This window comes from Microcystis aeruginosa NIES-2549 (assembly GCF_000981785.2).
GTDB lineage: Bacteria > Cyanobacteriota > Cyanobacteriia > Cyanobacteriales > Microcystaceae > Microcystis > Microcystis aeruginosa_C.
Map to the genome: position 1 here is coordinate 752,229 of NZ_CP011304.1, position 57,671 is coordinate 809,899.

35 protein-coding genes, 1 tRNA gene and 2 pseudogenes (2 of these 38 cut by a window edge) are annotated in these 57,671 nt (G+C 42.4%); 20 read left to right on the forward strand and 18 right to left on the reverse strand.

Annotated elements, in window-relative coordinates:
• On the reverse strand, positions 1–315 hold the start of the coding sequence (locus myaer_RS03640; protein WP_046660994.1) for a Uma2 family endonuclease. 399 nt of this gene lie to the left of the window's left edge; 315 of the gene's 714 nt are visible here — the first part of the coding sequence; its start codon is at positions 313–315; its stop codon lies beyond the left edge, outside the window.
• Positions 316–592: 277 nt separating this feature from the next.
• Between myaer_RS03640 and myaer_RS03645 the strand changes: the two genes are divergently transcribed.
• Both myaer_RS03645 and myaer_RS03650 read left to right on the forward strand, forming a co-directional pair.
• Complete coding sequence (locus tag myaer_RS03645; protein WP_103672690.1) at positions 593–1,063, forward strand: DUF29 domain-containing protein; 471 nt, start codon at positions 593–595, stop codon at positions 1,061–1,063.
• A gap of 54 nt (positions 1,064–1,117) precedes the next feature.
• Positions 1,118–1,828 (forward strand): annotated as a pseudogene (locus myaer_RS03650) (ATP-dependent helicase); the annotation flags it as partial.
• 71 nt (positions 1,829–1,899) lie between these two features.
• Here myaer_RS03650 and myaer_RS03655 read toward each other — a convergent pair.
• On the reverse strand, positions 1,900–3,114 hold the full coding sequence (locus myaer_RS03655; protein WP_046660997.1) for an aminotransferase class V-fold PLP-dependent enzyme: 1,215 nt from the start codon (positions 3,112–3,114) through the stop codon (positions 1,900–1,902).
• A gap of 293 nt (positions 3,115–3,407) precedes the next feature.
• On the opposite strand from myaer_RS03655, the gene myaer_RS03660 reads away from it, so the two are divergent.
• On the forward strand, positions 3,408–4,844 hold the full coding sequence (locus myaer_RS03660; protein ID WP_046660998.1) for a TM0106 family RecB-like putative nuclease: 1,437 nt from the start codon (positions 3,408–3,410) through the stop codon (positions 4,842–4,844).
• A 560-nt stretch (positions 4,845–5,404) separates the two neighbouring features.
• Positions 5,405–5,629, forward strand: coding sequence for a hypothetical protein (locus tag myaer_RS03670; RefSeq protein WP_103672738.1), 225 nt, complete (start codon positions 5,405–5,407; stop codon positions 5,627–5,629).
• 17 nt (positions 5,630–5,646) lie between these two features.
• Here the strand turns inward: myaer_RS03670 and myaer_RS03675 are convergent, their stop codons facing one another.
• Positions 5,647–6,027, reverse strand: coding sequence for a hypothetical protein (locus myaer_RS03675; RefSeq protein WP_046660999.1), 381 nt, complete (start codon positions 6,025–6,027; stop codon positions 5,647–5,649).
• A gap of 228 nt (positions 6,028–6,255) precedes the next feature.
• Here myaer_RS03675 and mtnB point away from each other — a divergent pair, with 228 nt between their 5' ends.
• Complete coding sequence (gene mtnB / locus myaer_RS03680) at positions 6,256–6,873, forward strand: methylthioribulose 1-phosphate dehydratase (RefSeq protein WP_046661000.1); 618 nt, start codon at positions 6,256–6,258, stop codon at positions 6,871–6,873.
• A 47-nt stretch (positions 6,874–6,920) separates the two neighbouring features.
• Here mtnB and myaer_RS03685 read toward each other — a convergent pair.
• A tRNA-Cys gene (locus myaer_RS03685) sits at positions 6,921–6,991 on the reverse strand.
• Positions 6,992–7,125: 134 nt separating this feature from the next.
• Between myaer_RS03685 and myaer_RS03690 the strand changes: the two genes are divergently transcribed.
• A complete protein-coding gene (locus myaer_RS03690) occupies positions 7,126–7,461 on the forward strand; it encodes a hypothetical protein (RefSeq protein ID WP_046663594.1) in 336 nt (111 codons plus the stop codon).
• A 192-nt stretch (positions 7,462–7,653) separates the two neighbouring features.
• On the opposite strand, the gene myaer_RS03695 is transcribed toward myaer_RS03690, so the two are convergent.
• The 7 genes and pseudogenes from myaer_RS03695 to myaer_RS03720 form a co-directional block, all read right to left on the reverse strand.
• Positions 7,654–15,414: a calcium-binding protein gene (locus myaer_RS03695; protein ID WP_158524791.1), complete on the reverse strand. Its 7,761-nt coding sequence runs from the start codon at positions 15,412–15,414 to the stop codon at positions 7,654–7,656.
• 496 nt (positions 15,415–15,910) lie between these two features.
• Positions 15,911–16,039, reverse strand: a complete 129-nt coding sequence (locus tag myaer_RS22270) for a hypothetical protein (RefSeq protein WP_268807310.1) — start codon at positions 16,037–16,039, stop codon at positions 15,911–15,913.
• Between the two features lie 115 nt (positions 16,040–16,154).
• Positions 16,155–16,307 (reverse strand): hypothetical protein, encoded by a 153-nt coding sequence (locus tag myaer_RS21510; protein WP_201262008.1) that lies wholly within the window; start codon positions 16,305–16,307, stop codon positions 16,155–16,157.
• 6 nt (positions 16,308–16,313) lie between these two features.
• Positions 16,314–17,540 carry an ISL3 family transposase gene (locus myaer_RS03705; RefSeq protein ID WP_046661002.1) on the reverse strand — a complete coding sequence of 409 codons (1,227 nt, stop codon included), beginning with the start codon at positions 17,538–17,540 and terminating at the stop codon, positions 16,314–16,316.
• A gap of 166 nt (positions 17,541–17,706) precedes the next feature.
• Positions 17,707–17,934 (reverse strand): annotated as a pseudogene (locus myaer_RS03710) (hypothetical protein); the annotation flags it as partial.
• A gap of 26 nt (positions 17,935–17,960) precedes the next feature.
• Positions 17,961–18,971 carry an Rpn family recombination-promoting nuclease/putative transposase gene (locus tag myaer_RS03715; RefSeq protein WP_046661003.1) on the reverse strand — a complete coding sequence of 337 codons (1,011 nt, stop codon included), beginning with the start codon at positions 18,969–18,971 and terminating at the stop codon, positions 17,961–17,963.
• A 50-nt stretch (positions 18,972–19,021) separates the two neighbouring features.
• Complete coding sequence (locus myaer_RS03720; protein ID WP_046661004.1) at positions 19,022–20,050, reverse strand: DUF4351 domain-containing protein; 1,029 nt, start codon at positions 20,048–20,050, stop codon at positions 19,022–19,024.
• A gap of 897 nt (positions 20,051–20,947) precedes the next feature.
• Between myaer_RS03720 and myaer_RS03730 the strand changes: the two genes are divergently transcribed.
• The gene (locus myaer_RS03730) at positions 20,948–23,593 is read left to right on the forward strand and encodes an efflux RND transporter permease subunit (protein WP_046661005.1); all 2,646 of its coding nucleotides are present in this window, start codon (positions 20,948–20,950) and stop codon (positions 23,591–23,593) included.
• A 361-nt stretch (positions 23,594–23,954) separates the two neighbouring features.
• On the opposite strand, the gene myaer_RS03735 is transcribed toward myaer_RS03730, so the two are convergent.
• Both myaer_RS03735 and psb32 read right to left on the reverse strand, forming a co-directional pair.
• Positions 23,955–25,379 carry an FAD-binding domain-containing protein gene (locus myaer_RS03735; protein ID WP_046661007.1) on the reverse strand — a complete coding sequence of 475 codons (1,425 nt, stop codon included), beginning with the start codon at positions 25,377–25,379 and terminating at the stop codon, positions 23,955–23,957.
• Positions 25,380–26,046: 667 nt separating this feature from the next.
• Positions 26,047–26,730, reverse strand: coding sequence for a photosystem II repair protein Psb32 (gene psb32 / locus myaer_RS03740; RefSeq protein WP_046661008.1), 684 nt, complete (start codon positions 26,728–26,730; stop codon positions 26,047–26,049).
• Positions 26,731–26,871: 141 nt separating this feature from the next.
• Between psb32 and myaer_RS03745 the strand changes: the two genes are divergently transcribed.
• From myaer_RS03745 to apcB, 6 genes are all read left to right on the forward strand, one after another.
• Positions 26,872–29,325: a PAS domain-containing protein gene (locus myaer_RS03745; protein WP_046661009.1), complete on the forward strand. Its 2,454-nt coding sequence runs from the start codon at positions 26,872–26,874 to the stop codon at positions 29,323–29,325.
• A gap of 74 nt (positions 29,326–29,399) precedes the next feature.
• Complete coding sequence (locus tag myaer_RS03750) at positions 29,400–29,861, forward strand: hypothetical protein (RefSeq protein WP_046661010.1); 462 nt, start codon at positions 29,400–29,402, stop codon at positions 29,859–29,861.
• Positions 29,858–30,499, forward strand: coding sequence for a hypothetical protein (locus tag myaer_RS03755; RefSeq protein ID WP_046661011.1), 642 nt, complete (start codon positions 29,858–29,860; stop codon positions 30,497–30,499). The genes myaer_RS03750 and myaer_RS03755 overlap by 4 nt, the downstream gene beginning before the upstream one ends.
• 51 nt (positions 30,500–30,550) lie before the next feature.
• Positions 30,551–32,515, forward strand: a complete 1,965-nt coding sequence (gene recJ, locus myaer_RS03760) for a single-stranded-DNA-specific exonuclease RecJ (RefSeq protein WP_046661012.1) — start codon at positions 30,551–30,553, stop codon at positions 32,513–32,515.
• 168 nt (positions 32,516–32,683) lie between these two features.
• Positions 32,684–33,817 carry a glutamate 5-kinase gene (gene proB, locus myaer_RS03765; protein ID WP_046661013.1) on the forward strand — a complete coding sequence of 378 codons (1,134 nt, stop codon included), beginning with the start codon at positions 32,684–32,686 and terminating at the stop codon, positions 33,815–33,817.
• A gap of 207 nt (positions 33,818–34,024) precedes the next feature.
• On the forward strand, positions 34,025–34,618 hold the full coding sequence (gene apcB / locus myaer_RS03770; RefSeq protein WP_004266814.1) for an allophycocyanin subunit beta: 594 nt from the start codon (positions 34,025–34,027) through the stop codon (positions 34,616–34,618).
• Positions 34,619–34,681: 63 nt separating this feature from the next.
• Here apcB and ruvX read toward each other — a convergent pair whose 3' ends face one another.
• Genes ruvX through myaer_RS22275 form a run of 3 tightly spaced genes read right to left on the reverse strand, consistent with a single transcriptional unit; the run spans position 34,682 to position 36,556 of the window.
• Entirely contained in the window at positions 34,682–35,161 is a 480-nt protein-coding gene (ruvX, locus tag myaer_RS03775) for a Holliday junction resolvase RuvX (RefSeq protein ID WP_046661014.1), read from the reverse strand.
• A complete protein-coding gene (locus tag myaer_RS03780; protein WP_002802762.1) occupies positions 35,161–36,402 on the reverse strand; it encodes a GNAT family N-acetyltransferase in 1,242 nt (413 codons plus the stop codon). The genes ruvX and myaer_RS03780 overlap by 1 nt, the downstream gene beginning before the upstream one ends.
• Positions 36,403–36,430: 28 nt before the next feature.
• On the reverse strand, positions 36,431–36,556 hold the full coding sequence (locus myaer_RS22275; RefSeq protein ID WP_268807312.1) for a hypothetical protein: 126 nt from the start codon (positions 36,554–36,556) through the stop codon (positions 36,431–36,433).
• Between the two features lie 58 nt (positions 36,557–36,614).
• Here myaer_RS22275 and myaer_RS03785 point away from each other — a divergent pair, with 58 nt between their 5' ends.
• Both myaer_RS03785 and myaer_RS03790 read left to right on the forward strand, forming a co-directional pair.
• Entirely contained in the window at positions 36,615–37,121 is a 507-nt protein-coding gene (locus tag myaer_RS03785) for a hypothetical protein (protein WP_002802760.1), read from the forward strand.
• Positions 37,122–37,129: 8 nt separating this feature from the next.
• Positions 37,130–37,537 carry an MAPEG family protein gene (locus myaer_RS03790; RefSeq protein ID WP_002802758.1) on the forward strand — a complete coding sequence of 136 codons (408 nt, stop codon included), beginning with the start codon at positions 37,130–37,132 and terminating at the stop codon, positions 37,535–37,537.
• 90 nt (positions 37,538–37,627) lie between these two features.
• Here myaer_RS03790 and myaer_RS03795 read toward each other — a convergent pair whose 3' ends face one another.
• Positions 37,628–38,668 (reverse strand): adenosine deaminase, encoded by a 1,041-nt coding sequence (locus myaer_RS03795; protein ID WP_046661015.1) that lies wholly within the window; start codon positions 38,666–38,668, stop codon positions 37,628–37,630.
• A 276-nt stretch (positions 38,669–38,944) separates the two neighbouring features.
• Here myaer_RS03795 and myaer_RS03800 point away from each other — a divergent pair, with 276 nt between their 5' ends.
• Positions 38,945–39,775 carry a hypothetical protein gene (locus tag myaer_RS03800; RefSeq protein ID WP_046661016.1) on the forward strand — a complete coding sequence of 277 codons (831 nt, stop codon included), beginning with the start codon at positions 38,945–38,947 and terminating at the stop codon, positions 39,773–39,775.
• Between the two features lie 6 nt (positions 39,776–39,781).
• Here myaer_RS03800 and myaer_RS03805 read toward each other — a convergent pair whose 3' ends face one another.
• Positions 39,782–40,672 (reverse strand): alpha/beta fold hydrolase, encoded by an 891-nt coding sequence (locus tag myaer_RS03805; protein WP_046661017.1) that lies wholly within the window; start codon positions 40,670–40,672, stop codon positions 39,782–39,784.
• A 365-nt stretch (positions 40,673–41,037) separates the two neighbouring features.
• Between myaer_RS03805 and myaer_RS03815 the strand changes: the two genes are divergently transcribed.
• From myaer_RS03815 to myaer_RS21860, 4 genes are all read left to right on the forward strand, one after another.
• Positions 41,038–42,006 carry a DUF4351 domain-containing protein gene (locus myaer_RS03815; RefSeq protein ID WP_046661018.1) on the forward strand — a complete coding sequence of 323 codons (969 nt, stop codon included), beginning with the start codon at positions 41,038–41,040 and terminating at the stop codon, positions 42,004–42,006.
• 357 nt (positions 42,007–42,363) lie between these two features.
• A complete protein-coding gene (locus myaer_RS03820; RefSeq protein ID WP_052734158.1) occupies positions 42,364–43,668 on the forward strand; it encodes a calcium-binding protein in 1,305 nt (434 codons plus the stop codon).
• The gene (locus tag myaer_RS03825; protein ID WP_046660511.1) at positions 43,665–44,654 is read left to right on the forward strand and encodes a transposase family protein; all 990 of its coding nucleotides are present in this window, start codon (positions 43,665–43,667) and stop codon (positions 44,652–44,654) included. Before myaer_RS03820 ends, myaer_RS03825 begins: the two co-directional genes overlap by 4 nt.
• Positions 44,655–44,727: 73 nt before the next feature.
• Positions 44,728–57,671 carry the 5' portion of a Calx-beta domain-containing protein gene (locus myaer_RS21860; RefSeq protein ID WP_046661019.1) on the forward strand. The gene runs 4,951 nt beyond the window's last position, so 12,944 of the gene's 17,895 nt are visible here — the first part of the coding sequence; the start codon lies at positions 44,728–44,730; its stop codon lies off the right edge, out of view.

Sequence of the window (57,671 nt, forward strand, 5' to 3'; positions counted from 1 at the left end):
GGGGGAGAGAATTTCAAAAACCACTTGAGGAGCAATATTATCTTCTTGCCATTGTTTATAGGAACCCCTTCTTCCTTTCGGACGACCAAATACTACCATAACATCGGGAGCAACCGGTCCAGTAATTTTCTTATCTTGGACAGGATACCAGAGCAGATCCCCCGCAATAAAAACGTTAGGAGAATTAGCAAAGAGAATCTCAAGATTTTCTTTGATTTTAACGATCCATTCATATTGTTCGGTATTATCGGCCATGGGTTTACCGTCACTATCGGGGTATTCAATATCTGGATCAATAGCTGGTGTAAAGGTCATAATTTCTGCTCTGAGGTTATTTGTCTGAAAATTAAATTCTAGCAGTGAGGTTATCTTTCCCCTGTAGTCCCACAATAACATCGCCAATAAGGTTGCTCAAAATGTTTGTGTACTTTTGTTAAAAAGGAAAAGTTTTTTTGACAAACAGAACAACTTGTGCTATGGAATAAATCTCTAACTTGGCAACAATGACCCAGACGAGAAGCCGATCGAACGATAGCGATCGAGGGTTATAATCGAGCCATTACCCTGCGCTCCCGGTCGGGAAGATAAATCTATTATGACCGCTCTCTACGAGGAAGATTTTGTTCTCTGGACAGAAAAAACCGCCGAACTGTTAAAGAGAAAAGAGTTTGACCTGGTGGACTGGGAAAACCTGATCGAAGAGGTGGAGTGCATGGGAAAAAGCGAGAGACAGGCAATAACGAGTTTATTAACTGTTTTAATCGAACACTTGCTAAAACTATCCTATTGGGAATCGGAAAAAGAACGGAATGCCCGTCACTGGATAGTGGAGATCGCGGCTTTCCGAGCGCAATTAGAACAAAAAATAGATAGTGCCACCCTCGCCAACCACGCCCGCGATTCTTGGGAGAAAGCCTATTTAACCGCCAGAAAATCTCTGATTAACGCACGGGTAGTCGATAAAAACGCGATTCCCCTAGAGTCTATATTCACTCTCGAACAGGTATTAGACGGGGATTGGTTCCCCATCGATATCGAACCTTTTTTGGAAACCCGTCCATAAATTGCCATTATGTCCCCACCAAAAGATTAGGAGTATCAGCGAATATAACCGAATATGAAAGATATCGAGCAAATCCGCCGCCAACTCATCGAACGCTACCAACAATTATCGGCACTCGATCAGGTGATCGTCCGTCTTTTTTCCCTAATCTATGAACCGATCGCCCGCAGCACTTTTCTAGACTGTTTAAATGAAACCCCTTACCGCGACGAGAAAAACCGGCGATTTAACGCCCAAACCCTGAAATCCCATTTAGATATCCTCCTAGAAGCGGAGGTAATCATCCAGGACAAAGGCTACGGGCTGCGCTGTCATCCCCTCCTCGTCGAGATTGCCAGCCGTGATAGCGTTAGCAAGGGAGAATTCAAGCGTTTTGCCGAGATAATCAAGAATAAACTGCCGCAAACCCGAACTCGTTGGCATGAAAACCTAGTTTTTCAGGGAAAAGAGCAATTAATTCGAGAAATCCGTCTGGCCATCTATCGTCAGGATTTCGACTACGATAACCCCTTCGATCTGGATTGGTTACGGACGCAACCGACCAAATTTCAATCCCTAGCACTAAATAGCATTCTTGTCAAGGCTTTTGAAAAAATAACTCGCGCCGATGGAGCTTTTTCCCTCCTAGAAGAACTCTGTCAAGACCAGACCAGTGTTTCCGAAGCCCATTTGTGGCTCGAACAGGCAATCATCCGACGACAAGGCGAGCAAGTGCATCGGTATCTCGATCGCCCCTTCCCGGAAAGCCAACCAGCAGAAATAGGACTGCCCTGGAGAGCCTGAGCATTTGTACTAAAATATCTCCGATGCGGTTTAAATGCGGCAAATCCTGCCAATTAAACTAACTTTTTGATAGCTGCTACTAACTGCTCGATTTCTGAGGGCAAAGTGAAATAATGAACACAGGCACGCACCGAGAGGGGGTCGAGGAGAGTTCGCAGTAAAAAACCTTGTTTTTCTAGCTGTTGCACTAAATTTTGTGGGCTGATGGTCGAGTCAATTTGAAAGGACACTAAACCGGATTCTGGCGGAGAATTTTTTAAACATTTCACCCCTTTAATTGTGTTTAATTCTCCCCAGAGATAAGCCGCTAATTGACAGATTTTTTCGTATCTTTGTCCCCCATCACCCCAGGCGTTATGTACCGCAATAGTTGCCCTTAAACCCTCAAATTGAGGATAGGCAGAAGTGGCCACTTCAAAGCGTCTAGCATCCGGTTTCCAACCGATAGGCTGTCCTCGGTTATCTGTTTCAATACCGCGCCAACCGATAAAAGTGGGCTGTAAACTAGGGAAAATTTCGGGACGAATATACAATCCTCCCACACCGGCCGGTCCACACCACCATTTATGACCCGTAAAAGCATAACAATCGGCGCCGGTAGCACTTAAATCCAAGGGCAAACAACCCACGGATTGGGCAGCATCCACCACCACTAAAACGGGTTTTTCGGTGACAGAATTATGATGACAAAGTTGCGAGATTTCCTTGAGGGGTAAAACCTGTCCGGTATTCCAGAGAACGTGACTAACCACCAAAACCCTAGTTTTTGGACGTAAATGGGCGGAAATGACTTCTATTGGGTTGCCACCGTTTAAAGTTTCCCGAATAGGACAAGTGGAGATTTCCAGATGATAACGACGGGCAATTTCCCGAACTGTGGCCATAATTCCGGGGTGTTCACAATCGGTTAGTAAAATATGTTCCCCCGCTTGCCAATCAACCCCCCAGAGGGCGATATTACAGCCTACAGTGACATCCTCGGTGATAGAGAGAGTGCTGGGGCTAATTCCCAATTCCTGAGCCATTTCTTGTCTGAGAAGTTCTGTTTTTCTGGTAATCCAATCGTTTACCCGTCCTGAAAAAGGCCCCTGTTGTTGGAGAAAATTATGGGCATCGATAATCGCTTCTAATCCGGCCTTGGGCAAGGTTCCCTGACCACCGAAATTAAAATAAACTTTATTACTAAGTCCCCGAAATTCCTGTCTTTGTTCGGCTAAATCCGGTTTACTAACGGCGAAATCGAGGCTATTTTCGTCTAAATTCTGCATAAGCGAGGAGATGGAGGGTCAGTTATCAGTTATCAGTTATCAGTTATCAGTTATCAGTTATCAGTTATCAGTTAGAAGGTGTTGGGTTTTGGGGTTTTCGGGTTTTAGTTGAATTCCCCACTTCCTGACGACCGACGACCGAAGGCTGAATTCTATCGACGGATTAAGTCACAATTGTCACAATAGTATTAAAGTAGAGGAAACACACTTGGGAATGTTTTCTTTTTTTAAGTTTATTATTTTTTACTTTACCTCACAGGTCCAGGAAAGCTTAACTTTTCTCCTTGTATAGAATGCTACTGACCGATGATCTACTTCTAGACTACCAACGTTGTCAACGCCGTGCGTTTTTAAATCTCTACGGCAATAGCCAAGAAAAAGACCCTGAGCGAGATTTTTTGCTTAAATTGCGCCAGGAGAGTCAAAGTCACGTTAAAAAAGTCCTGCAAGACTCCTATCCCGATTATTGTTCCCTGACTACCCCCACCAGCGATATTTTAGCCGCCGCTAGAGAAACGGAAGCTTTGATGCGTCAGGGGGTATCCTGTATTTATCACGGAGTCCTTTTACAATCTGCCTATCCCGTCTCTTTAACCGGGTCCCCCCATTTATTAATTAAACAGGCAGGAAAGTCGAAATTTGGCGATTGGATTTATTATCCCCTCAATATTCAACTCGGTCGCCGTCCTAAGCCTGAATATAAGCTGCTGGCTACTTTTTACGCCTATTTATTAGCCAGTATGCAGGGAGTTTTTCCAGGTTATGCCGAAATTGTCCTACGTCGTCATAATCGCTATCGGGTGGAATTGAATCTCTGGTTAACTAAATTACAGGAAATAATCAAAAAATTCGGCGAAATGGTGATTAATAGCCAAGAACCAGAAGTTTTTATCTCGCGTCAGCGTTGCAGTTTATGTCATTGGTATAGTCACTGTTATGGTATCGCTCAAGCGAGTCAACATCTTTCTTTAGTCCCGGGGGTGACTCCCAGTCGTTACCAATTTTTACAGTCTTTGGGGATTTCCACCATGGAATCCCTGGCGCTTACCTGTCCTACCCGTATGGGGGAGGGGATGGGGGTAGAGGTGGCTAATCAGTTACAATTACAGGCCCAAGCAATTATTGAAAATCGGGCCTTTCGCAAAAGCAACGGGAAAACTGCTTATTTGTCTCCCCTACCGAGGGCCGAGATTGAATTTTATTTTGACATCGAAGCGGAACCAGAACAGAATTTAGATTATCTTTTGGGGATTTTACGCGTTGATTATCGAGTTAATACCCAGCAATTTTATCCCTTTTTGGCAGAAAAGCCAGAAGATGAAGGCAGGATTTGGCAGGAATTTTTAACCTTAGTCATGCAGGATTATCAAGCACCCATTTTTCACTTTTCTGAGTACGAAGTGGAAACAATTAAGCGATTGGGTTATCTTTATAAAACTCCTTCTTCTTTGATTAATCAGTTAGTTTCTCGCTGTTTTGATCTGCACTATTATGTAGTTAATTCCGTAACTTTTCCCGTGGAAAGTTATTCTTTAAAATCCCTCGCTAACTGGATTGGCTTCCAATGGCGCGATCGAGGAGTAAGCGGGGATCAATGCGTTTGGTGGTATGACCAGTGGTTAAAAACAGGAGATCGGACTTTATTGGCGGCTATTTTACGTTACAATGAGGATGATTGTCGCGCCACCTTTATACTAAAAGATTGGCTTTTGACATACCCCACGCCGTAAACGGACGTGGATTCTTCTCGCATCACTGCTGAGAATTTCTGGCTCAACGAGTCCACTTGAATTAGATTCCTGGCGAAATCCCACCCAGAGGTGGTTCTCTCCTCAGACTTTCGCGACCTTACAGAAGCCTGTTGTCGTATGCCCTACGATACAGTTCAAAACCTCTAAAATAATTGGTTTCTCTGGTACTTGACGCTTAGAGCTTTTACCTATAGGAGCATTCCCCTATAGAACCCCATAACTCTAGTTTTCAAGGCTTCGGCCGTGAGCTCAGGCTTCGACGGTGAGCTCAGCCGAACCGCCGAACGGTGCGTTCATCCTGCGATGACTGGGTTTTTTAAGCGGTTGCTTACCCGGCCCGCTATTCTTAATATCATAGATCATATAAAGTCGCCCTAAAAGGGCGAGGCTTTAAACCCAATTTTTCGGTCAACTTTTTAATTTGATTCTAAAGATTTATGACAAATAGGGGGGTATGTAGCCGCTGCTACGCGTAACTGCAAAGGGAAAATGATAGGCTATGGATGTGAAGACAGTCCCCTCACCCAATGGTGATCCCCATGTTCTCCCCACTTTTTCCGCTTCTACTCCTACTGCTTTCCTTCCTTAGTCTTCTCTGGTATCAAAAAACCGATAATGATATTTTTAAAGCTCTTGCCGTTAGTAGTTTAATTTTTGCAATTATTTGGGGCTTAATTCTCGTTCATTGGTCAATTCACCTGTTGGGACTGCTGTTATTGTTAAAATTCAGATCCCCCCGCTTTCAGTTTGGTGCGCGTGCCTAGATGGTAATGGTTTCACCCTAATCTTCCAGCTGTCGGGTAGGTACTTCGATCGCTTGTACATCGATCGTACCGGGAGGGGTGAGAATAATAAACTTACCCCCTGCCACTTTTAACGGTTCACCACAGTTAGGACATTGGCATTCCGTGCGATTAAAACCCGTAAATTCGTAGCGACAGACGGGACAGCTATCTTCAACTAAATTGCGTCGTAACCACCAGCGAAAAATTCCCCAAGCAATGACGGGGGAAATGATTAGGAATGCCACGAGAATTAAAAACCCATTGACTAACCAACCCAGTCCGATCGAGCCTAACAACAATCCGACTAAAATCAAAGATAAGAAACAACCCAAACCAGAATCATTGACAGAATAGCTGCGGAAAAAGTTGTTATTCACGGCTCAACCCTCGATTCATCAAAGCTGCAATTATCTTTAACCTAACACATTCCTAACACATTGCCACGGTTAAATCTTCCTTTTTGCTCACCGGTTACTAGCTCTATTCTACCTTGGGTTTAGTTTTGAGCGAGATTATCTTGACTGACATTCTCCCCAAATCTGCTGGCGAGTGGATCGTCCGATTGTTATAATAGTCAGTCCCTATCTACCATATCTCTAAAAACCATGAGCGATCCTCGTCTATCTCTAGTTGCCGCTGCCCGAAGATTTTATCAACTGGGTTGGATGCTTGGCACGGCAGGTAATTTGTCCGCTAAAGTTGATGATCATAGTTTTTGGATTACTGCCAGTGGTAAAAGTAAAGGTAAACTCACAGAACAGGATTTTGTGCGCGTGGATCTGACGGGAAAAGTCAGAGAATTAGCTCATCAGGATAATCGTCCTTCCGCAGAAACTAGCATTCATCAGGTGATTTATTGTCTCTTTCCCCAAGCGCAAGCTTGTTATCATGTCCACTCGGTGGAAGCGAATTTAGTTTCCCGTTTTGCTCGTGAGGATAAGTTATCGTTACCTCCCTTAGAAATGTTGAAAGGTTTAGGTATTTGGATAGAAAATCCTCAAGTATTTATGCCAGTTTTTGCTAACTATCTCGATGTGCCGAAAATTGCCGCAGAAATAGAGAGTAGATTATCAACTTTCCCCCCAGAAATTCCCGCTTTACTGATTTCTTACCATGGCGTGACGGTGTGGGGTGAGTCTCTAGAAACTACCGAGAATTATTTAGAGATAGTTGAGTATATTTTTCGTTATCTAGTGGCAGCCTATCAGGTAAAACCTTGGTAAACCTTCATTTAGACAAGGTAATAAAAGAAAGATGCCGACATTTACCAAGGCGCCACCCAGATTCGAACTGGGGGTAAAGGTTTTGCAGACCTCTGCCTTACCACTTGGCGATGGCGCCGATCGATAGATGTTTATCCTAACATAACAGTTGACAGTTTGCCAAGAGTGGAACCCAAGAGTCAAGCGATCGATCTATAATTTATGGAGCGGTTCTCTAATCTAGTGGGGGATTTTAGGCTTAAAAAAGCGATTATGATCATAAATACAAGATATTTACTAACTTTTATCGGTTTATTGGCTTTATGCTTGCCAGTACAGGCTAATAATACTGTTTACCTTAGCCAAAGTTCTAATACTGCCACGACTTTCGACAGTTATCGTCAAGAATGTTTACAAAGAGCGCGTGGGGAGGGGTTAGCTGCTGATGTGGCAAAAGACCTATGCGACTGCACGATTAAAAAATTCCAGGCTCGTTACAATCTACAGCAATTCCGCACCCTCGTGCAGAAGTCGAAAACCGATAAAGCTGCCGCTAGGACTTTAGCGAGTGTGGGAGAAGCTTGTTTTGATGAGATTTTGTATGAATAGCAGTTATCAGTTATCAGTTATCAGTATGTAAATTCTCAAAAAGTGCTGATTGGCTCAGAGTAAGGGTTTCAGACGAGCAATTTTAGCCTAATGCTTAAGAGTGCTGAGAAGAATAAAACCTTAAAATCCTTGCCATGTAACGCTTACAGCCCTTTTTAACCGCAAACACGCACCCTACAAGCTGTATTAAGATTAAACTAATACAAGTATATCAGAGGCGGTAAGAGTGGGTTTAGAACTAAGAGTTGCAATTTGAATGGCTGCTAGTGTACCTGTCCCGTCCCCATCAAAGAATAGTCCTCCAGTGATTGTATTATAAATTAAGCGATTGCTGGCATTTAATGCAGTTGTTCCTAATACAAATTGAGCGGCTGTAATGGAAACTCCTGCGGCTAAACCACCGCCAAAACCCGCAGCAGAGACAGCAATTTTATCCCCCTGACTGGAGAGAAAATCAGTAATTGTGTCAATCCCTTCATTGCGGTTGTTGAAGGTGAATTGATCGCCACCCGCACCCCCTGTTAGGGTATCATTACCAGTACCACCAATCAAGGTATCATTCCCATCACTACCATTAAGGATATTGTTACCACTATTACCGGTGATAACATTATTTAAGGTGTTACCGGTTCCGTTAATATTTGCGGTTCCCGTTAACGTGAGGTTTTCTAAGTTATTTCCCAGGGTATAAGTTACAGAAGATTGAACAGTATCTGTCCCTTGGTTAGCGTTTTCCGTAATCGTATCGGTAGTAGTATCAACTTGATAAGTATCATTCCCTAAACCACCGATGAGGGTATCAATTCCTGTTGCACCATTAAGGATATTGTTACCACTATTACCGGTGATAATGTTATTTAAGGTGTTACCAGTTCCGTTAATATTTGTAGTACCAGTGAGGGTGAGGTTTTCCACATTAGCAGGTAGGGTAGTTGTGACATTAGCGGTTAAGGTATCGCTGATGGTGACAATTCCCTTGTTATTGGTAAGAGTTGCATTGACGGGATTACTGAGGTTAATGGCAAAAGTTTCGTTTGCTTCATTAAGGTTATCATTGAGGATGGGGATGCTAATAGTAGCAGTAGAAGTATTAGCAGCAATGGTGAGAGTTCCAGTTTTGCTAGTGTAATCTACATTAGCGGTAGCGTTAACGGGTGCAGTAGTATAATTGACGCTAATTGGTTGTGGATTGGGGTTGTTGACAGTGACGGTAAGAATTGCATTACTATCTTGACCTTCCACAACGGTGATATTATTGATGGATAGTTGGGAAAAGTCGTCATTGGTAATTGTCCCCGTCACTGCGGTGGTCGTACCTACGGTATAACCTGTCCCAGAAGCAAGAGTTAAAATAACAGTCTCATCACTTTCAACTGTAGTATCAGCAGTGGGGTCAACTGTTACAGTAGCAGTGGATGAACCAGCGGCAAAGGTGACAGTATTGGTAGTCCCTGTACGAGTGTAGTCGGTATTTAAAGTAGCTGTTCCCCCGAGGGTGTAATTGACTGTTAAAGCATTTGTTGTGGAACCGCTACGAGTGAAGGTATAGACTAAGTTGGTTGTCCCGTCTTCATTAACACTACTGGGAGAAACTGCAAGAGTAATACTAGGAAGGGTGACATCATCATTCTTAATTGTCCCCGTCACTGCGGTGGTCGTACCTACGGTATAACCTGTCCCAGAAGCTAGGGTTAAGGTGACGGTTTCATCGGGTTCAACTGTGGTATCAGCAGTGGGGTCAACAGTTATAGTAGCAGTGGATGAATTAGCGGCAAAGGTGACTGTATTGTTAGTCCCTGTACGAGTGTAATCGGTATTGAGAGTAGCTGTTCCCCCAACTGTATAGTTAGCGGTTAAGGCGCTGGTAGTAGAACCGGTACGAGTGAAGGTATAGACTAAGTTGGTTGTCCCATCTTCAGTTACGCTACTGGGAGAAACTGCAAGAGTAATACTAGGAAGGGTGACATCATCATTCTTAATTGTCCCCGTCACTGCGGTGGTCGTACCTACGGTATAACCTGTCCCAGAAGCTAGGGTTAAGGTGACGGTTTCATCGGGTTCAACTGTGGTATCAGCAGTGGGGTCAACAGTTATAGTAGCAGTGGATGAATTAGCAGCAAAGGTGACTGTATTGTTAGTCCCTGTACGAGTGTAATCGGTATTAAGAGTAGCTGTTCCCCCAACTGTATAGTTAGCGGTTAAGGCGCTGGTAGTAGAACCGGTACGAGTGAAGGTATAGACTAAGTTGGTTGTCCCATCTTCAGTTACGCTACTGGGAGAGACAGCAAGAGTAATACTGGGAAGGGTGACATCATCATTCTTAATGGTTCCCGTCACTGGGGTGGTTGTACCTATTGTATAACCTGTCCCAGAAGCAAGAGTTAAAATAACAGTCTCATCACTTTCAACTGTAGTATCAGCAGTGGGGTCAACTGTTACAGTAGCAGTGGATGAACCAGCGGCAAAGGTGACAGTATTGGTAGTCCCTGTACGAGTGTAGTCGGTATTTAAAGTAGCTGTTCCCCCGAGGGTGTAATTGACTGTTAAAGCATTTGTTGTGGAACCGCTACGAGTGAAGGTATAGACTAAGTTGGTTGTCCCGTCTTCATTAACACTACTGGGAGAAACTGCAAGAGTAATACTAGGAAGGGTGACATCATCATTCTTAATTGTCCCCGTCACTGCGGTGGTCGTACCTACGGTATAACCTGTCCCAGAAGCTAGGGTTAAGGTGACGGTTTCATCGGGTTCAACTGTGGTATCAGCAGTGGGGTCAACAGTTATAGTAGCAGTGGATGAATTAGCGGCAAAGGTGACTGTATTGTTAGTCCCTGTACGAGTGTAATCGGTATTGAGAGTAGCTGTTCCCCCAACTGTATAGTTAGCGGTTAAGGCGCTGGTAGTAGAACCGGTACGAGTGAAGGTATAGACTAAGTTGGTTGTCCCATCTTCAGTTACGCTACTGGGAGAGACAGCAAGAGTAATACTGGGAAGAGTCGGACTAGAAACATAGCTAAAATAACTAGCAGTTAGACTTAATGCTGTTTGATTATTGATAACCGCAATGAGTTCATCTGGTTCGCTGCCGGGTTTGTTGATATATAGATTAGTATTAGAACCAGAAACCGTCAATAGATAGTCACTACTTGAACGGCGAATCTGAATAATATCATCAGTGGGGTTAAAATCGGCAATTATCGCGTAGTCGCTAGTACCTGCATTAGTTGTATTACCATCATCATAGAATATGCTTGTAGCATCGCCAAGGATGAAGGTATCACGTCCTTCGCCACCGGTTAGAGTATCGACTTCATTTTTCCCAGGTTCAGTAGAGCCTGTTTTAACACCAATAATAACATCACTTCCTCCTCCGGCTGCTATAGCATCGTTTCCGTCACCGCCACTAATTACATCATTGCCCAATCCACCTTCGATAGTATCGTTTCCACCGCCACCATTGATAGTGTCATTCCCATCTCTGGTAACAATATGGTCGCTTCCATTAGTTCCAGTGATCTGAAATTGTTCAATATCACTGAATCGGATTTGATCAAAATTTTCATTGCTGTAAGAGCAGGTATAACGTTCGTAATATCCCCCAAACTCATAAAATATGCCTCCTTGATAATTTGTAGATCCAGCAAATAGATTGCTAGAATAATCAATAATTAATAGGTCATTTCCATCGCCGCCATTGATGATATCAATTCCCAAACCGGCATTAATTGTGTCATTACCTTGGCCTGAGTTGATTTCTTGATTGTTGAAACGACTGCTGAATTCAATTTTATCATTTCCACTACCCAGGATGACACTTCCGAAGCGCTCAATATTCTTTATATTAGTGCCAAGAAGCGTAGCTGCGCCTCCCAGTTCGTTGAGAATAATTGCGCTATTGGAGGAGGCATAATTTAAGTCACTAATCGTGTCAAGACCAGTGCCACCGTCAATGATGTCATCTCCGCTCACATTTGCAACTGTATCGTCACCAGTGCCGGCATTAATAACATCACTTCCTCCTCCAGCTGCTATAGCATCGTTTCCGTCACCGCCATTAATTATATCATTGCCCAATCCACCTTCGATAGTATCGTTTCCACCGCCACCATTGATAGTGTCGTTCCCATCTCTGGTACCAATATAATCGCTTCCATTAGTTCCAGTGATCTGAAATTGTTCAATACTATAGAAAAGGACCTTATCATAGCTATAGTCTTTGTCATCGTAATAGCAAGTATATGATTGGGAAAACCCGTCGTAATAAGAAATGCCTGCCGGATGAACATTTGATCCAGCATATTGATTACTAGAATAATCAATGATTAATAGGTCATTTCCATCGCCGCCATTGATGATATCAATTCCTAAGCCTCCATTAATAGTGTCATTGCCTTGGCCGGAGTTGATTTCTTGATTGTTGAAACGACTGCTGAATTCAATTTTATCATTTCCACTACCCAGGATGACACTTCCGAAGCGCTCAATATTTTTTATATTAGTGCCAAGAAGCGTAGCTGCGCCTCCCAGTTCGTTGAGAATAATTGCGCTATTGGAGGAGTCATAATTTAAGTCACTAATCGTGTCAAGACCAGTGCCACCGTCAATGATGTCATCTCCGCTCACATTTGCAACTGTATCGTCACCAGTGCCGGCATTAATAACATCACTTCCTCCTCCAGCTGCTATAGCATCGTTTCCGTCACCGCCATTAATTATATCATTGCCCAATCCACCTTCGATAGTATCGTTTCCACCGCCACCATTGATAGTGTCGTTCCCATCTCTGGTACCAATATAATCGCTTCCATTAGTTCCAGTGATCTGAAATTGTTCAATACTATAGAAAAGGACCTTATCATAGCTATAGTCTTTGTCATCGTAATAGCAAGTATATGATTGGGAAAACCCGTCGTAATAAGAAATGCCTGCCGGATGAACATTTGATCCAGCATATTGATTACTAGAATAATCAATGATTAATAGGTCATTTCCATCGCCGCCATTGATGATATCAATTCCTAAGCCTCCATTAATAGTGTCATTGCCTTGGCCGGAGTTGATTTCTTGATTGTTGAAACGACTGCTGAATTCAATTTTATCATTTCCACTACCCAGGATGACACTTCCGAAGCGCTCAATATTTTTTATATTAGTGCCAAGAAGCGTAGCTGCGCCTCCCAGTTCGTTGAGAATAATTGCGCTATTGGAGGAGTCATAATTTAAGTCACTAATCGTGTCAAGACCAGTGCCACCGTCAATGATGTCATCTCCGCTCACATTTGCAACTGTATCGTCACCAGTGCCGGCATTAATAACATCACTTCCTCCTCCAGCTGCTATAGCATCGTTTCCGTCACCGCCATTAATTATATCATTGCCCAATCCACCTTCGATAGTATCGTTTCCACCGCCACCATTGATAGTGTCGTTCCCATCTCTGGTACCAATATAATCGCTTCCATTAGTTCCAGTGATCTGAAATTGTTCAATACTATAGAAAAGGACCTTATCATAGCTATAGTCTTTGTCATCGTAATAGCAAGTATATGATTGGGAAAACCCGTCGTAATAAGAAATGCCTGCCGGATGAACATTTGATCCAGCATATTGATTACTAGAATAATCAATGATTAATAGGTCATTTCCATCGCCGCCATTGATGATATCAATTCCTAAGCCTCCATTAATAGTGTCATTGCCTTGGCCGGAGTTGATTTCTTGATTGTTGAAACGACTGCTGAATTCAATTTTATCATTTCCACTACCCAGGATGACACTTCCGAAGCGCTCAATATTTTTTATATTAGTGCCAAGAAGCGTAGCTGCGCCTCCCAGTTCGTTGAGAATAATTGCGCTATTGGAGGAGTCATAATTTAAGTCACTAATCGTGTCAAGACCAGTGCCACCGTCAATGATGTCATCTCCGCTCACATTTGCAACTGTATCGTCACCAGTGCCGGCATTAATAACATCACTTCCTCCTCCAGCTGCTATAGCATCGTTTCCGTCACCGCCATTAATTATATCATTGCCCAATCCACCTTCGATAGTATCGTTTCCACCGCCACCATTGATAGTGTCGTTCCCATCTCTGGTACCAATATAATCGCTTCCATTAGTTCCAGTGATCTGAAATTGTTCAATACTATAGAAAAGGACCTTATCATAGCTATAGTCTTTGTCATCGTAATAGCAAGTATATGATTGGGAAAACCCGTCGTAATAAGAAATGCCTGCCGGATGAACATTTGATCCAGCATATTGATTACTAGAATAATCAATGATTAATAGGTCATTTCCATCGCCGCCATTGATGATATCAATTCCTCGATCACTGTAAATCAGATCATTGCCTACTCCAGCATTAATGTCATCACTTCCATCGGAGCCAACAATAAACTCACTTCCATCATCCCCAGGCAAAGCATCAAGTGTTAGCTCTTTTGCTCTTGTTTGTACCCTGCGCCAATCATCGAGTAAATATTTTCGTGCATCCGCATTATCAACATTTAAAATAGCCTGACCGTAGAGTATGGGATCAACTTTATGAACACTATACTCCTTTGCAACACCCAGATCAGTAAACAAACCTTTGAGATCAGAATTATAAGAAGGAAGAGCAATTAAACGCTTCATATAAGGATCGCCCGCTTGAATATTCAGCGTTTTTAACTGTCTGATAATGCCATTATCTAAAGCCGCTTGAATACTTGAAAAAGAATTTCTACCACTACCACCAACATTAAAAACAAATTCTTTTTCATAATGACCATATTCGGTGGCAGTAATACTTAAAGGAGTACCTCCAATCATGCCAGCAATCAACTGAAGCGTATCTGATGCAGATTGAGCCATCTGTTGAGCCACTTCTGTTTTTCCACCGTCTGCTGAAAAGCTAAATTGACTAACAAACTTACCCGCTGCAACATTGTAATATACAGAATAATAAGCACGAGGATCTTTGTCAAAAATAAGATCCCACGCCCATCCACCAATAACTGAACCCAAAAAGTTCCCAATTCCGGGAGCAATAAAACCACCGATTACTCCACCAATCGAAGCACCAAAATTATTTAAGTCAGCCCCCGTCCATACCTTATCGACATAATTAAAAAGTTGAGTACTTGCGAAAGATTGCAATGCGCCAAACCCTGTATTAACAACCTCTCCAATAATTGATGCTTTTGTAAGGCTGAGGTTGATATAAGGATCTACTCCTAAATAATTAACAGCAAACGATTTGCCAAAAGCAGCCTCAGTTAACCCAGAAAAAATATGATTAGTTAGTGAAGCAGTAACTTGATCAATCGCAATTTGAGCAAGGGGATCTTCTATATCAAATTTCTCTGAAAAAGCTTGACTAATTGCAGAACTACCAAAACCCAACAATGTATTAGTAAAGTTCCCATAAAGTCTTGTATATAAAGCTCGTGCTGGTATTGAGCTTCCCACACTTGCCAGTTGATAAGCTAAATTATCTCCTAACCACCCGCCAAGGGTTTTTGTTGCAGTTGCGGCAATTAATTGACTCCCGAAGTCTTCATTTCCATAGTGCATTGCTAACTTAGTAGCGAGAGTTGAACTAACATTTCCTAGCCTAGTAACAGTTTGCCTTAGTTCCATTTCTCTAGTTGGCAACTGGCGCGTACCCATAACATTGAAGATTTCTTCTTCTGATGGAATATATCCACTAACTAAGGTTTCTGCAAACATAACCAACGCAGAAGCGGCTTTGTCTGCTATTCCCCAAAGAGAAGTGTTTAGATTGGTAACGCCTGCATCTTGAAGATAGTCTGTTAAATCATGTTCTATTGTTCCTAATAGCAGTGCGGGATTGTTTTCTGCATAAGTAATGAGGAGACTTGAAGTACCAGTAAAACCCAAACCATTAAGCTTTGTAGAAACTTGGCCTTTGGGATTGCCAGTAAGCATATAAAATGCGTCCACCGCCATCAGATGACCAGGTTTTGTGGCATAATCTGAGTATTTCGTGGGAACGGTAGAATCATCAGCCGAAAATTTATCTAATGTACTTCTGGAAATTTGAATAAGTTGCTGGTTTGTTACTTTTGGATTAGCTAAAAATTGATCAACGACTAACTTCGTAGCAGAATATCCATTAATAATATTGCCGCGATCGCTTGAAAATCGAGAAGTAATTGCATTGATAGCATTACTTATATCAGATGAGTTTCCTCTGAAACTCCACTGCGCTGGATTTAAATCAATATTTGGGTTGCTCATAGCTCTCAGTAATATGTTTTTCAATTGTAGAAAATGATCTAAAATCAAATTATTGGCAAAGCTTTTAGCTTTAACCATAATTTAGTAATGTAGAGTGGACATAGCCCACAAATTGCTTTGCTATTATTTATTCAGCCGAGTCAGCCGGTTTTTAAACAACTGCCTAACTAGCTGGTGTGGGTTAGGGTTGAAGACTGTCAAATCATCAATTAGCGGTTAAACCTTGATTTCTCACACCAGCCACCTGATTAGCTTGAACCAAGCCATCAGATTGAGCTAAATCGAACAAAACATCGTAAACAGCAGGAAAAATCGGCAACAGGGTAGAAGTCATGACATTAACTGCAAAGGTTTACTGCTAACAGTTTTAGGCCAACAATCCCCAATTTTTCAAGACCCCTGTAACAAAAATTAATATTTATACAGAAAACGGGTTTCTCAAAGAAGTTCTAGGATTGGATTTTTGCCAAAGACTGATTAAATTCTGCGAGAGAATGAGCGGTAGCTGCTAATTTAACAATCTCTTGTAATGTAGATAGTACGGAAACTTTATTCAGGTATTGTTCCACATCTAAAGGAACTGGTTCTTCCGAACTTACCATGTAAAATCAACTAGCAAAATGCCAATTTAATAAACATCTAAGACTAAAGTTTTTAAAGTTTCTAAATCCATAGCCTCTCCTTTTAATCACCTTCAGTTTATTATTAATTCCTTCAACTGTTCCCTGGGTTGTTCGGTTATCAAAATAGGCAGTTATTTCGTCAATCCACCGCCGAATTGTCTGGCAGCTTTTAGGAAAGTAAGCCATCGCCTTTTTGAGCCAATCACTCAAGGCAAATAATCCCTCATTCCCCTCCGTATTTTTCTCAAATACTTCTCTAAATTCCTCTTTTAATTTGTGCATTTCCCCAAGTTTTGGAGACACTTTATATATTTCTTCCAATTTTTTCCTTTCTTTCTCTACTAAGTCTCCTTCATTCTTTAATAAGGCATATTTGCTCTTGGCTATTCCTGCTAAGATATTTTCTTTATTTTTCTTGTTTTTTATCTTAGCTGCCTCTCTTTTTACCTCCTTTCTTGCTTCATCTAGCTCGTTATTTACTTGTTTCATTACATGGAATCTATCCCCTACTATTTGAGCTTGAGGCATTAGTTTTTCTGCCACATTTTTATACCCTATCCACAGGTCTATACTTACTTCCTCTATTTGGCTCAAAACCTCTTCTCCCCAGTGTTTCAGGTATTCTGTTAATGCTTCTTCTGTTCTTTTTTCCCCTAAGCCTATAATTTTTCCTGTGTCTATATTTACTAACACAGCATAGTAATTTCCTTTTCCCTTTATCATGGCTATTTCATCTATTCCTAGTTTTTTTAGCCCTTGAGGTTTTGCGGTTATTAACTCTTCTCCTAAGTCTTTGAGCATCGTCTCTATTTCTTGTTCGCTTACTCCATTTCTTTCTGCCGTATTTTTGAGATCACTATTCAGGACTTCGGCCACTATTTTTTTTCTAAATCTGTCTGTGTAGGTTCTTTTCTTCGGCAAATAATTTAGTTCTTCTGTGAATTTTTTCCCACATTTCTCGCATCTCATCTGACGACGATTGATTCTCAGATATAATGCCTGTTCTCCAAAGGGTAAATCTCGGATTGTTAATTCATTGTTTTGATGAACTTTTTCCGTTTTACTTCCACAATGAATGCACTGGCTTTCTCTTGACATATTTTCTAAATGTAAAACAATTCCTATATCGGTAATAATTTGATAATTGGTAACGACAACTCCTTCTAGGTGAAGTAGCTCGGTCATTAACTTTAATTGTGGATTTGATGGCATAAGTATAGCTTGTGTCTAAAATTGCTGGTCTTGGCTGTCTATATTTTAAACAATAAATTGCTGTATTGCAAGCATAGTCAGCTTTTAAAGATAAATTATTGTTTTATTGGTCAGCAATAATTGTCTGTTTTTTCTTTAATTTTACATGACAAGTTCGGAAGAGCCAAGGAACTTCACCTAAGCGAGCTTGCAAAACTGTTTTGACAAAATCACGAGCATTCTCTAACGCTCCAATTTCCTTACCAATTTCCTTACCCTGTTCTATTCCTCGTAACTCCATATTACTCATTAAAGGCATGGTTCTTTCCTCCTCAAATTGTTTGATTTTACTCTCTAAACTTGACTGCAATTCAGGGGATAAAGTCATCATATTGTCGATAATTTCAAACAGTTTACTAAGTAAGGTAGGTATTACCCACACTACTTATTTATGATGATACTAAAAGACTTCCTACACTCCTCAAAAGAATTTACTATAAGTGCGGCTTTTAACATCTCTTCTAAAACCGAAATAACTGAAGCATCATTGAGACATTGTCCAATATCTCCAGGGATATCGCCTAGTCGGTTTTCCAAAACTTTTTTCACAAAATCACGAGCATTTTCTAACGCTCCAATTTCCTTACCAATTTCCTTACCGCGTTCTATTCCTCGTAACTCCCCAATTTCCTCACCAATTTTCCTTCCTCGTAACTCCATATTACTTATTAAAGGCATGGTTCTTTCCTCCTCAAATTGTTTGATTTTACTTTCTAAACTTGACTGTAATTCAGGGGATAAAGTCATCATATTGTCGATGATTTCAAACAGTTTAATTATCTGTTCCCTCTCGAACTCCTTTTCATATAATCCCCTGATTAACCTCCACTTCCACTGTTCCCGTTCTGGCAGCTTCCCAGTAGTCGCTTTTGTTTTCAGGTGTGCCATGACTATTATAGCAAAGGGATTGCTACTTGTTTCTAGTTCTGACCAGTTTTCCTCATAGTCCAGTAATTTAACCGTTGGGAATTTCAGACTCACTTCACAGCCAGCGATAGTATAATTATAGGAATCTGGTCGCCAATTTACTCGTTCATCTCCTAAAATTGCCAGACTGATAACTGGTTTCTGATACAAATCAAAGGCACGATAGTTATAAATATACATCCTCTGAGGGAAATTTTCTTCGTATTGACTTTGAATTTCAATATGAATCAAAATCCAGATTTCTTCACCCCTGAGTAACCAGACTTTATAAAGTTTGTCAGCGAAACGTTTTTTTGTCTTTGCTGAAGCGGTAATCCGTTTGAGTTCTTTTTCTAGAGATTCGGGAATTTTTGTCCAATCAATTAATTGGTGAACTTCGGGAAAGAAGAAATGTAAAAATGCTTCAAAATACTCGGTTAATGCTTCTTTCCAGGGTTCATCATAATTAGCGGTTGTTTGTTTCATTATGACAATTTTAGTGGGTTGTTGTCAGAAGGCGAACGCTAACGTCAAAACTAGGCAGTTAAAGTATTTAACCAATTGATTAAATCTTCAACCGTAGAGAAATCGAATAAAGCTTCTCCTAATACTTCGACATCATCAATACTTAACTGCATAATTTTAGTTTCCAATGAAGGATTAATCTCCCCTAACTTGCGTTTAATTTGACGAAGAATCAATGTCTTTTCGCGTTCGATACCTTGTTCGATACCGCGTTCAATACCTTGTTCAATACCTTGTTCAATACCTTGTTCAATACCTTGTTCGATACCGCGTTCGATACCTTGTTCAATACCTTGTTCGATACCTAGTTCAATACCTTGACGCATCCAACTGGTAGTAATTTGCATAACTCCCTCCTGTACGGGTTGACTAAATGTGCTAATCTCTTGTTGAAATTGTATCTCTTCGGCAGGATTTAGATTGATATATGTATCAATAAATCCGGAAATTAATTGCATTTTTGCAGGATTTAACTTTAAAGTAATTAACAAGCGCAGACATTCCGCTTTTACCTTGGCTCGCTCTTTCTCGGCAATGTTCATCTTAGCCATCAAAGCTGAAGCAACTGGATTCGGTTGATTAAGAAAATCTCGCCAATTTAATCGATTTAACTGCACTACCTGATAGTTAAATTCTAAGACTTTTAAATCAGGAAAATCGACTACATATTGACTAATCGCTGCTCTTTTTGGCTTTGAATAAGAAAAAATTACAATCGGATAAATCGGTAAGACAAATTTCTCATGAAAGCGAGCAAAATAAGTAAACATTCGCCGGTTAAACCACTTTCGGGAACTTTCCTGCGCCTCTACATGAATCAGAAAAAAAGATTCTTTTCCTCGAAACTTAACTTGTGCGACTAAATCGCTTTCATACCTTTCTCCTTCCGTGACATCAGTAAATACTTCTTTGTCTAAAAAAGTAATCGAGTCCCTATCTAAATAATCCATCAATTGAGGAAAAAATAACTCAATAAATTCGACAAAAAAGGTCGAAATTAACTCCTTAAATAAGCGGTCATGGTCAATATTATTAGTCATGTAATATCATCTTAACTAATCTGAGCGATGAATGACTACTCTTATGTATTGTATTCTGAAAAGTCGGTTTTGGCAACGGATTGTTATGACCTCACCCCCTTAACCGACAGCGATTGCCAAATTCGCACAAAATCCATCAGATTGAGCTAAATCGAACAAAACATCGTAAACAGCAGGAAAAATCGGCAACAGGGTAGAAGTCATGACATTAACTGCAAAGGTTTACTGCTAACAGTTTTAGGCCAACAATCCCCAATTTTTCAAGGTTGCTATCACAAAAATTAACATTTATTACAAGAAAACGGGTTTCTCGAAGAAACCCGTTTTCTAAATATTTTCTCGAAGAAACCCGTTTTCTAAATAAAGGCAATCACTCTCCCCAATTCATAATTCCAGGATACCTTCTCCTTTATCATACTTTGTGCTTTTTGTCAAAAAAACTTTTTTTTTGCAATAAAACTACACAAAAAAAAGATCATCGTTGTGGGTGAAAATGACTGATTTACCCGTCTTAATTAGGATCACCTTCTAGGTGTGGCAAGGGTTTCAACCATTGCTGCCCAAAAAAGCACAAAATAACCCATTATGAAATTCTATCAAATCGCTGTAACCATTATAACGTCGTTGTTAAATAAAAATCTTTCTCAATTAATTCTTAAGAATTTATAAATATTGCGGAATGTTAATTTAAATATTCTCAAGTTTTTGCAGTCAATAAATAATTTTTGCTTATCTTTGTCAGAAAATAGAACTTCTGCAAAAATCCAACATCTACCATGGGGTTAGGAGTCAGTTATCAGTTATCAGTTATCAGTTATCAGTTATCAGTTCACTGAGAAAACTCCCCACACCCCACACCCTACACCCCACACCCCATACCCCACTTATTCAACAAACATGAAAGAATCGTGGCGAGAACGTCTGAATATCTCTCGAATAGCGATTAATGCCCCGAGGTTAACCATTGCTTTCTGGTTAGCGGTGGCAGTGGCGGGAATTTTGGCTTTTAGTTCCTTAAAATACGCTCTTTTCCCCGATATCAGCTTTCCAGTCGTAATAATTAACGCTCAAGCGGATTTAGCTACTGCTATCACCACGGAACAGCAATTAACTAAACCCCTAGAAAATCCCCTTTTCTCTCTCCCCGGTTGTCGGGATGTGTCCTCGACTACTTCCCCCGGACAGTCAGTAATCAGCATTTTCTTTAAAATTGGCACAAATTTAGACAAAGCCACTGCAGCAGTTAAACAGACTATCTCGCAAGTCCCTTTACCCCCTCAAGCTACCACAGAAGTTATCCCCGTTGATTTAAATGAGTCGGCAACAGTCACATATGCGCTGGTGAGTGAGCAGAAAACTCTAGAAGAATTAAGCCAAATCGCCCAAGATAATTTAATTCCGCCCTTAAAAGCTCTTCCTGGTACGGCTAAAGTTAATTTACTCGGTCAAGGTACAGTTAGGGAAGATAATCCCCATAAAAGCTTAACCCGACCATTGCCCACGCTGGTGCGCTTTAACGGCCAAGAGGCGATCGCAGTGCAGGTAATCAAAAAAGGTGCCGCCAATAGTCTCGATCTCGTTGCTCAAGCAGAAAAACGGGTTAAAGACATAGCACAAAAACTGCCCGATGTCAAGATAATTTTAGCTGAAACCCAAGCGGAATATATTCGCGCTGCCCTACAAGGCACGATCGATGATTTACTTTTGGCAGTTTTGCTGTCAGTGCTGGTGATCTTGATATTTTTAGGCAGTTTCGCCGCTACAATCATTTCTGCTCTGGTTATCCCCCTATCTCTTTTGGGGACTTTCATTATCATGGCCATCTATGGGTTTAATCTGGAAACCCTGACGCTGCTGGCTCTCGCTTTGGTGATCGGCATTGTCGTGGATGATGCGATCGTGGATGTGGAGAATATTTCCCGTTTAATCGATGCGGGGGAAACCCCGAAAAATGCGGCACTTAAGGGGACAAGGGAGATCGGATTAGCTGTCACTGCTTCCACTTTAACCATTGTTGCCGTGTTTATACCCGTGGCTTTTATGGGGGGTGCGGTGGGGCAGTTTTTCCAACCCTTCGGTTTAACTGTCTCGGCTGCGGTGATTTTTTCCCTGTTGGTTGCCCGAACTTTATCGCCAGTTTTGGCAGTATATTGGCTGAAACCGCAGGCACGGGCAAAAATGACGAAACAAAAGCGACCAATTGAGAACGCCTATCGACGGCTCTTAAACTGGTCATTGCGTCATCGTTTGCTGGTCATTGCTATTGCCCTAATTACCTTTTTTGCGGGTATTGCCTTGATTCCTTTTATTTCTAGGGGATTTATTCCCCGACTCGATCGCGGCGAGTTTAATCTGGTTTATACTTCTCCTTTGCCGAAAATAACGCAAATTAGCCCTAATAAACCAAAAAATAAGAGTTCTACTGATAGTTTCGCTTGGATTTCCCAGTTAGCGAGTTCTCCCGAAAGTTTTCTCCTGCGTCGCACTGTCCGGGATGGCAGCAAATTAGAAGCGCCGATTTTACGCGATGGGGAAGTGGAATCGACTTTTATGATCGCCGGTTTACGCGGTGAGCCGAATCGTGGCAAAATTCACGTTAAACTGAAGGGCGATCGTAAATCTCACACCAGTGGGGTGCAGCAACGGATTCGGCAAATTTTACCGACAATTAGAGGGGTGAATGTCAGTGTCGAGGACATTCCTTTTGTGCAGACGGAAGCGGAAAAGCCGATCCAAATTGCGATTAAAAGCGATAATTTGCCACTATTGCGCGATAGTGCCGAGAAATTGCGGGTTGAGGCCGCTAAAATCGCTGGTTTAAAGGATATTTCCCTATCATCTAGATTAAATGAGCGGGGGGATTTTTTGGCGATCGAGCGTTTAAATGGTCAACAGGCGATTTTTCTTAGTGCTAATCTCAGTCCGGATTTAGGCTTAGAAGATGCGGCGATTAAAATTGAAGGGATTCCTTTACCGGAAGGGATAACTTTACAGCGTTGGGGTACTTCTTCTCAAAGTAGCGATGTTTTGGGCAGTTTTGGTCGCACTTTAATCCTAGCGACAATTTTAATGTTAGGAGTTTTATGGTTATTATTCAGAAGACTGCTAGAAACTATCGTCATCGCTTTATGTTTACCTTTAGCGATTGTGGGGGCAATGTTAGGGTTATTGGTAACGGGTAGTGAGTTTAGTATGATTTCTTTGATCGGGTTTATCTTCCTCTTGGGATTACTGGATAAAAACGCTGTGTTATTGCTGGATTATACTAACCAATTGCGTCAACAGGGTTGGAGTCGGGAGCAAGCGGTTTTAGAAACGGGAATGATTAGGTTAAGACCGATTTTAATGACCACTTGTTCGACAATTTTAGGCATGATTCCGCTCGCTTTGGGATTGGGTACTGGTGCGGAATTGCGGCAACCCATGGCGATGGTAATTGTGGGAGGTTTAGTGACTTCTTCCCTGTTGAGTTTAATTGTTGTGCCTGTGTTATATCTAAGTTTAGAGGATGTTTGGAACCGGATTAAAGCCAGTCAAAAGTAGCTAGTTTTACCGTCGCTTTAGTTAGGGTTGGGTGCATCCCACATTTGCAGAAATACCGAGAATCAGCAATTATCAGTGACTCTTAAATTAGTATAAAAATATGAACAATCGCGTGTAAGCATCCCACCGAAAAGCTAATGCGCGGGGGGTTTGGGGGCGGCGCCACGCCCCCAACGGGGGGTTTGGGGGGTAGAACCCCCCAAAAGCTTGGATTGAGTAATAAAACCGAAAGTAACCCCCAATTTTAGGAGAAAGTTTCCCCTGAAAAATCCCAAATTAGTAGATTTACAAAAATGAGATGCACCCTTATGGTTACCCTGTCACCCTGTCCTCACTAAAAACTTTTTGCCACAAACCCTAGTTATTGTTTTGGCTTCTGATTACTATAGAGTCGTTTGAATTCTTTTTGTTGTTGATTATGATCGACAATTGGCTCAGGATAACCACAACGATGTCTTTCTAAACGGGGGATTTTTCCGGTTACTAAATATTCCGTATCTACGGAAGCTAATTCCGGCAACCACTGACGAATATATTCCCCTTCCGGATCGAATTTTTGTGTCTGACTAGCGGGATTAAAAATTCTTAAAGGTTTCGGATCCATGCCACTAGAGGCACTCCACTGCCAACCACCATTATTAGCGGCTAAATCGCCATCAAAAAGTTTCTGCATGAAGTATTTTTCGCCTTTTTGCCAGTTAATAATTAAATCTTTGGTTAAAAAACTCGCCACGATCATGCGACAACGATTGTGCATCCATCCCGTTTCATTTAATTGTCGCATAGCCGCGTCAACGATCGGATAGCCGGTTTGTCCCTGGCACCAAGCTTGAAAATGTTCTTCGTTATCCTGCCAAGGAAAATGACGAAATTCTTTTCTATAAGCACCGACCGCCAATTCTGGGAAAAAATAGAGACAATGCTGGTAAAATTCCCGCCAAGCTAACTCTTGCTGCCAAGTGATAATACTATTTTTTGCTTCCTCGGCCCGGCAATTTTCTAATAATTCTAGGGTTGCCGTCCAAATTGTGCGGATGCCAATCGCCCCAAATTTTAAAGCGGCACTCAAGCGCGAGGTCCCATCGAAAGCGGGGAAGTTACGATCTTCTTGATAATTGTTAATAACCCCTTGACAAAATTCTTCTAATCTGCTATGGGCGGCTTTTTCTCCGGGGGTGAGGGGTAAGGGATTTTGCCAAGTAAAACCTAAATTTTCTAGGGTTGGTAAGTTAATAGTTTCTGTGAGTTTGTCCCCTTCATTTTCGTCTAATCCTTGCAGGTTTTCTAGGGTTTTGGGGCTGGCTTTGGCTAATTGGCTCCAATTTTTCCAAAAAGGAGTATATACGGTGTAGGGACTTTTTGAGAGGGTGAGGACTTGTCCTGGAGCGTGGAGAAGTTGATCCCAGAAGGTTTCTACCTCAATTCCTTTTGTTTGTAAAGCGGCGATTACCTGTTGATCCCGTTGACGAGCGTAGGGTTCGATATCGAGGTTAAAAAAAACTGCTTTTGCCGATAAATTGCTGGCTAAGTTGACGAGTGTTTGACTGGGGTTGCCGCGAATAATCAGTAATTGACTACCTTTTTGGCGATAATTTTTTTCTAATTCCTCTAGACAACCGAGGAGATAGGCAACCCTAGCCGGGGCGATATCATCCCCTTCTAAAATAGCAGGATCGAGGCAGAAAACCCCGATAATTTTCGGACTGCGCTCCCTAGCTTTGCTCAGTCCAATATTATCCGAGAGACGTAAATCGCGACGATGCCAGAAAAGGATTAGATTTGACATAAAGTGAGGTGATGAGTGGTCACTGAGCTTGTCGAAGTGTGGTCACTGAGCTTGTCGAAGTGAAGATTATCAGGGGCGAGATTATTGGGGTAAAACGGGGATACAGTTAGGCTGCATCTCACCTTTGCAGGAATACCGACAATCAGCAATTATCAATGACTCTTAGATGATTACAAATGTATCAGCAGCTGTCTGTAAGCATCCCACGGAAAAGCTAATGCGCTCCGGGGTTTGGGGCCCCGCCACTTCCCCAACGGGGGGTTTATAGTCATTTCAATTAAGATTGAGAATATTAATCCCAGAGTTCCTAAGGATTTTGTCGGTCTAGACTGTATCAGACTTATCTGAAATGACTATAGTTTCCCTTTAAAAATCCCAACTCAGTAGATTTACAAAAATGAGATGCACCCCGTTAAAACTATTTGGCTGAGACTGCGAAAGTAACATGATATCAGCCAGACTTGGAAACTATCTGATCCAATTAGTTCCCCCATAGAACCCCCTTGAGCCATTTTGCACACTTTTCTCTTTTTGTCAAATTTTATGTTAAGAAAGATGTGACTAATGGATAGCTTAATCAAGGGGGTATTCTGACAATTTTCAGGCTGAGGATTGAACTATCTCTGAGAATATTTTAGCTGTATCAGTCCCAGATCATTGATTTAGTTTAGCGACCGAAACCAGCGTACCAAAAATAGGTGACCATGGGGATTACTGTAGCTAAAACCAGTAAAACTATCACCCAAATTGTGGCACTTTTATCGTCAGTTTCCTCTGCGGTAGTAAAGGTACTTTCGATATTAATTGTCGCTACTTCCGGCGGTCCGGGATCTGCTTCTCCAGAAAGTACCGCCGTTAGACGACGACTAGCATCGAGTAAAGCTTGATTATATTTTCCCCCATCTTTGAGGGGAACTGCCATAGTTTCCGAGAGGATACTATCGGCAATAGCTTCGGTTAATAGGGGTTTTGCTTCCTCCCCAACCCGCATAGCAGTTTTATTGGTTAAAGTATCAAGGACGATGATAGTTTGATTAGTCCGATCTTCAGGATTAGGATACCATTCTCTCAGGATATCATCGGCTAAATTGTCAATTTTTTGACCGTAATCCAAGCGCCGGACTACCACCATTCTCACTTCTTGGCCGGTTTTTTCGGCGAGATTTTTCAGGTCTTTATTTAATTTTCCCTCGTTAGCGGCACTAATGGCCGAAACGGGATCGACCACATAAGTGGGCGCTCCGGGGCTTAAAATAGGGAGGTCATAGACTCCCATAGCAGCAGCCGGTGACAGGGAAACAGCCAAGGCTACACAGCAGGAGAGAAGGAGAGAAGCTAATAATTTGAGCATATCGATTCGGTAAAATTCCTATAGAACATAATAGGGGAAAAGTTTCCTGTTTTTTGAGTCGAGAGAACGGAGACAGCAGATGGGAGGCTTTTTTAGTGAACAGTGAACAGTAAACAGTCAACTGACATCTGATAACTGATTATGAGTGATTTTGAGGAACTAGAGCCTAAAAAACGGGAATTAGAGGCTGTTATCCAGTCTTGGCAGCAGGAAAGGGAGACTTTTAAGCAAATTCAGCAGGAATGGCAGGAACATAAGGAACGTTGGCAATTAATCCTGCAAGGGGGTAACGACGGCATTTGGGATTGGAATGTCAGAACGCAAACTCTCTTTGTCTCGCCGCGCTGGAAGGAGATGTTAGGCTATAGTGACGGGGAAATTGCCAATCATTTCGATACATGGAAAAATTTACTACATCCTGAGGATCTCGATCGCGTGCTTAACTGTTTGCAAGCATATATTCACCGGGAAATTCCCGAATATCGAGCCGAATTTCGTCTCCTCTGCAAGGATGGCAGTTATAAATGGATTTTAGCCCGGGGAGAGGCTCTCTGGGATGAGTCGGGGCAGCCCCTACGCATGGCAGGTTCCCACACGGATATTAATGAGCGCAAAAAACGGGAAAAAGCCCTAGAAATACAGTCCTATCGCGATAATTTGCTTTCGCGGGTGACAAGATTACTAATTGCTCAAGATATCCACTCGGCGATCGATCATACCCTAGAACTGCTCTGTCAATTTACCCAGAGCGCTCACTGTTACATTATTCAATATTCCACCTGTCGTCAGCAGTGGAGTATGGTTTATGAATACTGTCACCCCGACTATCCGCAAGTTATCCCGATTCGGGAACAATCACAAAATCTCTCGACGGAAACCTTTCCTTGGTTTTCCGAACAATTATTAAACGGTATTCCAGTTAAACTGAACTCTTTAGACGATTTACCTCCTACTGCTATCCCTGAAAGAACTATTCTCGCTCATAGTTCTACTCCCTGTCTCTTAATCGTTCCTATGTGGGATAGTTCCGGGGTAACGGTGGGTTATCTGGGATTGGATGCTAGTGCAGAAAAGCAGTGGACGAAAGAAGATGTCACCTTTGTGCGGTTGGTGGGAGAATTAATTGCGATCGCACAAAGTAGATATGAAGCGGAAAAAGAATTAAAAGAGGCTAAGGAAACGGCAATTAAAGCAAATAAAGCTAAAAGTGAGTTTCTAGCTAACATGAGCCACGAATTACGCACTCCTCTTAATGCTATCTTGGGTTTTACTCGCTTAATATCCCGGGATAGCAGCATCAGCAGTGAATATCGCCAATATTTGGAAATTGTCAATCGTAGCGGGGAACATTTACTAGAGTTAATCAACGATATTCTAGAAATGTCGAAGATAGAAGCGGGAAGAACGGTTTTTAATCCTAGTAATTTCGATTTATACGCTCTTTTAGATAATATTGCCGAAATGCTCCGTCCCCAAGCGCAAGCAAAAGCTTTAAGCTTAATTTTTGATCGCAGCTCCGATCTGCCTCAATATATATGTACTGATGAAAGCAAATTGCGACAGGTGTTAATCAATCTCTTGGGTAACGGATTGAAGTTTACCGAGTCGGGAGGGGTGACTCTCCGGGGAAAAGTAGGGGAGAAAAGAGGAGATTATCAGCGATTGCTCTGGGAAATTGAAGATACAGGCGCAGGAATCGCCCCAGAGGAGATTTATAAGCTATTTCAACCCTTTAACCAAACGGAAACGGGACGAAAATCCCAACAGGGGACAGGATTGGGTTTACCTATCAGTAAAAAATTTGTTGAGTTGATGGGGGGTGCGATCGGAGTTAGTAGTATTCTGGGTCAAGGAAGTGTTTTTAGTTTTGATATTCAGGTGGGTTTGGTGGGGGAAAATGAGATTAAAACCGAAACCAATAGGGCAAAAGTTATCGCTTTAGCCGAAAATCAGCCTAAATATCGCATATTAGTCGTCGATGATCGACCGGAAAGCCGTTTACTGTTACTGAAACTCCTGACTAGCCTAGGATTATCCGTGCAAGAGGCTGCTAATGGTCAAGAAGCGATCGCAATTTGGCAAGCATGGCAACCTCATCTTATCTGGATGGACATGAGAATGCCAGTGAAAGACGGTTACGAAGCAACCAGGGAAATTCGGCAGTTAGAGGCTGATAATCGCGGAAAAACGGTGATAATTGCCCTAACTGCCAGCGCTTTTGAAGAGGATCGCGCCTTGGTTATTGCCGCCGGTTGTGATGATTTCGTGCGTAAACCTTTCCGAGAGGAATTTATCTGGCAAAAAATGAGCGAATATCTGGGATTAAAATATATTTATGCCGATAATGAGCCAAATCAATCCAATTATTCGCCAGTTTTCCTCGATTCCCTGCAATCCCTATTAAAATTAATCAGTCCCGACTGGATTAGACAATTGCAACAAGCGGCGCGAGAATGTGATGATGAAAAAATTATCGCCCTAACCGCCGAAATTCCCCCCGATTATGCTACCCTTGCCCAAGGTTTACAACAGTTAGCCAGAGAATTTTCCTTTGATGCGATCGAAACCATAATTAGAGATTTAAACATATCTTAAGAGAGTATTTTATCTAGATCTCAAAAACGTGATATTCTAAAGGCATAAATCCCTAAATATCACAATTTTAAAGGATGAAACTGTTAAAAATGCTCATCGGTACTTGGTTAATACTACCGATTTTTTCTGTTCATGCTCAAGTTCCCTCGCTGCCCCCAATTAAGCAAAATTCCCCCAATCTTGGTGATCTACCGAATAATCCCACCCAGCAGAAAAATTGGCTTTGTAACCAAGGAGATCAACGCATTGCCGTGGCTGCCAAAGAAGTGCAAGGTTGGAAAGAATTAATTGAAAAACAAGGTTGGCAATGTCGTGAAGGAAATGCCGATATACCCGCTCAAACTCTCGGCTTTTCCTGCGAACCAGAACAAACCCTCGGCATCTTGACAGTTTACTGGTTAAATGGTAGTAATGGTCAACAACAATTAAGCCAATGGCGAGATAAATTAGCAGCACAACAGGGGATGGTTTGTACCATTAATAACGTGCGGTTATTCGATACTCAAGAAAATATACCCAACCCATTACAACCATGATTAAATTAGCAATTTTGCCTCAATCTATTCTCCTGGGTATCAGTTTACTATTAAATAATTCTCTGCCCTTACTTGCCCAATCTACACCCCTGAGCGTCGATAATTTAAGAAATACCGTCTATAACATTCCCAATCGAGGTTCCGTAATTGTCAGCGATGGTATTTTTCAATCTAACGAAGGACCAATTTTAGGAGTGCAAGTTAGTCGAGAAGCTTTGATGGGGGACTATAATAATGATCAAAGGACTGATGGTATTGTCGTATTAAGAGTGATTACTAGAAATCAACAGCAATTACATTATTTAGCCCTAGTGATTGATAATAATGGTACTGCCACTAACACCGATACTGTCCTGTTAGCCGATCGAGTAATTGTCGATAATCTGAGTGCTAAAGATGGTATGATCACCGTCAATATGAGAAGATTTCTCCCCCGGGATCCTTCCTGTTGTCCGTCGGGAGTCATTACCCAACAATTTGCAATCAATCCTAGTATTAATCAATTGACTTTACTGAGTACCAACGAAAGTCAACCCACCACCCCAAATGTGCAGGTAATACCTGGTTCTCCCCTGAGAATTAATAATAATAATCTCCCCTTTCAACCTCCCGCTGGAGCCATCCAAATCCGCTTTTAACCTTGTTTTTGGTGCGTTACTAACGCACCCTACCTTTTTCCTTAACAAAAAATGACCTACAAATATCCCATCCAACGCTGGTATATTGCCGCGACTAATCCCGAAAAAATTGAGGGTTTAGCGCGGGAAATGGGACTATCATCGTTATTAGCAACTATCTTAATTAATCGCGGTATTGATACCCCCGAATTAGCTAAAACTTATATAGATCCTGAAGCGGATACCTTACCCTCTCCCCTGGGAGAATTTCCCGACTTAGAAAAAAGTGTCAATTTATTAGTAAAAGCGATCGCCAGAGGCGATAAAATTGCTATCTGTGGGGACTACGATGCCGACGGCATGACCAGTACATCTTTACTGTTAAGAGCCTTGAGACATCTCGGTGCTAGGGTAAATCATGCCATACCCAGTCGCATGAAAGAGGGATACGGAATTAATCAGCGCATTGTCGAAGAATTTGCCGAGTCGGGAGTCGGATTGATTCTCACCGTTGATAATGGTATTTCCGCTCACGAACCGATCGCCCTAGCGATAGAATTAGGATTAAAAGTTATTATCACCGATCATCACGATCTGCCGCCAATTTTACCAAATGCCTCCGCTATTCTCAACCCGAAATTATTAACCCCGAACTCTCCCTATCAGGGATTAGCGGGGGTGGGAGTCGCCTATATTTTAGCGGTGACAACTGCCCAAAAAATGGGTAAATTACAGGGATTAACCGAGTCATTATTAGCATTATTTACCCTAGGCACTATAGCAGATTTAGCCCCATTAATCGGGGTAAATCGTCGCTGGTTAAAACGGGGTTTAAGAAAATTACCCAAATCTCAATTAGTCGGCATTCAATCCCTGATGCAAATAGCGGGAATTAGCGAGGAACAAAAGCAATTACAACCGGATGATATTGGCTTTAAATTAGGACCGAGAATTAATGCCATTGGCAGAATTGGTGATCCCCAGATAGTTATTGAATTATTAACCACCGATGATGCCGGAATTGCCTTAGAAAGAGCGATGCAGTGCGAACAAATTAATCGTACCCGTCAAGAATTGTGCGAAAAAATTGAAGAAGAAGCGATTAAATTGGTCGAAGAAACTCCGATTCTTTGGCAAAAAGATCGAGGTTTAGTTTTAGTCGAAAAAGATTGGCATCATGGGGTAATTGGTATTGTGGCCTCCCGTTTGGTGGAACGCTACGGAGTGCCGGTTTTTATTGGTACTTACGAGGAAGAAGATACGGGTAAAATTCGCGGTTCTGCCAGAGGAATTGAAGAATTTCACGTTTTTGAAGCCCTGCAATTTTGCCAAGATTTACTAGGAAAATTTGGCGGTCATAAAATGGCGGGTGGTTTTAGTTTACCCACAGCTAATTTACTAGCATTTAAACAAAGATTAAGTCAATTTTCTCACAAAATTTTACAAATAGAACAATTAAAACCTTTAATCAAAATTGATACTATCCTAGACTTTAAACAAATAAACCTGCAACTTTTTCAACAAATTGATAGTTTGCAACCCTGGGGAATTGGGAATGAATTACCCGTTTTTTGGACTCCTAACGTGCGAATAGTAGAACAGAAAACTATCGGAAAAAATCATTTAAAATTATTGCTGGCTCAAAGGGATGATACCAGAATTCAAGCCCTAGCTTGGCGTTGGGGCGAATATTGTCCTTTACCAACTCGTTTAGATATTGCCTATAAACTCAAAGAAAATACCTGGAATGGTAATACAACCATAGAAATTGAATTAGTGGGAGTGCGATTACCCCAAGAAAATGATAATATTAAAAAAGCAATTTTTATGCACGCAGATAAAATGTATCAATGTAGTTTTTGGGCTGATTTAAACGAGATTCGCATCAAAAATGAACAGGGCGATATTTTAGTCGTCCAGAAAGGCCAGCGCATTGGTTTATTAGGCAAAAATCGACAACAAGCGAGAGAAGTCAACGTGACTGAACCCCGTTTTTATACTTTAATTAAAGTTGCCATCAAAGCTTTGGCTATCTAAGTAGCTGGTTATAATTAAATTAAAAATCGATTTTAGGTTCGATCCCCCCTGCCCCCCTTAATAAGGTAGGGTTGATTCATGAATCAACCCTACCCTTGATAACGGGGGTGTCTGATAATTTTTAACGCCTACCTACTTAGCAAAACCTCCAAAAAAAGCGCCTTGACGATGAACCAAACCATAGTGATCAAAATCGGTACTTCCAGTTTGACCGATAATCAAACCGGCCAATTATCCCTCTCCACGATCGCCGCTTTAGTGGAAGTCCTCACCCGGTTGCGCGCTGCCGGTCATCGGGTGGTATTAGTATCTTCCGGGGCCGTGGGGGTGGGCTGCCGTCGTCTGGGAATACAGGAAAGACCGAAAAAAATCGCCCTCAAACAAGCGATCGCAGCCGTCGGACAAGGTCGTCTGATGCGGATCTATGATGACCTCTTTACCAGTCTTGGTCAACCGATCGCCCAAATTTTGCTGACCCGTCCCGAATTGATGGAACGCACCTGTTATGTCAACGCCTATAATACCTTTCAGGCTTTGTTTGAATTAGGGGTAATTGCCATTGTCAACGAAAATGATACGGTGGCGATCGATGAGTTAAAATTCGGCGATAATGACACTTTATCAGCCCTTGTCGCCAGTTTAATCGAGGCTGACTGGTTATTTATCCTCACCGATGTGGATCGCCTCTACAGTGCCGATCCGCGGCTATTTCCCGAAGCTGCGGCCATTGCCCGAGTTAGTCCCGCAGAATTAGCGCAACTATCGATCGATGCCGGTAGTAGTGGCAGTCAGTGGGGGACCGGGGGTATGGCGACTAAATTGGCCGCGGCCCGGATTGCCACCAGCGCCGGGGTAGAAATGGCGATTACTAGGGGAGGGCAGCCCAGCAATATCTTAAAAATTATGGCAGGAGAGGCGATTGGAACCCGTTTTGAGGCCCAAAAACGCAGTGATAACGCCCGCAAACGCTGGATCGCCTACGGACTAATGCCCATGGGTAAAATCTATCTCGATGCCGGGGCGATTCAAGCCATTTGTCAGGGGGGAAAATCTCTCCTCGCGGCCGGAATCACCAAAGTGGAGGGGGAATTTAGCGCCTCGGAATCGGTGCAATTGTGCGATCAAGAAGGCCGGGAAGTGGCCCGGGGAATTGTTAATTATAGTAGTGAGGAGATCGATCGAGTTAAAGGTCAACATTCCGAGCGTATTGCCAGTTTATTGGGTTATATGGCTGCAGAAACCATTATTCATCGGGATAATCTCGTCATTTTGAGTGCCTCGTCCACCAACTCGACTAAGTAGTCGTGCAAAATAAATTTCCTAGTGAAGATAGGCAAGAGGCAATAGGCAAGAGGCAAAAGCTTTATCGAAATGTGTAATTAATTTTGCCTAGGTACTTAATAAGGGATAATTCCGCCACCCTGAGCAAGTCCAGCCAATGCCTTAAATGTAAAGAAATGTCTCAAAAAAACAACAAATTGTTAGACAAGCAAGAGAGTTAGACTAGGGATGTCCCCCGAAGTTCAACCCTGTGAGATTATAAATAAAGCGAAACTCAAAAATGTCTTTATTGCTGTTGGGAGAAACTTAATAATGCGAGACGCGGTAACTAGCCTGATTAGAAAATACGATGTCACCGGACGTTATCTCGATCGAGATGCGATCGATAATCTTAAACAATATTTTGCCTCGGGAACTGCCCGTCTAGCTGCCGCCGCCCTCATTAACGCTAATTCGGCGGCGCTCGTGCGTGGGGCGGCGATTCGTCTATTTGAAGAAGTTCCCGAATTGATCCGCGCTGGGGGTAATGCCTACACCACCCGTCGTTATTCTGCCTGTCTGCGGGATATGGATTACTATCTCCGCTATGCCAGTTATGCCCTAGTAGCTGCTGATACTAATGTTCTAGATGAGCGGGTGCTGCAAGGACTGCGGGAAACCTATAATTCCCTCGGTGTTCCCATCGGTCCGACGGTGCGCGGTATCCAAATCATGAGCGAAATGATTCAAACCATGGCTACTGAGGCGGGTATTGCCGACACCTCTTTGATCGCTGAACCCTTTGATCATCTCACTCGCGAATTAAGCGAAGTCTCTATCTAAATTCAGTTATCAGTTATCGGTTAGGAAAGGCAAGAGGCAACAGGCAAGAGGCAAGAGTATTTATTAATTTGTCTCCCGTCTCCTGTCTCCTGTCTCCTGTCTCCCGTCTCCTGAATTATTAACTCGCCGTCGGCGATCGAGCCATTGTTGTAAAATAATCGCCGCCGCTTCCCGATCGATCGCTCCCTTATCCCAAGAGGAAAACTGTTTTTTGGCTTTTAAGAATTCTTCCGCCTCTAGGGACGTGCAACGCTCATCAATGTATTCCAGGGGTAAATCCAAGGCGATGGCTAGTTTCTGGGCGTATTTTTGCACCTGTTGGGCCTGAAATCCTAACTCTCCCGCCATGGTATAGGGCAGTCCCGCCACCAAAATCTTAATATTTCTTTCCTTGACAATCGCCTTAAATTGTGCTATGTCGGCAACAAAGGAAGAACGGATAATCGTGGTTAAACCGGTGGCGATTAAACCTGTACCGTCACATCCTGCCACTCCTACCCGTTTTTTGCCGATATCCAAGCCCAGGGCGGCGACTCTTTCCATTACACTGGATGCCCCTGATCGGGGGGTTCCGAGGGCGGTTTAACTGGGGGAAGTTCCCCCGGACTGTCGAGGGAGTCCAGGGGGGGATTATTGGGCCATTTTAACCAAGACATCCGACTAGGGATAGGAGTTCGCGGCACCGATTGTAAACCCTGCAGCATTTCTGCTAGGGCGGAATTTTCCGGCTTAGTTTCGCGAATTTTGTGCCATACCGAGCGCGACATCATCAGGGTGTGGGAACTGCGGATCGCTCCCAATTGTTCCAGATATTCCCGTCTTTCGTGCTGATAATCAGCAGATATCAACTCTAGCGAGCGAGGGGGATACTTGCGAGTGATCTGGGCCATCTGGATTAATAACTTAGGATAGAGCCAAGTGTAGGCGGGATGGACAATTAATTTCGCTTGATGGGGTCGCTCATCTTGGTTAGATAGGATTAATTCAAAATAACCGATCGCCGCTTTTCGTTGTGGTTCAAAAACGTAACCGCGACTAATTTGCGGACCGCCGCACCAACTCTGACAGCGACCGAACAAACTATCAACTAAACTGATTTTAAAATCCTGGATATGGCGATCAAATACCTGACGCAGTAGCGGCGGCATAGACACACAATCTAACTGATAAAGTAATTGAGCGTCAGCATTGCTCACGGGCAGTAAATTCGGTAAATCTGCCTCTTGTTTGCTCAATTCCTGTAATAATTGCGGCGGTAAAGACCAATAGGTTAATTCCGCTAAAGGCTGAAAACCGTGTTGCCGGAAAAGCGCCAAACTGTCCTTTTGATTGATATTAACCTCTAACACCCAGGTGCGGGCTTCCCAAACCGTTTCTAGACAATAACGCAGTAATTGCGCCCCGATACCCTTGGGTTCGCTTAAAGACTCCCCCGGATGCACCCGCACCTGTTCCACCCGCCAAGTGCTGCGACTACTATTAAAAGGGGTGACTTGGATGGCCCCGCGAATTTTCCTTTCTTCTCCCCGATCCGCCGTAGACTCAGCCACATAGACATGAAAACGGTGTTGGAGAGGATTGGGAAAAAGACTGAGAATTTTAAACAACCCAAACCAAGGACGCACCCGTTGCACCTGCGTGCGGAAATTTTGGGCGCGACGATCGATATCCTCATCGAAGTCATCTAGGGTTAAAGCTTCAATGTCTTCCAAATCCCGATATTGTACGGGACGGATTGGGCGATCGCTAAAATCGTCCCCTTGGGGAACAGGAGAAGTGGTCATGGCTCTGGGGTAAATATTGTCTATGCACCTATCTTACAGCAGAATCTAGAGGCACTTCCCCACCAATAACAATTTCTGAGGGATCATAGGGGACCACCACAGAAAGAACACCTCGATCGGTAGCTGGGGTTTTTTGGGCCAAATTTCCGATCATGACAATTCGATGCTACAATAACGGACGGTTAATCAGTCCGAATTTGCAGTAAAAGTCTTTGAGTCAATCTGTAGATACCACTAACACCCTAGACACTCTAGCTCAAGAACTAGCCGCCATTCAGCAGACCGGTTCTAAGCGCGTCGCCTTATTGGGTTCCCGTCACGTTCCCATCACACACCAGCAATTGATCGAAATGATGGCCTATGCCCTCGTGCTGGGGGGCAATCGGATTATGACCTCTGGGGCGACGGGAACCAATTCCGCCGTCATTAAGGGGGCAATGCGGGCAGATCCTAATCTGTTAACCGTGATCTTACCCCAAAGTCTCGATCGCCAGCCCCTGGAATCCCAAGAACAACTCCAGCAGGTTATCCATCTGGTGGAATGTCCCGAAAATGACCATCTATCCCTAGGGGAAGCCAGCAGCCTCTGTAATCGCGAGATTATCAATCGTTGTCAACAGTTAATCTGTTTTGCTTTCCACGACAGTCAAACCCTTTTGCAAACCTGCGCGGAAGCGGAAGATCAACGCAAGCTAGTTACCCTATTTTATTTTGACTAAATTCAGCGATGAATCTCTCCGTCAGTGCCATTCTTCTCTATTCGATAGTGGCCGCCGCTATCTCTGTCTATCTACCTTTTCTGCTGGTCGCTTACGCTAGAGCTAAGGTGGGTTACAATACCTCCGCTCCCCGGGCCATGTTCGACCAACTCCCAGACTACGCTAAACGAGCAACTTGGGCCCATCAAAATGGTTTTGAAACCTTTATGATCTATAGTGCCGCCGCTCTCATGGCCTACGTTACAGGAGTCTCCTCATCCTTGGCTGCTAACTGTGCGATCGCTTTTGTGATCCTCCGGCTTCTATTTTCCCTTTTTTATATCACTAATGTCCCGATCGCTCGTTCCCTGATGTTCGGCCTTGGTTCTCTCTGTACTTATACTCTCTTTGGGTTGAGTTTAATCAAGATTCAGTAGAATTCCCCAAACCAGATGCAGGAGAGTCGAAAAACGCTATAGTTCGGGAGCGGTAAAGAAGTTGCTTAACCCGAACTATAGTTAATTCTGTTACTGATAAACCGGTAATTTGGGATTATCTACTGATAACAAACCGGTTAAAAGTGAGGCGGGTTTTTGACTATAGGGCCAGGCAAAAGCATGACGAAAAGCCGCATCTTGACAAGCTTGTAATTGTCGAAAATCGATCACGTCCAGGGTGAGTAAATTCTCGTACTCGAAGGGCAGCCGGACATTGTGTAAACCAGCATTATCGGTACAGATAGCAATATCAACCCCCGCTTCAAAACAGCGATCGAAGACTATCTTTAATTGCGATAAACTCTCAAGGGTGCCAGTTTTTAAATAGGTGGTGGGACAGACTTCTAAACATTGATGACGACGGGCAACTTCCGGCAGCAATTCCGGATATTGTAGGGGAATTTGAATACCGTGACCAATTCTTTGCAGATAGGGCAGTAATTGGGGATAACAACCGTCCTTTGTTTCGTAAAGATGGCCGGTGGTATTTAAACCCTCTTCCCTGGCATAACTGTATAAACCGGCAAATTCCTCTAGTCGAGTTTGGTAGTGGGAATCACCCCCAGCAATATCGATCGCACAGACGTATTCTCTCATCCCTAGGGCCAGATCAACGATCGCTTTGTTGACTTCGTAGGGAAGTCGCGAGTGCATACAGAGAATTTGACTGGTAATAATCGGATATTCGCTCATTTTCGAGGCTTGACCGACGATATCGACAATCGATCGCATTTGCTCGATTCGCTCTGTTTGGTTCAAATGTTCGTCGGTGCGATAGTAGGGAGTATAGCGCAATTCTAAATAGGCAAGATTCTCGAAGATGTAAGCGCCGCGAATCAGACGATAGATAAAATAGGGCAAAGTTTGGGCGGTTTGAACACTTTCGACTAGGGTATGTAATTCCAAATACTCATCTAAACTATTGCGTTCGCGGGTGTAAAATTCCTCAAAAGCGGGATATTCTGGGAATTTAGCCGCTAAATCCCGCTCATGTCTGTGAAAGTAGCGCCAGAGAATTCTCGGTACTACCGATCCCCCTAAATGCCGATGCAAATCCGCGTATAAAGCCACAACTCCGCTGCTCCTTAGTCTCTCAAATGTTCCTTAAATATAACGAAGTTTTACAATTGTTTGACAATTGCTCGCAAATAGTATCAGTACCTAGTCGGTGAACAGTGTGGGGTGTGGGGTGTGGGGTGTAGGGTGTGGGGTGTAGGGTGTGGGGTGTAGGGTGTGGGGTGTAGGGTGTGGGGAGTTTTCTCAGTGAACTGATAACTGATCACTGATCACTGATCACTGCTTAATGATTTGATAGCATGGAGGAAAACCTATCGAGGGTGAAGCGGTATGAGTGACTATAAAGATTCTTCTTCCATGCGCTATTTCTTGGCAGGATTAAAACCCTTTGCCCAACCTTTATTTTGGCTGCCGCTAGGAATATTTTCCTTAGCTCTAATTGGTTTCTCGGTATATCAACAGAATCCTGAATGGTTGGGTTCGGTATTAGATACCCCAGGAATGTCCTTGGAGGAACGCGAAATCCAGACTAAGCAGATTACCGATGCTCCTCTCCCCAGTCCTGCAACAATGCCGGCCATTCCTGCCAATAATAATACCGCTCCCCCGAACGAACCGGCCTCGCCGCAGCCTTTTAATCCTTTAAATACTAATCCCAATAACAACCAGAAACCCTCTTTATTCGCCCCGTTAATGCCGCAGACTAAGCAAAATCAGGCACCGAAGGCTAGTAAAACTCTGCAACCGATTCAAGTGCAACCGATTAGTGGCAACAATAGCAATTATCCTTTACAAAGGGAAATCGAAAATCGCTCACGGACTACTAACTTGAATAATTCTCCTAATCTCAACCCCGGGGGCAACCCGAATCAAGTCAACCCCCAAGGAAATTATTCCCCTTATCAACAAAATACTCAGCCTCTACCCTCCTGGAATAATGCCAACCCTAACCCGGTCCCCGGCCCTAGCAACCAATCCAACTATTATCAACCCCCCGTATATCAGGCCCCCGTTTACGGCAGTCAACCCAACGTCACCAGTTATCCCAATCAGGGAATGGCACCCAACAATAATGGCATCCCCAATCAAGTTCCCCCTCAAACTACTAACCGAGGTTTCTCCATCCAACAACCGATTGATACTAGGTCTTCTGGTTACTAGAGGGACTTAGATAGGAGCTTGCAGGAAGTCTAATAAAATCGGATTAACTATTTCTGGGGCTTCATCCTGGGGACAGTGGCCCAAACCAGCTAAGGGGATAAACTGTTTTACTGTCGGGAATCTTGCTAATTCTTGGCCCAAGGACAAGGGTTCCCAGGGATCCTCGCTACCCCAAAGCAGAATGGCCGGACAGGGGAGAATCGGCAGCAGGTCTTCTGGGAGTGGGCCGCCAGAATAACCGGTAAAAGCGAGGAAAACCTCGATCGCTCCCTGATCTCGGGCGGGTTTTAGGATTATTTCTACTAATTCCTCCGTTACCGCTTCCGAGCGCCGATAAGCTTGCAGGAGAATTTTACGCACTGTCTGGGGTTTAGCGATCTGTTGGAAGAAAAAAGCCCCAATTGCTTTATTTTTGAGAATTATTTGGGCAAAATCTGCGCCTAAACGACGATACCAGGGTAATTCCCCCCGTTTTCTTTCGTGCAGTAGTCTGAGGGAACAATTAATCGCCGCTACCCCAAGGACAAAATCAGGATGATCGACGGCAGCCTGCATAATGGCCACGCAACCGATGGAATTACCCGCCAAAAAAGCGGGACCCCCCACCACTTCCCGACAAAAATCGGCAATCTGCGCCCCCCAAGTCTCGAAAGTGTAATCGATCTCCTTTTGCGGTTCGGGTTTGTCGGAACCGCCAAAACCAATTAAATCTAGGGCAAAACAGCGACATTTTTCGCCTAAAACGGGGATATTTTTGCGCCAATGTCCCCAAGATGCCCCAAATCCATGCACAAGCACGATCGCAGGTCCTGTCTCCCCCGCACTCTGATAGGTGATTTTGAATCCCCGCCAATGCCAAATTTTTGCCTGTGTCTCTAATCCTAGAATTTGTTGCATATTTTTGTTTATCTGTAAAGTATTCGTTGCTTTTCTTAATATATACTGTCGGGTTAACTGGCGGCTTAACTGATCGTCTGGAGATGATGCCAAATCCCGTCATAGTTCATCTCAAATGAACCCAACAACCGCCAATTATGATGAACCCTAGAAAGAAGTATTAAGTCACCTAGAAAACGGGTTTCTTCAAGAAACCCGTTTTCTGTGGGGTTTTTTGCGGAAAGCATACCCCTCTTTTTGTAGTTCCCCCTCTCCTCGTAGGTTAAAGGGGTAAGGTCATAACAATCCGTTGCCAAAACAGACTTTTCAGAATATAATAGAGAAGAGTAGTCATTCATCGATCAGATTCGTTAAGATGATATTACATGACTAATAATATTGACCATGACCGCTTATTTAAGGAGTTAATCTCCACCTTTTTTGTCGAATTTATCGAGTTATTTTTTCCTCAATTGATGGATTATTTAGATAGAAACTCGATTACTTTTTTAGACAAAGAAGTATTTACAGATGTCACGGAAGGAGAAAAGCATGAAAGCGATTTAGTCGCACAGGTTAAGTTTCGAGGAAAAGAATCTTTTTTTCTGATTCATGTAGAGGCGCAGGAAAGTTCCCGAAAGTGGTTTAACCGGCGAATGTTTACTTATTTTGCTCGTTTTCATGAGAAATTTGTCTTACCGATTTATCCGATTGTAATTTTTTCTTATTCAAAGCCAAAAAGAGCAGCGATTAGTCAATATGTAGTCGATTTTCCCGATTTTAAGGTATTAGAATTTAACTATCAAGTAGTGCAGTTAAATCGATTAAATTGGCGAGATTTTCTCAATCAACCGAATCCAGTTGCTTCAGCTTTGATGGCGAAGATGAACATTGCCGAGAAAGAGCGAGCCAAGGTAAAAGCGGAATGTCTGCGCTTGTTAATTACTTTAAAGTTAAATCCTGCAAAAATGCAATTAATTTCCGGATTTATTGATACATATATCAATCTAAATCCTGCCGAAGAGATACAATTTCAACAAGAAATTAGCACATTTAGTCAACCCGTACAGGAGGGAGTTATGCAAATTACCACCAGTTGGATGCGTCAAGGTATTGAACAAGGTATTGAACAAGGTATTGAACGCGGTATTGAACGCGGTATTGAACGCGGTATCGAACGGGAAAAGACATTGATTCTTCGTCAACTTAAACGCAAGTTAGGGGAGATTAATCCTTCATTGGAAACTAAAATCATGCAGTTAAGTATTGATGATGTCGAAGTATTAGGAGAAGCTTTATTCGATTTCTCTACGGTTGAAGATTTAATCAATTGGTTAAATACTTTAACTGCCTAGGTTTGACGTTAGCGAGCGTCTTGAGAAAACGGGTTTCTCGGAGAAACCCGTTTTCTGATGGCTTGAGGTTTAACCGCACCGAATTTAATTTGATTTTCTCTGATTCATGAATAAACCTGATGAAAAAAAAAAAAAAAAAAATAAGCATACTTTATATTCTATTGACAGTAGAAAAAAACGCTCTCAAAATGGTGGAAACGATTAATTGATGGTTTAATAGTTTTTTTTAGCCTAACCTCGACTGGCTACGTTTGCGGAAAACAGGCTGACTCGGCTGAATAAATAATAGCCAAGCAAATTGTGGGCATTGCCCACCCTACACAACTATTCATTTGAGAAATTTAAAGGGTTAATGTCATGACTTCTACCCTCTTGCCGAGCTTTCCTGCTGTTGACGATGTTTTGTTCAATTTCGCTCAATCTGATGGATTTTGGGCGAATTTAGAAACTGCTTTTGGCACAAGTTATGATGTGGTTAAGGCGACGCAATTACGACAGCAGTGGAAAAGTCGAGATTTTAGTCAAATTCCCCCAATTGAGGTACTTAGTGATGAGGTTTTGGGGACGGCGAATGGTGCATATTCCAGCAGTACCAATAAGATTTATCTATCAGCATCTTTTTTGAATACGGCATCGTCAGCAGCGATAATTAATGTAATTTTAGAAGAAATTGGGCATTATGTGGATGCTCAAATTAATCAGGTGGATAGCGCGGGAGATGAGGGGGCAATTTTTGCAGAGTTGGTGCAGGGAAATAGTCTGGATGTGGCAACCTTGGAGGTATTGAAAGCTGAGGATGATGCGGGGGTAATTAGTATTGGTAGCGTGAGTATTGCAGTTGAAATGGCGAATTTGACAGGGGATGGTAATAATAACAATATTTCGGGGACAAATGAGGATGATGTGATTGATGGGTTAGGGGGTAATGATACCCTAAGTGGTTTAGGGGGTAATGATAGTCTGATTGGTGGAATAGGTAATGATGCTCTCTATGGTGGTACAGGAAATGATACCTTAGACGGGGGAGATGGTCGTGATGGACTCTATGGAGAAGAGGGGGACGACTATCTCCAAGGGGGGGCAGATAATGATAACCCAGATTACTGGAATGGTAATTGGCGAGTTGGTGGACTCTACGGCGGTGCTGGAAATGACACTTTAGATGGAGGCGATGGGGATGATTATCTAGACCCTGGTGAAGGTATTGATAGTGTGATTGGGGGTGCAGGAAATGACCAAGTTCTTCTCAACTACAGCAGTGACACCAATAGCTTAACTATCAACTACACCGATGCTAACAATGGTACGGTTTCCAATGGAGAAACCATCAAAGAAATTGAAAGTTTCAATTTGTATTTGGGGAGTGGGAACGATACGGTCAATCTAAGTGCAGCGACTGGGGTAATCTATGCTGAAGGCGGCTTAGGTAACGATAACATCACTGGTGGTAAGGCTTACGACAATCTACATGGGGGAGAAGGGAATGATACCTTAGACGGGGGAGATGGACGTGATGGACTCTATGGAGAAGAGGGAGACGACTATCTCCAAGGGGGAACAGATAATGATAACCCTGACTACTGGAATAGACCTCTCCATAATTTAATTAAATCACAATATATAGGATATAATAAAACAAATAGTAACTCAAAAAAGCCATGAAAAACTACACTTGGGAATACATTCAAAAATATCCGAAACAAACTAAAAGACTATTAGGAATTGACTACCAACAACTAGAACAACTGATGGCACTTGGAAAACTTATACATCGGAAAAACCAATCAGAAATCGAAAAAACCAAAATTAGGATTAATCAACCAGGAAGCGGAACACCTCCTAAATTATCAGAAGAGGAACAAATTGTTCTAATGTTGGTTTATTTAAGACATCATCTAAGCTTTCAAATCTTAGGACTAATATTTCAAGTGAGTGAATCAACGGCTCATAATATCTTTACCTATTGGCAAAAACTTTTTGAAGGAGAGTTACCGCCAAGTTTGTTAGAACAAATAAAGAAGTGCCAAGAAGAGGAAATAATAATTGAACAATTAAGGGATTATGAGTTGATTGTCGATAGCGCAGAACAGCCCGTGGAGAGGCCGACCGATTATCAAGAACAAAAAATATATTATTCGGGAAAGCAAAAAAGACATACTTTAAAAAGTCAATTTATTGTCTTGCCAAAAGCTGAAGATATTGTTGATGTAGTTATTGGTCAACCTGGTCCGACGAGCGACATAAAAATCTGTCGGCAAACTTTAAGCAAATTCGATTCTCAACAAACTTTTATTGGAGATAAAGCTTACCTAGGAGAAAATCAAATCAGAACTCCTGATAAAAAACCTAAGAATGGAGAATTAACCGAGAATCAAATTAAAGAAAATAAAGTTTTATCATCTCGGCGAATTTTTGTTGAGCATTTAATTCGAGTTGTCAAAGTATTTAAAGTAGTTCAAGAAAGATTTAGATTAAATAAAAGTCGATATAAATCGGTTTTACTGACCGTTTGTGGCTTAGTAAGGTTGAGAATTAGTGCGCTAATTTTAGAAGTAATAGAAGGGGAGCAATCAGGGGAAGTAATTGACGTTATAATTAGCCATAGTTTTCCGTCAAAATTGGATTTTGTCTCTTCAAACCCTGATTAATCGGTTTTGAGAGCTAATTTTGACTCTTGGTCTAATCTGCCTCTCTTCCTTGCTGTGACTGACTTATAAATTTTTGGAGAGGTCTAATGGTAATTGGCAAGTTGGTGGACTCTACGGCGGTGCTGGAAATGACACTTTAGATGGAGGCGATGGGGATGATTATCTAGACCCTGGTGAAGGTATTGATAGTGTGATTGGGGGTGCAGGAAATGACCAAGTTCTTCTCAACTACAGCAGTGACACCAATAGCTTAACTATCAACTACACCGATGCTAACAATGGTACGGTTTCCAATGGAGAAACCATCAAAGAAATTGAAAGTTTCAATTTGTATTTGGGGAGTGGGAACGATACGGTCAATCTAAGTGCAGCGACTGGGGTAATCTATGCTGAAGGCGGCTTAGGTAACGATAACATCACTGGTGGTAAGGCTTACGACAATCTACATGGGGGAGAAGGAAATGATACCTTAGACGGGGGAGATGGACGTGATGGACTTTATGGAGAAGAGGGAGACGACTATCTCCAAGGGGGAACAGATAATGATAACCCTGACTACTGGAATGGTAATTGGCAAGTTGGTGGACTCTACGGCGGTGCTGGAAATGACACTTTAGATGGAGGCGATGGGGATGATTATCTAGACCCTGGTGAAGGTATTGATAGTGTGATTGGGGGTGCAGGAAATGACCAAGTTCTTCTCAACTACAGCAGTGACACCAATAGCTTAACTATCAACTACACCGATGCTAACAATGGTACGGTTTCCAATGGAGAAACCATCAAAGAAATTGAAAGTTTCAATTTGTATTTGGGGAGTGGTAACGATACGGTCAATCTAAGTGCAGCGACTGGGGTAATCTATGCTGAAGGCGGCTTAGGTAACGATAACATCACTGGTGGTAAGGCTTACGACAATCTACATGGTGAAGCCGGAAATGATACCTTAGACCCCGGACTCGGTAGCGACTACGCCGACGGAGGCACCGAAACCGACACCCTGAAAGTTGACTACTTCTCCTTAAGTACCAATATCACCTCTACAGTGCCTAATAATGGCGGTGGTACTATCTCCACCACTGGAAACTCTGTAAATTACGTCAATATCGAAAAATTTGACATAACCACAGGTAGTGGTAACGATAACCTCATCGGTGGCAACCTTGACGATACCTTAAAGGGAGGCGCAGGAGATGACATCCTTAACGGTGGTACAGGTGTTGACATCCTTCAAGGAGGGGTAGGAGATGATTCCTACATCATTGATGAACTAGGGGACACCATTAATGAAAATGCAAGCGAAGGTAAAGACCTCATTCAAGCCTCTGTTTCCTATAGCATTGAAACCATCGCTAACGTTGAAAATATCACTCTCACAGGCACAAATAACCTCAGCGCGACAGGTAACAGCCTTAACAATACCCTCACAGGTAACAGTGGCAATAATACCCTTACTGGTAATGCTGGTAATGACACCTTAGAAGGGGGGGCCGGGAATGACTCCCTAAATGGTGGGGATGGTAATGACAGGTTAATAGGGGTTAACTCCACTGCTGCTACTCCCGGAGTTGGTGAAATTGATACATTAGAAGGGGGAACAGGTGCAGACCGTTTTATCTTAGGAGATGCAACCAAAGCCTACTATGATGATGGTAATACTAGCGCTAATGGCACGGCTGATTATGCTCTAATTAAGAACTTTAATATCAATGAGGATAAGATTCAATTATCGGGGGCAAAGAGTAACTATATTCTGGCTAATTCTCCCATTACCGGAGTTTCAGGAACAGGAATATTTCTGGATAAACCAGTGACAGAACCCGATGAATTAATTGCCGTTGTTGAAGGAGTAACAGGATTAGATATTAATGGTAATGCTTTTGGCTCAATTCTCACATTACTAAATGATAATTTTAATAGTGAAAGAGGGGGTTCTGGGACATTAAATTATACGGATTTAATCAATTGGAGTATCACCAATGGTAGTGTTGATTTAATTGGTAATGGTTACATTGATTTGCAGCCAGGCAATGGTTTGTATTTAGATTTAGATGGTTCGACTAGGAATGCTGCCCGACTAGAATCTAAACAAACGTTTAATTTTAACAGTGGCGAACTTGTTACCTTACAGTTTTCTTTAGCCAATAATGGTTCAGCTACCAACTCGGCTACAGTTTCTTTAGGTAATTTATTTAGTGAGATTTTTTCCTTAACTGGTTCTCCTCCTTTTACAACCTTTACTCGTAGTTTCCAAATTAATAATTCTTCTAGTGGCAAACTTATCTTTGATCATGCAGGAGGAGATAATTTAGGATTATTACTGGATAACGTAATCTTAACTTCTGAAACTGGAAATGCTCAATCACCCGGTACTTTATCATTTAATACCGCCACCTACAGCGTCAACGAAAACGGCACAGCAAATATAATCATAAATCGTACAGGAGGAAGTGACGGTACAGTTAGCGCAACCATTACCTATATAGGGGGTACAGCAACCGCACCATCTGACTACACTAATACCCCCATTACCGTTAATTTTGCTGATGGGGAAAACAGCAAAACCGTCACCATTCCCATTGTTAATGATAGTAACTTTGAACCTAACGAAACCGTTAACCTAGCCTTAACCAACCCCACCAACGGCGCAACCATTGGCACACAAGCAACAGCTAATCTAACCATTATTGACAATGATTCCCCAATTCCGGGAGTATTAGCCTTTGATCGTTCTACTTATACCATTAATGAAGACGGTACACCTGTTATTGCTGTCGAAGTAGTTCGGACAGGGGGAAGTGATCTCGAAGTTAGTGTTACTTTAACTCCTAGTAATGGAACGGCGATCGCCGCTGATGACTACACAAACACCCCCATTACTGTCACTTTTGCCGATAAAGAAACCAGTAAAACTGTTACCATTCCTATCAATAATGACACCGTTTATGAACCTACAGAAACCGTTAACCTGACCCTATCTAACCCCACCAATGGCGCAACATTAGGAACACAACAAACAGCCGTTTTAAACATCATTGATAACGATGCTGTGCCGGGTGTTTTAGCCTTCTCTCAAGCTAATTACAGTATTAATGAAGACGGAACTACTGTAATAGCTGTTACAGTTAATCGTACCAATGGAAGTGATGAATCAGTCAGTGCTACCATTAGCTTAAGTGATGGTACAGCTACCCGTCCCGAAGACTATACTAATACCTCAGTTACCGTTAATTTTGCCAACGGTGAAACCAGTAAAACTGTTACTATTCCTGTCGTTAATGATGGGGTATTTGAACCCAATGAAACCATTAATTTAACTTTAATTAATCCTACTAATGGCGCAACTATTGGCACCCAAAATACAGCCACTTTAACCATTATTGATAATGATACTTTACCCGGAATAATAGGCTTTAGTGGTGCTAATTTTACTGTTAATGAAGACGGTACACCTATTACCCAAGTTACCCTGACTCGTACAGGCGGAAGTAATGGCGAAGTTAGCGTTACTTTAACTCCCGATGGTGGTACAGCAACCGCAGGAAGTGACTACAACAACACCCCCATAACTGTCACCTTTGCTAACGGAGAAACCAGTAAAACTGTTACTATTCCTATCAATAATGATACAGTTTATGAACCTACAGAAACCGTCAACTTAACTCTATCTAGTCCTACAGGTGGCGCAACATTAGGAACCCAAACAACAGCAGTTTTAAACATCATTGATAATGATGCCGTAGCAGGTGTCTTATCCTTCAGTAATGCCACTTATAATATTAATGAAAATGGCACACCTGTCACCCAAGTTACCATTAACCGGACTGGGGGAAGTGATGGCGCTGTTAGTGCTACTGTCACCCTAAGCAACGGTACAGCAACAGCCGGAAGTGATTATGTTGCGAACCCTATCACGGTTAATTTTGCCAACGGAGAAACCAGTAAAACTGTTACTATTCCCATCATCAATGATACTGTTCTAGAAAATACCGAAACCATCAACTTAACCCTAACTAACCTTACTGGAGGAGCAACAATTAATGATGCACAAAAGAGCGCAATTGTCAACATTTTAGATGATGATTTTAAACCCACTTTAACGGTTAATATTAATCCCCAACAGGTCAACGAAGGTAACACGATTCAGGGAACTGTCACCCGTAATACAGACACCACCCAACCCTTAACAGTCACCTTAGTTAATAGTGAAAATAGTCAAATTACTGTACCTACAACTGTTACTATTCCAGTAGGTGCAACTTCGGCTAATTTTAACATCACTGCGGTAGATGACACCTTAATCGAACTGCCAAAAAATTATACTATAATTGCTTCTGCTGCTGGGTTTGTTAGTAGTTCTAATACTGTTGCTGTCACTGATAATGATGGGGTAAATTTAACTCTCACCATCTCAGGGGGGATCTCCGAGAATGGTGGTAAAATTTTAGCAACTGTCACCCGTAACATTGTTACCAATACTCCCCTAGAAGTTCAACTCAGTAGTAGCGACACCACCGAAGCAACCACACCCCAAACCGTCATTATTCCAGCGAATCAAGCATCTGTCACCTTTGAAATTCAAGGGGTTGATGACACCATTTTAGATGGAAATCAACTCGTTATAATTACCGCTAAACCGACCTATACAGGGACAAATTTAGCCATAGACGCAGGACAAGCAACCGCTAACCTAAATGTCACCGATAATGAAAGTCCCAGTCTCACCCTCACCCTCGATAAAAACATTATTAGTGAGACAGGAACCGCAACCGCTACCATTACTCGTAATACTGCGACAACAGAAGCATTAACTGTCACCCTCACCAGTGGTGATACTACCGAAGCAACTGTACCCAATACCGTTACTATTCCTGTCGGACAAACCTCGGCTACTTTTATTGTCACTGGGGTTAATGATGGAGTTAATGATGGTATTCAAAGTGTCACCCTCACCGCAACTGCAAACGGGTTTAATAGTGGGGTAAAAACCATCGAGGTTAGTGATATTGATGTACCAGATTTACAGATTACTAACTTAGCACCAACAACTAACCCCATTTATACGGGTAAACAGTCTTATTTAACCTATAAAGTCGAAAATAAAGGTTTAGCTCCTGCTTCGGGAACTTGGACAGATAAGGTTTATCTTTCTACAGATAATAAACTTGATAGTAGTGATAGTCTAATTACTGAAACTACTTTCACCCCTAATATTCCTTTTAATTCCTTCTATGAGCGTAATATTCCCTTCTTTGCGCCGAGAAATGCGGGACAATACTATTTAATTGCCACCACAGATGCTAATAATACTGTTAATGAGGGTACAGGGTTAGGGGAACAGAATAACACGGTTATTACTCCCATTACGGTGATACCTGCTTATAAAGCTACGGTTTACACTGATACGGTAATTGGTACAAATGGACAAGCGGTAACATTACGGGGAAGTGCGGTTAATAATGCCGATAATTCCCCTGTACCTTTTGAATTTGTCACCATCAGGATTGAAAATAACGGCACAATTCGGGAATTAAGCGCGTTTACCGATGGAAATGGTAACTTTGTTAAGAGTTTTAACCCCTTACCCACCGAAGGGGGACAATATAACATTAATGCTTATTTCCCCAATAATCCCACCGAAGACACCGCACCGGAAGACAGTTTTAAGCTGTTGGGGATGAAATTTAATACCAGTCAAGTCACTAATAAAGTCATTGCAAATACTCCCTTTACAGGTACGGTGACGCTGGAAAATATTACTAATATGGGGATAACGGGAATTACTGCAACCGTTGATAGTGTAGTACCCGGTTGGAATGTGCAGGTAAATACTCCCCAAAATTTAGCAGGTTCGGGGAATAATACCCTTAGTTATACCATTACTGCACCGAATGACTCTTATATCACTCAAGATACTTTTAATATCAAGCTTACCAGTACCGAAGGTGCAACGGCGGTATTACCTGTTAATGTTAATTTAGAGCGTATTGTCCCCCGTTTAGTCGCTTCGACTAATTTAGTCAGTGGTGGAATGTTACGGGGTAATCAAACCGTTGTCGAGTTTCAGGTAACAAATGAAGGGGGAGGAATTGCTCAAAATATTGAGGTAGAGTTACCTAATGAACCTTGGTTAAAGTTAGCTTCTCCTGCGACTATTTCCGCATTAAAGCCGGGGGAATCGACAAAAGTTACTTTATTATTAACCCCTGATGCTAATTTACCGTTAACGGAATATTTCGGTAATTTCTTCTTAGATGCGGAAGGGAATGATGGAGATTTATCTGTTAATTATAATTTCCGAGCGATAAGTGAAGCGAAAGGTAATATACGGATTAATACCGTTAATGAATTATTCTACTTTGCTGAAGGTTCGCCGAAGTTAGCAGGTGCAACGGTGACATTACGGGATTATTTCACTAATGAAGTAATCGCTACGGCGGTGACAGATAATACGGGATTAATTAACCTGTCTAATATCAATGAGGGTTATTACAATTTAGAAATTAAAGCAGATAGACATGATACTTTCCGTCAGATTATCCAATTAGATGCAGGGGAAACGGAGAATATTAACGCCTTTTTATCCCGTAATACGGTGCAATATAACTGGACAGTTACACCGACAGAAATTGAGGATAAATATAATATTACAGTTGAGAGTGTTTTTGAGACAGATGTACCCATTCCTACAGTAGTAATTGATCCCCCGTTAATTGATTTAGAAGGGTTAGATGTAGTCGGTCAAGTCATGCAAGTGGATATGACTTTGACTAATCATGGTTTAATTGCCGCCAATGATCTTAAGTTTAGTTTTAGCGATCATCCTTTCTATAAAATTGAACCTCTGATTAATAATATTGAGTCATTAGGGGCAAAAAGTTCCTTAACTGTACCTGTCAGAATTACTCGTATTGCTGATGAGAATACGGTCTTAAATAGTAGTAGTCAACTGTCATTACAAAGTAGTGGCGATTTGGTAACTTTATCTTCAGGTGGGGGTTGTGGGATTTCGGGATCTGTCGGTTATTCCTATTCTTGTGGGGGTCAAGATGTTGGTAAATCGGCAGGTATTGGGTTTAATAATGTAGCAGGTTCTGGTGGTAGTTGTGGTGGACCTTGGAATCCTCAAGGTGGTGGTAGTGGTGGTGCTGGTGGTAGTAGTAGTAGTAGTAGTGTTGCTACTTCTTCGGGGGATTGTAATCCTTGTCTCGAAAATTGGAAGAAAATACTATTAGGTTGCGGTTTAGCCATTAGAACTTGTGTTACTAAGGCTAATCCAATCTTTGCTTGCCTTGCTTATGTTGGATCGTGCATATATGACCATGAAAGTGCCAAAGGAATCGTAAATTGTATTACTGGCTGGATTGGTTGTATTCCAGGTGCAGGGGGAGCATTATGTGTATACAAAATCAATTTCTGTTTGATTGACATTTTAACTTGTGGGGAATTTGGTTCTCCAGTTCATAATTTATCTACAGATAATTTACACATAGCTAATTCTCAGGTATCAATCATTGGTGAAATTAGCAAATATAAAAACAGAATAGACAAAATAATCAATTTTTATACTGCTTTTTTCGGCGACGATATATGGCTACAAGGTGAAAACGAAGAAAGTATCAACAATTGGCTCACAAGTTTCTTGGATAAAATTGGAGAGTCTAGTGAAGACAGTTTGAAAATTTCTGTTGCAGAACGCAATTCTTTGCTCAACATACAACTTCCTGATAAAGTTACAAGAACAGATGTTGACAAATTTATAGAAAGATGGAATCGTTCAATAGACTACTGGAATAACGGGATTTTTAACCTAGCAGATGTACCTAATGGACAAAGTAATAATTTTATCGCAATTGATGTTTTAGGAAATGCTGCCAATGCAGTAAATCAAGCTGTAGAACAGTCTCAAGCAGAAGGTTTTTCAAATATGCTTGAAGGTGCTGAATTTTATGTAGAAGAACTAGGGAATATTTTAGGAATTAGTAATACTATTGGTATCACAAACTCATCTATCAATGAAAGTGCTACCAATAACAATGAATTAGTAATAGCTCCTTTAGCCAATGGAATCGGTAGCGTTTGCGCTCAAGTCCGTATCACCATCGACCAAGAAGCGGTAATGACTCGTTCCGCATTCCTTGGAACTCTCGAAATAGACAACGGCAACCCCACCAACCTAACCAACCTCTCCATTACCCTGCAAATTACCGACCAAAACGGCAACATAGTTAACAACCTCTTTGGTATTACTAACCCCACCCTGAAAAACATCACCGCAGTAGATGGTACAGGTATCCTCATCGGCGATGACCCCAATACTCCCCAAAATGAAGGGTTAGGTAGTGCAGAATGGACATTTATCCCCACTAACCTCGCCGCACCCCAAACCGCTACCACTTACAACATCGGCGGTACTCTTTCCTACACCGAAAACGGACAAGTTATCAACGTCCCCTTACTTTCTACAGGTATCACCGTCTTACCCCAAGCGGAATTATACCTAGATTACTTCCAATCCCGTAACGTCTATGGCGATGATCCCTTTACCGATGCTACCGAAGTATCCGTACCCTTCGATCTCGCCGTCTTAGTCCAAAACAAAGGTTATGGGGACGCTAAAAACCTCAATATTACCTCATCTCAGCCCAAAATCATCGAAAATGAAAAGGGCTTACTGATTGACTTTAATATCATAGGTTCTCAACTCAACGGACAAGACGTTAACCCCTCCCTTAAGGTCAACTTTGGGGACATCAAAGCCGGAGAAACCGCCGTTGCTAACTGGTTACTCAAGTCCACCCTACAGGGTAAATTCATTGAATACAAAGCCACCTTTGAACATATCAACGGACTGGGTAACAAAGAACTATCCTTAATCAAAGAAGTCAAAATCCATGAATTAATCAGTAAAGTCAAAGCAGACAGCGATAACCTGCCTGATTTCTTGGTTAATGATGTATTTGATGCCAAATTCTACCCCGATACCCTCTACTTTAGTAATGGTACTACTGCACCCGTCACCGCCATTGACACAGCCACCGTTGACGCACCCGTTACCATTTTCGATTTAGAGGCACAAATCATATCCCCCCCTTATCAAGGGGGGTTAGGGGGGATCGAACCGCCTCAAGGCTGGAATTACATCCGTTTAGAAGATCCTGCTAACGGACAATTCCAAATTAAACAGCTATTACGTTCTGATGGAACAGCGATCGCCCTAGATAACATCTGGCGCACAGATCGCACTTTCCCTGCTACAGGTCGCCCTAAATATGAAAATATATTACATTTTCTTGACAAAGACAGCACGGGCAGCTACACAATCACCTACGATAGTAACGACTCCGCATCGCCTCAAGTGCGAGAAATCATTGACGTTAGCCCAAATCCCCGTAATATTCCCGTTAATAACTTAACTGTTGTCTTTAGCGAGCCAATACGCGCTAATAGCTTCGATTATCAAGACCTTACCTTAACCCTTGATAACGGTGCCAACTTAATCACCAATGGGGTGACAATCAGCCAAATTGACCCCATAACCTTCCAAATTAACAACTTAACCGGTATTACGGGTAATATTGGACAATATCAACTCAGTGTTAATGCGACAGGTATCCAAGACTTAGCGGGTAACGCCGGAGCCGGTATTGTTAACGAAAACTGGACATTTACAGGAGATAAACCCGGTATTGATTCAATTACTGGCTTTAACTCTACTTTAATTAACACTGCTGTTGATACCTTTGATGTCACCTTTACCGAGGCGATTATTCCCAATAGCTTCGACTATACCGACATCACCCTAAGACGCAACAATGGCGCAAGCTTAGTTAACAATACCGTTACCATTACCCAAATTGACGCTACAACCTTCCGAGTCAGCAATTTTGCCCAATTTACTAACATTGAGGGAGATTATCAACTCTTAGTCACCGCTAATGGTGTCCAAGATACCGATAATAACAACGGTGTCGGGGGTAAAGGGTTTAACTGGGTACTGGATAACACTATTCCTACCCTTACCAGTATCACTAATGTCACCAGTCCTCGTAATACCGCAGTTAGTAGCCTAGAAATCAGCTTTTCTGAAGCAATAAAACCTGATACCCTTGATATTAATGATTTAACCCTTACCCGTGATGGTAGTGTTAATTTAATTACCAATAGCGTCACCCTAGAAAAACGCAATGAAACCACCTACACCATCAAAGGGTTAAGCGGACTGCAAACTGATAACGGTATTTATACCCTCACCGTTAATGGTACAGGGATCAAAGATACTGCAGGGAATAGTGTTAGCAACTCCTTAAGCCAAAATTGGACATTAGACCGCATTCTGCCGAGTATTCCCACAAATATCCAAGTTAGTGCTACTCCCACATCCCAACTACAAACCACCTCACTAGGCATTCTTAACCAATTCGGACAATTCCGAGTTAATAGTCAAAATATCACCATTACAGGCAATTTAGCCGAATCTAACCTGAAAGTATATATCAAAGACCTAACCACTAACCAAGACTTGGGACAAGCAACAGTTACAGGTACTCAATTTACTGGTAATATCCAACTTCCCTCACCTGGCGCAAAAGATATAGAAATCCGGGTAGAAGATACCGCAGGAAACACCACCAATACAACCTTAAGTCTATTTGCAGACATCACCCAACCAGTCCTTACCCAATTTATCAACGTTCCCCCCTCAACCGCCAATCCCATCAACAGTATTGATGTTCAGTTTTCTGAAACTATTAACCTCAATACCTTTGATAAAAGTGATATTACCTTAACCCGTAATGGTGTCACCCTAACCCTTCCTAATACCGTAACCGTTGAATATCTCTCTGATACAACCTACCGCATTAACGGATTAGGCGACTTAACCAACACCCCCGGTATCTATAGCTTACAGGTTGACGCAACCACCATCCAAGACAACGCCGGAAATAGCGGAGACGCAGCCAAAACCACCAGCTTTACCATTACTCCTCCTCCCACCCCAGGAGTCACTTTAACCCAAACTGGGGGTAATACCACCGTCACCGAAGGAGGTAACACCGATACTTACTCTCTCGTCCTCAAAACCCAACCCACTGCTGATGTCACCATTACCCTAACCAGTAACAATCAAATCACCCTCAATTCAACTAGCCTTACCTTCACTACAACCAACTGGAACACTCCCCAAAACGTCACCATTACCGCAGTAGATGACACCCTAACAGAAGGAAATCATACTGCTACCATTACCCACAATGTCAGCAGTACAGATACCAACTACAACGGGTTAACCCTTCCTAATGTTAATGTCAATATTCAAGACAACGACGCTGAAATAAAAGGCAATATTTGGAATGATATTGATGGCAATGCCGTTAATAACAACGAACCCAGTTTATCAGGCTGGACAGTCTATTTAGATGCTAACAATAATGGGCAACTTGACACAGGAGAAACCACAACCCAAACCGATGTTAATGGTAACTACACCTTTAATAATCTACGCCCCAGAACCTATACTGTTGCCCAAATTGTCCAAGAGGGTTGGCAACAAACCTATCCTATTCTGAATATCACAACTACCGCCTCTGAGGTTGCGTTAGCCATTCCTACTTTAGACTTTATCACTGCCTCTGAATCTAGCTTAATTAACTTTAATCGTGCTAATTATCTTGTTCAAGAAGATGGCACTCCAGTTACAGAGTTTTGGCTAACACGCACGGGCGATGTGTCTAATTCAGTAACTGTGACACTCAACCTTTTAGATAGCACAGCTAAAGGTTGTAGTTGTGCCGCTAGTTCTGTCAATAATGATTTTAATAATGTTTCCTTTACCCTTACCTTTGCAGAGAATGAAACTAATAAACTAATTACGGTTCAAAATGCGATTCTCGGTAATCCCAACGCAATTAAGATTCGCAATGATAGCAAAGTGGAAGGCAATGAAACCTTTACCATTAAGCTCACTAACCCCACAGGGGGAGCAGTTATCGGGGAGCAAGGAACAGCAACGGTCACGATTTTAGACGATGAATCTCCTAGTTCTGTCACGCCCCTCTTAGAAAGTACCGGAACAACCCTCGCTGCTACAGGGGATGCTCAAGCCTTATCTCTCATTTCCCTCGATCAACTCTGGCAAGACTCCCGTTTCCTCGACTTTAAGGGCAAAAACTATAGCACCGTCATTATTGATACAGGCATTGACCTTAATCATCCCTTCTTTGGCCCCGATGCCAACAACGATGGCATTGCCGACAAAATTATTTATCAATACGACTTTGCTGATAATGATACTGATGCCAGCGATAAAAACAATCACGGTTCCCATGTGGCCAGCATTGTTTCCTCTGTCGCCCCTGATGCTAACTTAATTGTTCTCAAAGTCTTTAAAGATAGCGGTTCTGGCTCCTTTGCCGACCTCGAAAAAGCCCTGCAATGGATTAATGCCAAGGCCAATACCTACAATATTGCCTCGGTTAATCTCTCTATTGGAGATAGCCAAAATTGGACAACTGCGACTGGACGTTACGGTATTGGTGATGAATTAGCAGCGATCGCCAACCAGAATGTGATTATCTCAGCCGCCGCAGGAAACAGTTTCTATCAGTTCAATAGTACACAAGGATTAGCCTATCCCGCGAGCGATCCGAATGTGGTGGCAGTGGGTGCCGTTTGGTCAGGCAACTTTGGTGACTCTAAATCCTTTAGCGGTGGGGCCATTGATTACAGGACCAGTGCGGATCAAATTGCCAGTTTCTCTCAAAGAGATGATCTGTTTGGGGAAGTGTTTGCCCCCGGTATCCTGATTAGTGGGGCCAGTGCCACTGGGGGAACAGTGACGATGGGCGGAACCAGTCAAGCCGTTCCTTTCGTTACTGGATTGGCAACCCTTGCCCAGGAAATGGCCCAGGAGATTTTAGGGCGTTGGTTAAGTGTGAGCGAGTTCCGTTATTTACTCGATACCACCGGTGATTTGATTGTGGATGGGGATAACGAAAACGATAATGTGGTCAATAC

Bases quoted from the DNA above. Each gene is read 5' to 3' on its own strand.
- proB (WP_046661013.1), top strand. From the start codon at position 32,684: ATGAACCAAACCATAGTGATCAAAATCGGTACTTCCAGTTTGACCGAT.
- myaer_RS22275 (WP_268807312.1), bottom strand. From the start codon at position 36,556: ATGATCGGAAATTTGGCCCAAAAAACCCCAGCTACCGATCGAGGTGTT.
- myaer_RS03660 (WP_046660998.1), top strand. From the start codon at position 3,408: ATGCTACTGACCGATGATCTACTTCTAGACTACCAACGTTGTCAACGC.
- myaer_RS03805 (WP_046661017.1), bottom strand. From the start codon at position 40,672: ATGCAACAAATTCTAGGATTAGAGACACAGGCAAAAATTTGGCATTGG.
- myaer_RS03670 (WP_103672738.1), top strand. From the start codon at position 5,405: ATGTTCTCCCCACTTTTTCCGCTTCTACTCCTACTGCTTTCCTTCCTT.
- recJ (WP_046661012.1), top strand. From the start codon at position 30,551: ATGACCTACAAATATCCCATCCAACGCTGGTATATTGCCGCGACTAAT.
- myaer_RS03690 (WP_046663594.1), top strand. From the start codon at position 7,126: ATGATCATAAATACAAGATATTTACTAACTTTTATCGGTTTATTGGCT.
- apcB (WP_004266814.1), top strand. From the start codon at position 34,025: ATGTCCCCCGAAGTTCAACCCTGTGAGATTATAAATAAAGCGAAACTC.
- myaer_RS03750 (WP_046661010.1), top strand. From the start codon at position 29,400: ATGAAACTGTTAAAAATGCTCATCGGTACTTGGTTAATACTACCGATT.
- mtnB (WP_046661000.1), top strand. From the start codon at position 6,256: ATGAGCGATCCTCGTCTATCTCTAGTTGCCGCTGCCCGAAGATTTTAT.
- psb32 (WP_046661008.1), bottom strand. From the start codon at position 26,730: ATGCTCAAATTATTAGCTTCTCTCCTTCTCTCCTGCTGTGTAGCCTTG.
- myaer_RS03745 (WP_046661009.1), top strand. From the start codon at position 26,872: ATGAGTGATTTTGAGGAACTAGAGCCTAAAAAACGGGAATTAGAGGCT.
- myaer_RS03720 (WP_046661004.1), bottom strand. From the start codon at position 20,050: ATGACTAATAATATTGACCATGACCGCTTATTTAAGGAGTTAATTTCG.
- myaer_RS03715 (WP_046661003.1), bottom strand. From the start codon at position 18,971: ATGAAACAAACAACCGCTAATTATGATGAACCCTGGAAAGAAGCATTA.
- ruvX (WP_046661014.1), bottom strand. From the start codon at position 35,161: ATGGAAAGAGTCGCCGCCCTGGGCTTGGATATCGGCAAAAAACGGGTA.
- myaer_RS03655 (WP_046660997.1), bottom strand. From the start codon at position 3,114: ATGCAGAATTTAGACGAAAATAGCCTCGATTTCGCCGTTAGTAAACCG.
- myaer_RS03780 (WP_002802762.1), bottom strand. From the start codon at position 36,402: ATGACCACTTCTCCTGTTCCCCAAGGGGACGATTTTAGCGATCGCCCA.
- myaer_RS03820 (WP_052734158.1), top strand. From the start codon at position 42,364: ATGACTTCTACCCTCTTGCCGAGCTTTCCTGCTGTTGACGATGTTTTG.
- myaer_RS03800 (WP_046661016.1), top strand. From the start codon at position 38,945: ATGAGTGACTATAAAGATTCTTCTTCCATGCGCTATTTCTTGGCAGGA.
- myaer_RS03695 (WP_158524791.1), bottom strand. From the start codon at position 15,414: ATGGCGGTGGACGCATTTTATATGCTTACTGGCAATCCCAAAGGCCAA.
- myaer_RS03790 (WP_002802758.1), top strand. From the start codon at position 37,130: ATGAATCTCTCCGTCAGTGCCATTCTTCTCTATTCGATAGTGGCCGCC.
- myaer_RS03705 (WP_046661002.1), bottom strand. From the start codon at position 17,540: ATGCCATCAAATCCACAATTAAAGTTAATGACCGAGCTACTTCACCTA.
- myaer_RS03730 (WP_046661005.1), top strand. From the start codon at position 20,948: ATGAAAGAATCGTGGCGAGAACGTCTGAATATCTCTCGAATAGCGATT.
- myaer_RS03815 (WP_046661018.1), top strand. From the start codon at position 41,038: ATGACTAATAATATTGACCATGACCGCTTATTTAAGGAGTTAATCTCC.
- myaer_RS03825 (WP_046660511.1), top strand. From the start codon at position 43,665: ATGAAAAACTACACTTGGGAATACATTCAAAAATATCCGAAACAAACT.
- myaer_RS22270 (WP_268807310.1), bottom strand. From the start codon at position 16,039: ATGACTTCTACCCTGTTGCCGATTTTTCCTGCTGTTTACGATGTTTTG.
- myaer_RS21510 (WP_201262008.1), bottom strand. From the start codon at position 16,307: ATGGTAAGTTCGGAAGAACCAGTTCCTTTAGATGTGGAACAATACCTG.
- myaer_RS03755 (WP_046661011.1), top strand. From the start codon at position 29,858: ATGATTAAATTAGCAATTTTGCCTCAATCTATTCTCCTGGGTATCAGT.
- myaer_RS03735 (WP_046661007.1), bottom strand. From the start codon at position 25,379: ATGTCAAATCTAATCCTTTTCTGGCATCGTCGCGATTTACGTCTCTCG.